Below are 53045 nucleotides of genomic sequence, written 5' to 3'. Positions count from 1 at the left end.
CTTCGTCATCTGATCTCCTGTTCGGCAGCCACACTGGCCACCTTCAGGCAGAAACTCCACTTAAACGCTCTGTCCAAAATCCCCGAGCCACCTCTCTGTTTCGTCTTATCAAAATGGATAAGGGTGCCGTCTCGCGCGACATAGGTATAGACTGTGCCGCTAAGCGACAGGCTGGCGCCGTTCCCTTCGGTCGGAAGATAATTCGAGCCCGAGACTGTAAAGCCGTCGGAAATGCCGCCGAAGTTGACCGTCACCATACCGGTATCAATGTAGATCGATGCCCACAGGCTATCACCAGGACCGCCACTGCGGTTCAGGTACCGGTATATCAGACCGGTTTTGTCATCCTGACCCGCGCTTAGTGCCGGTCCATCGTAATTAATCTTACCTCGAAAAAGGTCGACTCCATTGTCGTCGATCGACTGGCGTACCGGCACCGATTGGGCAAATGCCGAAGAAGCAAAGCCACTGCACAATGCGGTAGTCACGAGAAGAGCGCGCGCGAACTTACGGCTGGACATGGTCCATCCTCCTTTGAACTGAATAGCGATTGGAAAAGCTGTCGGTGCGGCGTCGGCCTTACGGCGCGCCGGTGACCTTGACGTTCTTGCGGTTGTCGGCCCGGTCGAGCGTATAATTGGCGACGATGCCGTTGTTGATCGTGCCCGAATGCTCGACCTTCACCAGCCGGCCCTTGGCGTCATAGGTATAATTGATCGTCTCCGACGCGCCGGCGATGCCGGTGATCGCGGTCAGGCCCGCCATGATCGCGGCACCCGTCGCCACCAGTGCAATTGTGGATTTGCGAACCATAGAATTTTCCCTGTTTAAACCGACTTGGGCGCCACCGAACAAATGAAGAACATTTGAAATCCAACAACGCAAGCGCGGCAACTCGGCCAGCTTTCCTCGTTCACGCAAAGCCTTGGCAAAGCGTGTTATTATCTTGTTCGCCATATCGACAGGATCGCATGACCGCGACTCGATCGCCCCATTCATGAGTAGAGGCCGACCCCGGCGGCGGCACAAGACGAAAATCCCGGAAAGCACATCAATCGCTCCCGATTTGGATGCATCGACGATGCTTGCAGAATGGGTGGCAGCCAACAAGTGACTGAATATACGGCGGAATTTCGTTAAATTGCCGCTCAGCCAGTACAGGAGATATGTTACAATAGGGTGTGACATATCTCCTCGCGGTTCGTCCCAACCCGCTTGCTCGATTCACATCAATCTCGGGCGTGGTTATGCCTGCTCTCTTGGCGCACGCTTTCACATCACCGGCGAAGTTGAATTGCGCGGACCGGTATCAAGCCAATCCGAATTGAGCAGATCATGATTGCCATCCCTGCCGCTTCCCGATCTTCCCGTAAACGCACCGCGAAATTCCCGTGTCGCTCCAACGAAACTCCCGTAAGATTTCCCGTAGATTCCCGTAGAGCCTTCGAAAAAGCGTTTTCCCGTAATGGTCGGCGCAGCCACGGGAATTCGAACCGCAGATCGGGCGATCGGACGCCAAGGCGCGACATCGCCGGGCATTGGGTACTTGGGCGATCGCGCCTCTTCCCCTATCTACCCTCGATGCGCCCAATACGTCTCCTCATCCTCGCCCTCGCCGCTCTTTCCCTCACCGGCCCCTCCACCGCCCAGCCCGCGAAGAAGGCCGCCCGCCCCGCCGCCGGTATCGTGCGCGTGCGCATGCTGACCGCGGAGGGGCCGATCATCCTCGCGCTCGACACGCGCCGCGCGCCGGTGACCAGCGCCAACTTCCTCGCCTATGTCGATGACGGGCGCTTCGACGGCGCGGTGATCTATCGCTCGGCGCGCAGCCGCAATGCGCAACAATATGGCTTCATCCAGGGCGGCATCCGCACCGACGCGCGCCGCATCCTGCCGCCGTTCAAGCATGAACGCACCGACCAGACCGGGATCAAGCATCTCGACGGCACGATCTCGATGGCGCGGCGGACCGAACCCGGTTCGGCCGGCGGCAATTTCTTCATCACCGTCGGCGCATTGCCCAGCTTCGACGCGAAGGGCGACTTCCCCGGTTATGCCGCGTTCGGCCGCGTCGTCGGCGGTATGGACACGGTCAAGCGCATCCTCGCCAAGCCGACCGGCGGCGGCATGCGCGGGCAGATGCTGCTCAAATCGGTCCCGGTGGTCAACGCCCGGCGGCTCGATGGCCCGGCTAGGCCGACCGGGCTGGTCAAGCCCTGGCTGATCAATCGCAAGAAGAAATAAGCGTGGATGTGTCCCCTACACGGCGTGGCCGCGCAAAGTTTCCCTACCCCCGCCAAAAGCAAGCGTCGGTTGCCACACGCGGTCCATGCGACCATCTGACAGCGATGGCCACTCTCCTCGATCCCACCGCGCGCGGGCGCGTCATTCTGGTCGGTGCGGGCCCCGGCGATCCCGGGTTGCTCACCGTGCGCGCCGTTGCGGCGCTGAAATCTGCCGACATCGTCGTGCATGACGGGCTGATTGATCCGCGCGTGCTCGACATCGCGCCGCCACAGGCACAGCGCATCTCGGTCGCCAAGCGGCGCGCGCGCCATACGCTACCGCAGGAAGCGATCAACGCGCTGATCATCGCGCATGTGAAGACCGGCGCGATCGTCGTGCGGCTGAAGGGCGGCGATCCGTTCATCTTCGGCCGCGGCGGCGAAGAGGTCGAGGCGGTCCGCGCCGCCGGCCTGCCGGTCGAGGTCATTCCCGGCGTCTCGGCCGCGCTCGGTTGTGCCGCCGAGGCCATGCTGCCGCTCACCCACCGCGACCATAGCAGCGCGGTCAGCTTCGTCGCCGGACAGTGCAAGGGACTTGCCGATCAGGACTGGTCGGGGCTCGCCGGCAAAGGCCGCACGCTCGTCATCTATATGGGCGTCGCCACCGCCGCCGATATCGCCGACAAGCTGATCCGCGACGGCGTGGCGCCGGAAATGCCGGTCGCGGTGCTCGAACGCGGCACGCTGAAAGGCGCCCGCGCGATCCGTACCCTGCTCGCCGATCTCGGCTCGATGGTGACGCGCGAAAAGGTCGCCAGCCCGGCGATCATCGTCGTCGGCGAAGTGGTCGATCTCTCGGATGCCGAGGACAAACTGGGCCGCTGGGCGCGTGTCGCCGAAGGAAGCTACGCATGAAATTGCTGACCGGAAACGATTTGCCGACCGGCGATGTGATCTGGTGGACCGGCGAAAGCTGGTCGCGCCATGTCGAGGATTCGGCCGACGTCACCGACCAGGGCGAAAGCATCGCGCGTGCCGAGGAAGGCGCGCGCCGCGTCAACGCCGCTTATGTGATCGACGCGACGCTGACGCCCGATGGCCCCCGCCCCGCGCACATCAAGGACCGCGTCCGCGCGCTCGGACCCACAGTACGCCCCGACCTGACATTGAAACCCGCCGATCCGCAGGCGGGGAGTTGGGTAATATGAGTGTCCTTAAGATCCTCCCCGGAACGGGGAGGGGGACCATTTGCCTCTTGGCAAATGGTGGAGGGGGCGTGCCACAAGCGCTCCGTCTGCGGCACGCCCCCTCCACCAGCTTCGCTGGCCCCCCTCCCCGTGCCGGGGAGGAGTAAGGAAAGTCATGTACAAGTACGACACTTACGACCAGCAGATCGTCGATGCCCGTGTTGAGGAATTCCGCGACCAGGTGAAGCGCCGCCTTGCCGGGCAGATCACCGAGGATCAGTTCAAGCCGCTACGGCTGATGAACGGCCTCTATCTGCAGCTTCACGCGTACATGCTGCGCATCGCGGTGCCGTACGGCACGCTCGACGGGCGCCAGATGCGTATGCTCGGCCACATCGCGCGCAAGTACGATCGCGGCTATGGCCATTTCACCACGCGCCAGAATATCCAGTATAACTGGATAAAGCTGGAGGATGCGCCCGATATTCTCACCGATCTCGCGACGGTCGAAATGCATGCGATCCAGACCAGCGGCAATTGCATCCGCAACATCTCCTCCGACCAATATGCCGGCGCCGCCGCGGACGAAGTCACCGATCCGCGCGTATGGGCCGAATTGTTGCGGCAATGGAGCACGTTCCACCCCGAATTCAGCTACCTCCCACGCAAGTTCAAGATCGCGGTGATCGCGGCGGACGAGGATCGCGCGGCGATGCGGCTGCACGACATCGGCATCCAGCTGGTCGAGCGTGACGGACAACTTGGTGGGCGCGTCTTCGTCGGTGGCGGCATGGGCCGCACGCCGATGGTCGCGCCGGAGATCAAGGACTTCATTACCGCCGCCGATCTGCTCAGCTATGTCGAGGCATGCCTGCGTGTGTACAATCGCTACGGCCGGCGCGACAATATCTACAAGGCGCGGATCAAGATCTTGATCCATGAACTCGGCGCCGACGAATATCGCCGCCAGGTCGAGGAAGAGTTCGCTCTGGTCAAGGCACTGGGCATCGATCCGCCCCAGGCCGAGTTCGACCGCATCAGCGCGTTCTTCGCTCCGCCCGCTTTCGTTGCCGATGCCAATGAAAATGGGGGCGTCGCGGCCGACCGCAGCGACCCCGATTTCGCCGTCTGGCTCGACCAGAACGTCAAGCCGCACAAGCAGCCGGGTTATGCGATCGTCAATATCAGCCTGAAGCCGACCGCCGGCATTCCGGGCGACGCCAGCGCCGACCAGATCGACCTGATGGCCGATCTCGCCGAGCGTTACTCGTTCGACGAACTGCGCGTCACCCATGCGCAGAACATCGTCCTGCCGCATGTCCGCAAGGCCGACCTTTACACGGTGTGGCAGGCGCTCGACGCGGCCGGCCTGGCGCCCGCCAATCTCGACCTGATCAGCGACATCATCGCATGTCCGGGTCTCGATTATTGCAGCCTCGCCAATGCGCGCTCGATCCCGATCGCACAGAAGATCGCGGCGCGTTTTTCCGATCTTGGCCGACAACGCGAACTGGGCGAATTGAAGCTCAAGATCAGCGGCTGCATCAATGCCTGCGGCCATCATCATGCCGGACACATCGGCATCCTCGGCGTCGACAAGAAAGGCACCGAGAATTACCAGCTGCTGCTCGGCGGTTCCGGCGCAGAAGATGCGAGCCTCGCACGCATTACCGGACCCGGCTTCGACGAGGACGGCATCGTCGACGCGGTCGAGAAGGTCACCAATGTCTATCTGGCATCGCGCGAGGATGGCGAACGCTTCCTCGACACCTATCGCCGCGTCGGCCTCGATCCGTTCAAGGAGGCGCTTTATGGGTAAAGCCTTTCCCGCCGCACCAATCGCCGTCATCCCAGCGCAGGCTGGGATCTCAAGCGGCCAGCGCGCACCCTTTCCCACAAAGATGCCAGCCTGCGCTGGCATGACGGGTTTGTTATGACCGATACCCTGCTCCGCTTCCGCGACGATGCCGCACATGACGAACCCGCCGTCACGCTGGAGGCATTCCTCGGCCAGACCAATGCCACCGCCGTGCGCATCGAGGCGGGCGATGACGCGCGCGCGCTGATTCCGCACCTCGGCCAGATCGCTTTGGTCGAGATCAGCTTCCCGAGCTTCCGCGACGGGCGTGGTTATTCGGCCGCGCGTATCCTGCGCGAAGCGGGCTACGAAGGCGAACTGCGCGCGCAAGGCGACGTGCTGGTCGATCAGCTCCTCTATATGCGCCGCTGCGGCTTCGACAGCTTCGCGCCCGAGGCCGAGATTGACGCGGCGACCGCCACCGCCTCGCTCAACCGCTATCCCGAATTCTACCAGACCGCCGCCGATCACGCGGTGCCGGTATGGAAGCTGCGTCATGGCTGAGGCCGCACGCAAACTCGACCTGATCGACGTGACGCCGTTCACCAAGGCGGATGCTGCGGCAATGAACGCACGCTTCGCGGGCGTGCCGACGCATGCCATGCTTGATGAGCTGCTCACCGGCGAATTGCTTGGTCGCGTAGCGGCGGTGTCGTCGTTCGGCGCGGAGAGCGCGGTGCTGCTCCACCTGATCGCGAGCATCGACCGCGATATCCCGGTGATTTTCGTCAACACGCAAAAGATCTTCGGCGAAACGCTCGCCTATCGCGACACGCTGTCCGAACAGCTTGGCTTCACCGATCTGCGCGTCTTCCGTCCCGATCCACGCCTGCTCGCGGCGAAGGACAAAACGGGCTTGCGCTGGTCATATGATCCCGATGGCTGCTGCGACTTGCGCAAGGTCGAGCCGCTCCGCCGCGCGCTCGCGCCGTTCGACGCCTGGGTGTCGGGCCGCAAGGGGTTCCAGGCCGGTACGCGCATCGCCATGCCGCGTTTCGAGGAGGATGAGGGCCGGCTCAAGCTCAATCCGCTCGCGGACTGGGACAAGGACACGCTCAACGCCTATTTCGACGAACACCAGCTGCCTCATCACCCGCTTGAGGCGGAGGGCTATCCATCGATCGGCTGTGCGCCCTGCACCAGCAAGGTCCAGCCCGGCGAAGACCCGCGTGCGGGACGGTGGCGTGGCTGGGAAAAGGTCGAGTGCGGCATCCACGTGGCTGAAAAGCCAGGCGAAGAGCCGGTTTTCTAACTATCCTCCCCAGCACTGGGAGGATTAATACCCCTCGCCCACAAAGTCCGAGAACCTGGTCACGCTCGGCTCGAACTTCATCACCACCTTGCCGGTGGCGCCGTGGCGCTGTTTGGCGATGATCAGTTCGGCCAGGCCATAGACCCGCTCCATGTCGGTCGCCCATTGCGCATGGTCTTCGAAGATCTTGGCATTGTCGCCATCGACCGGGCGCTTCGGCTCCTTCGCCGCGACGTAATAATCCTCGCGGTACACGAACATGACGATATCGGCGTCCTGCTCGATCGACCCCGATTCACGCAGATCCGACAGCTGCGGGCGCTTGTCCTCACGCTGTTCGACCTGCCGGCTGAGCTGCGACAGCGCCAGCACCGGCACGTTCATGTCCTTGGCCAGCGTCTTCAGGCCACGACTGATCTCAGAGATTTCCTGCACACGGCCATCGCTCGACGCGCGCGCCGATCCGGTCAGCAGCTGCAGGTAATCGACCACCACCAGGCCGATCTCATTATTGTGCCGCCGCTGCAGCCGCCGCATCCGCGTGTGCAGCGAACCGATCGTCAGGCCGGCGGTATCGTCGATAAACAGCGGCAGATTCTCCAGGTCGGCGGCGGCGGCGGCGAGCTGGTTGAACTCGACGCGGCTGATCTTGCCCATGCGCAGCGCTTCGGAACTGATCCGCGACTGTTCGGCCAGGATACGCGTCGCCAGCTGATCCGCCGACATTTCCAGGCTGAAAAAAGCGACCTTGGCCCCGACCGAGGCGGAATGCTCCATCCCGTCGGCGCGGTCGCGCATGTAGCGCTGCGCGGCGTTGAAGGCGAAGTTGGTGGCAAGCGCGGTCTTGCCCATGCCGGGACGGCCGGCGAGGATCATCAGATCCGAATGGTGCATGCCACCGATCTTGGCGTTGACTGAATCCAGGCCCGTCGTGATGCCCGACAGATTGCCGCCCGAATTGAGCGCGCGCTGCGCCATCTTGATCGCCGCAGTGGTCGCCTGGGCAAAGCTCTTGATCTGGCTCTCGGTCCCGCCGTCTGCCGCGACCTTGAACAGCTCCTCCTCGGCCGCCTCGATCTGTGCCCGGGGATTCACCTCTTCCGAGGTGTCGAGCGCGCGATCGACCAGACCGCGTCCAACCGTGACGAGCGTGCGCAACATGGCAAGGTCGTATATTTGCTGCGCGAACTGTCGCGCGCCGATCAGGCCGGCGCCGCTGCCGGTCAGCTGGGCAAGATAGGCCGGGCCGCCGAGCTGCTTCATGCCCTCGTCCGCTTCGAACATCGGCCGCAACGTCACTGGCGTGGCGAGCATGTCGTTGATCCGCGCGGTCTTGATCGCGGCGAAGATGCGGCCGTGCAGCGGCTCGAAGAAATGGTCGGGCTCGAGCTTGTCGATCAGATCGTCGGCCAGCCGGTTGTCGATCATCATCGCGCCAAGCATCGCCGCTTCCGCCTCGATATTCTGCGGCAGCGCGATCGATTCGGGTGCAGTGGGTAGCGGAAGGATGGTGGCCATATCGGACCTCATAGACGCCCTGCCCCTTCTCTCAAGCGACTTGCGCCAAAGCAACTGTGGATAACGGTGATAGCTGTGCTCCCGTCCCCGTTCGGGTCAACGGCACGCATTGTCCCACGCCTTCATCCCCGATAGGGCGGTGGCAATGTCCGATCCGCGCATCATCGCCGTCAACCTCGACGAACGTACCATATTATGGCGGTCTGCGGATATCGAGCAGGAACGCCGCATCGCGATCTTCGACCTGATCGAGGGCAATCATTTTGCACCGCAGCGCGATTATCAGAATGGTTATGCCGGCCCATACAAGATCGAGCTGGCGGTCGAGGAAGGCCGGCTGGCGATCTCCATCAACGCCGAGGACGGTACGCATCTCGAAACCTATGTCCTAGCGCTCGGTCGCTTTCGCCGACCGATCAAGGATTATTTCGCGATCTGCGACAGCTATTACCAGGCAATCCGCAATGCGACGCCGACCCAGATCGAAACCGTGGACATGGCGCGACGCGGCATCCACAATGAGGCGGCGGAACTGCTGAAGGAAAGGCTGGAAGGCAAGATCGAGATCGATTTCGACACCGCCCGACGGCTCTTCACGCTGATCTGCGTCCTGCACATCAAGGGCTGACGATGGTGAGCCTGCGCCTTTTGGGTCGACGCATCGGCCGCACCGGTGCGATCGTCATCGCAATCGCGCTGACCGGTGTCGTCGTCTGGACCCTTGCCCTCAGCTGGCGGCCCTCCGACACCGATTATGTCTTTCAGGGCATCGATGTGAGCGCGACGCAGGGCGAGATCCATTGGCCAACCGTGATGGCGGGCGGCGCGGACTTCGCTTATCTGCGCGCGACGATCGGCTCGAGCGGTCGTGACGACCGCTTCGCGGCGAACTGGGCCGACACCAATGCCAGCGGCATCCGGCGTGGCGCGATCCATGTCTGGTCATTCTGTCAGCTGGCAGCGGACCAGGCGAACAATTTCAATACTACCGTGCCGCATGCCGACGATGCGCTGCCCGCCGCGATCCTGCTGGATTTCGCGGAGGACTGCCCGGCGCGGCCGACGCGTGACATCGTGGTCGGCGAAGTGAGCCGGTTCATCACGATGGTCGAATCGCATACCCGCAAACCGGTGCTGCTCAAGATCGCACAGCCGGTCGAGGCCGCGTATCAATTGTCTGCTTCGGTGCCGCGACCGATCTGGAGCATGCAGAATTTCTTCCCGCCCGATTATGCCGCCCGCCCGTGGCGCATGTGGCAGGCCAGCGACATGCGGCGCATCGATGGCGTCGAGGGTCCGGTACATTGGAACGTGGTGGCGCCATGATGTTAAACGATGATATCCGCGACAAGCTGATCGCCGCGGCGCGCGACGCGGCCCGCAACGCGCATGCGCCCTATTCGCGCTTTGGTGTCGGCGCGGCGGTCCTGCTGGTCGACGGCAGCGCGGTGACCGGCGCGAATTTCGAGAATGCGAGCTATGGCCTGTCGCTGTGCGCCGAGACGGTCGCGCTGGCCACGGTCAACAGCGCGGGCCGGTTGGCCGATGTCGTGGCGATCGGCGTGATCGGCGGCGCGATGGACGCCGCCGGCATTGCGCGTGGCCTGACGCCGGTGCGGCCCTGTGGACGATGCCGCCAGGTGATCAACGAAGCGGCACAGATCGGCGATCGCGACGTGGTGATATGGTGCGGCGGGGCGGAGGGCGACGCGATCGAGCAGCATCTGCTCTCGGAACTGCTGCCCCATGCATTCGGGCCACGCGACCTGCAATAGGCTTGCTCAGTTACGGACTAAGCGCATTCGATCGTGAGATGTCGGATTCCGCCGACGATCGCGGCGCGGTCGCGGATCGTCGCGACAGGGATAATGCCGGCGGAGGCGACGGTCACGATCGCGGCATGCGCAGCCGAACCGAGCGGCCAGACGTGCAGATCGATAATCGACACATCCCCCGGCGCCTCGATCGCGGTGCGGAGCTGAGCGGCGAGCCGCGCATCGGTGCGGTCGAGCAGAATGCCCGCCGTATCATGGAGCAAACCCCAGGACCAGCGCGCGATGACCAGCGCACCGACCACGCCCATCGCCGGATCGAGCCATACCCAGCCGAGATAACGCCCGGCCAGCAGCGCCACGATCGCGAAGATCGAGGTCAGCGCATCGGCCAGCACATGCACATAGGCCGACCGCATATTATTGTCGTGGCCGTGTGCATGATGGTGATCGTGGTGATCATGCTCGCCGGACGCATGGGTCGCATGCGTCGCCCCGTGCGAATGGCCATGTCCACCGGAAAGCAGTACGGCGCTGACGATATTAACCAGCAGCCCAAGCACCGCGACCAGCGTGGCATCGCCAAAATCGACCCGTGTCGGATGCGCCAGGCGCATGATCGATTCGAATCCAATGCCGATCGCGACCAGCCCGAGCAGCAATGCCGAGGTGAAGCCGGCCAGATCGCCGACCTTTCCGGTGCCGAAGCTGTAGCGGCCGCTCGCGGCGTGGCGTTTGGCATAGGCATAGGCCGCCGCGGCAACGCCCAGCGCCCCCGCATGTGTCGCCATATGGAAACCGTCGGCGAGCAGTGCCATCGACCCCGTGATGTAGCCCGCAACGATTTCGCCGACCATCGTCACCGCGGTGAGTAGAACGACCCACATGGTGCGGCGGGCATTGCTGTCATGACTGGCGGCAAGCGGAATCGGCGCATGACAAACCGTCACCGGCTTCGAATCGCCCATCGCCCCGGCCTTATTTCGCATAACGTCGGATGGCCGCGAGAAGCTCGTCGGCGCCCTGGCTGCGTGCCGCGTCGGAGAGATCAGGGCCCGCGACATGTTCGCGCAGATAGGCGTCGATGATTTCCTCCATCAGTCCGTTGATCGCCCCACGCGTTGCCGCGACAAGATGCAGGATACTGGCACAGCTCGCCGAACTGGCAAGCGCGCGATCGATCGCCTCGACCTGGCCGGCGATGCGCTTGACGCGATTGGTCAGCGCTTCATTGTCTTTGGTGAGATGAGCCATAGAATACCCCCCTACCCTATTAAGTCGATACTTTCAAGGAGTCGCCTGCCAATCGCTTCAGCCCTTGCTCCGCATCATCATTCCCGCGAAAGCGTGTTGATCAGGGGAGCAAGAGCATGTCCATTCTGTCCGACCGCTGGATTCGCGAACAGGCCGTCACCAACGGCATGATCGAGCCGTTCGTCGACGGGCAGAAACGCGACGGATGCATCTCTTACGGCCTTTCATCCTATGGCTATGACGCCAGGGTTTCGGACGAATTCAAGATTTTCACCAACATCGACAGTGTGATCGTCGATCCGAAGGATTTCGCGGCGAACAGCTTTGTCGATCGCAAGACCGATGTCTGTATCATCCCGCCCAACAGCTTCGCGCTGGCGCGGACGGTCGAATATTTTCGGGTGCCGCGCGACGTGCTCGTCATCTGCCTGGGCAAATCGACCTATGCACGGTGCGGGATCATCGTGAACGTGACACCGCTCGAACCCGGCTGGGAGGGGCATGTCACGCTGGAGTTTTCGAATACCACCCCATTACCGGCCAAGATTTACGCCAATGAGGGGGCGTGCCAGTTCCTGTTCCTGCAGGGCAATGAGCCGTGCGAGACGAGCTATGCCGATCGTGCGGGCAAATATATGGGCCAGCGTGGCGTCACGCTGCCCAAGCTATAAAGGCAAAACGACAGGGCAGCGATGGCCTCGCTGGCGAGGCCATGGCAGGAAATCAGCGGACGGTGAGCTGTGTCCGCTCCAGGCGCGTGAGCGCAATCGTCGCCAGTTGATGCGATGAGAATGTCCGGTCGGTTAGATCGACTTCCTCGTCCGGGCGCCGCAGCACATCACGATACAGAGCGCGTGCTTCACTGACACGTCCGGCATGTTGATAGACTGCAGCCAGGTTGAGCGTCAGATCCGCATGGTCGGGGAACAGGCGACGCTGATCGACCAGCGTGCGTTCTGCGCTGACATAATCACCACGAACGATTTCGGCCGACCCGTTACGGTCATCACTGGCGGCTTGCGCGAGCGCGGGAACAACCAACGCCGTCGCGACGATCATCATCTGGAAAACGATGCGCATCCTCTGTCTCCTCGCGACCTCCCATTATCGGAAGGTTTCACTTTTGTGACATTGGTGTGTCACTTTAGTGAAACAAATGCAAGAAAAGGTTCGCCAGATGCGCCGAAACGAAAAAGGGCGACCCGAAGGCCGCCCTTTTCCACGTAACGATATGTGATCAGAGATCAGAAATCGTTGCGATACTGTTCATTGCCGATGAAGCCGAGCTTGGCCACGCCGGACCGCTTGATCACCGCCAGAACCTCATCGACCTTGGCATAACGCGCCTGAGGGTCGGGCTGGAAGTGGAGTTCGGGTTCCGGATTAATCGTCCTGGTCTGCTCCAGATATTGCTGGAGCGTGACTGTATCGACCGGCGTGCCGTTCCAGGTGACAACGCCAGCCGGATCGATATTGACCTTGTTCTTTTCAGGGTCGATCGGCTGATTCACCTGGTTTCGATCGTTGACGGGAAGATCCACCTTCACCGCGTGAGTCTGGATCGGGATCGTGATGATGAACATGATGAGGAGAACGAGCATGACGTCGATCAACGGCGTCGTGTTCATTTCCATCATCGGTTCACCGTCGTCGGAACCGCCGCTCATTGACATACTATATTACTCCTGAGTCTCGCGGGCCGTTACAGGCGCTGGACATTGCCGCCGGGAGGCGGTTCTGAAATGAAGCCAACCTTTGCGAAGCCGGCCATCTGCATGGTGTAGATGGCACCGCCGATGCACTGGTACGGCACGTTGACGTCGCCGCGAATATGCGCCTCGGGGAGCTCGAGATCGGGGTTGCCGACTCCGCCCTGGCGCGCGATCTCGGCCGTCAGTTTATCGACTGCCCGCTTGAGCAAATCCTCATGCGTTACCCGCGACAGGTTCCAATACACCGCGCACCGACCATCCTTGTCGGTGGTGATCGACAGAGACACATTTTCCGGCTTGGTTGTCGTCGGATCATATTTCACAGACGGCAGCTTGAGCTTGATCGCCTGGATCGCGACCGGAATCGCGATCAGGAAGATGATCAGCAGGACGAGCATCACATCCACCAACGGGGTGGTGTTGATGTCCGACATCGGCTTTTCGACGGCGCCATCGCCGCCAACACTCATTGCCATTGAGGGCTATCCCTATCCATTCAGTCGCACCGCCGGATACTTCCGGCGGGGCTTGCATTCAGCAGGCGCCAGCAGGGCACCCGCAAAGGTCCGGGGCCGCACGAGGCGGCCCCGATCCATCATCATCAGCGCGCAGGAGCGGCCGTCGTCGCAGCGGCCGGCTTGGCTGCTACAGGCTTGCGGGCCAGCGCTGCCGGGCGAACAGCACCATTCGATGCGAGGAAGCCGAGCACGTCGTTCGAGAAGGAGCTGAGGTCTTCCGCGATCGACTTGTTGCGGCGTTGCAGCCAGTTGTACGCGAGCACGGCAGGAACGGCCACGGCCAGACCAAGCGCGGTCATGATCAGTGCTTCACCAACCGGGCCGGCGACGGCGTCGATCGAAGCCTGACCCGCCGCACCGATCTTGATCAGCGCGCGGTAGATGCCGATAACCGTACCGAACAGACCGATGAACGGCGCGGTCGCGCCGACCGTCGCGAGGAAGGCGAGGCCGCCACCCAGCTTCGAGTTGATCGATGCTTCCGAACGCGCCAGCGACCCGTGCAGCCAGTCATGCGCCTCGACCGGATCGGTCAGCTGACCGTGCTGGTCCTGCGCTTCGAGACCGTCGTCGACGATCTGGCGATAGGCCGAGTTCTTTTCGAGCTTGGCGGCGCCTTCGCGCAGCGAGTTCGAATTCCAGAAGTTTGAACGGACGCGCTTCGCCTGGTTCATGATCTTCTGCTGTTCGAACAGCTTGGTGAACAGGATGTAGAACGAGACGATCGACATGAACGCCAAGATCCCGAACACCGTCCAGGCGATCACGCCGCCCTGCTGGAGCGCTTCCCAGAAGCCGTACGGGTTGTTGTTTCCGGCGGGCGCCGCACCCGCGGCAAAAATGGTGGTCAACATTGCGGTACTTCCCTCTCAAACAGTCTAAATACTGAAACTGGACCGACGCCCCCGGGTCACCGGAGGCGTCGGTATACTATCACTCGGTCTCGATCTTCCACACGACGTTGCGCACCGTGAATTGCGCTTCGATCGCGTTTCCGGCCACATCCTTGGCGGCATTGAACCGGCCATTGCGCGTCGCCAATCGGCATGTTGCCTCATCGAGATCCGAATTGCCGCTCGACGAAACCACGCTGCAGTTTGCAACACGGCCACTGGCATTGACCGTCACCTTGACGCTGACGCGCCCTTCGGCTTCGGCGCGCCGAGCCGCCGCAGGATATGAATCCTGTGGGAACCAGTTTGCTTGGTTGCCGCGCGGGGACACCGGGCTGGCGACGCGAGGTGGGGCTGGCGGCGCTGGTGGTGGTGGCGCTGGCGGCGCGGCGATCGGAACCATCGGCGCAGCCGGCGGCGGGATCGTCACGGTCTGCATCACAACCGGAGGACGCGGCACATTGACGATCGGCGGCGGCGATACGACCGGCGGCGGCGTCAGGGGCGTGTCAGGTGGCGGGGGCGGCGGTTCGTCCGGCGGCGGGGGCGGTGGCTCCTCGACATCGAACGTATTGAGCTTTTCAGCCGCCTTCTTCACGTACTGATACGCGAGTCCGGTGACGAAAGCATAACCGATTACGGCATGGATGAGCGCGACGATAACGATCGCGACCACCTTGCTACCGCTCATTCTTTGGTCAACGTAGGCCATTCAGAAACGACACTCCTCTATCCCGGTCAGTCCGGTTTGGACGATCGTTAACCGATCGTCGATCCGTCTGCCAAGGGCTAGTGTATCCTCAAACAGAGCCGAACCTCTATCGTGAGGTAAACTACGACGCAAACGCTTTGTCGGACGCACCAAACGTACAATCGGAACACGACAGAATTATTTCTGTATAAGACAGGACCGATCGCGTAACGCCGCAGGATGGTTCGTGTTCCCGGAATCCTGTGCGGAGCGGCCCTTGCCGCCGCCGCAATCTCCCACCCCGCCATGGCGCAGCGCAGGCCTGTCGCAGCGCCCTTGCCCGCGCCTCCACCACCTTATGCGGCCTATGCCGACCTTGTTCTGGCGGCGCCCGCGATCGTCGATGCGGTGATTCGCGGCACGACGCGAATCAAGGGGCCGGAAGCGGCAATGGTACCCCAGGGTTTTGCGCGTCTTTATGTCGAGGCCGATGTGATGGCACTGATTCGCAGCCCCGCTCCATTGCCGCCCCGTATTGGGTATGTGCTCGACGTGCCGATCGATTCGCGCGGCAAATTACCCGGCTTGCGCAAGTTCCGGGTGCTGCTGTTCGCCCGCCCCGTGCCGGGATCGGCCAGTCAGATCCAGCTTGTGCGGCCCGATGGACAGCGCGCCTGGACGCCGGCCGCCGACGCGCTGACCCGACGAATCACGACCGAGACGCTTGCCCCGGACGCGCCGCCAACGATCACCGGGATCGGCAATGCCTTTCACACCGCCGGCAATCTGCCCGGCGAAGGCGAGACACAGATATTCCTGACCACGGCCGACAGCCGGCCGGTGTCGCTGAGCATCTCGCGACGCCCCGGCGAGGCGCCGCGCTGGTCGGTATCGCTGAGCGACGTGGTCGAACAGGCCGCCCCTCCACCGGCACGTGACACATTGCTCTGGTACCGGCTGGCCTGCGCATTGCCACCGGCACTGCCGAGCGTCGGCCTGGCATCGCTCGAGGCGAGCGACGCGACGATCGTGCGTGAGGATTATCGGGTCGTCATTGAATCCCTCGGCTCCTGCGACCGGGTTCCCGCCCGCTAGAAGACAGCCTCGATACGCAGGGTCTGGCCGGTGGTCGATCCGGCTTCGATCAGGAACCGGGCCGCCGCAGCGACATCCGCGGCCGCCGCGCCATCCGCGACGTCCAGCGCACCGATTCGCCGCGCCGGCGCCAATTCGATCGCCAAAGGAGCGATCGCCGCGACCAGCATCGCGCGATCGATCCCGGTCAGGTCAGGTCCGACGAGGATAAGGGTCATTTCCGTTTTAGCGACCCGAAGCTGCTCGATCATGACCCCGATCGGGACGATAGCTCGCAGGATTCGCGCCGAGTCGGGCACGCCACCGATCAGGGCCGCGACGGCGGACAGCAAATCGCCGGTCGCCGGCCCGGCCGTCATCGCCGGTGGCGTGTCAGCGTGATGCCGATCGATTCGCCGGCTTCGGCAATCGCCAGCTTGACGATCTTCACGACGACCTTCGTCACGCGCTTGTCCTGCAGGAACAGGGTTTCCGCAATATGATCGGCCACCCCCTCGATCAGGGTGAAGTGCACGCCCTCCGGTAACGCGGTGGTCGCAGCGTGTTTGATGTCCATATAGTTTTTCGAGGCGCGCAACGGCGTATTGGCGACGAATCGGTCCGGGCAATCGATATCCACGGTGATCGAGATCCGCAGCGGCTGCGGCAGATGCGTTTCCTCGGAATAAATTCCCGTCAGCACCTGAACGTCGAGGTCATGTACTTCGAGGCTGAGACGGTCGTCCAAGCGCGGCCCTTTCACTGACTGAGCGCGCGCCATAGCAGATGGTACGGGCCGCGAAAGCCGCCTGCGGCCCAATCCATGTCATTCCGCTTGCGTTCAGACACGCCACAGTTAAAGCGCGCGGCCCCGGTAATACTGCGGGGTAAATATTATGAGGGAGCCCGGACCGTGATCGAAATCGTGCCGATTGCCGATGTGAACGAGGATATGGTCGAGCAATTGCTCGACCGCGCGTTCGGCACCGACCGGCACGGCCGAACCGCGTATCGCATCCGCGACAATGTTCCCGCCCTGCCCGCGCTGAGCTTCGCGGCGACGGAAGACGGCGTGCTGGTCGGCACGATCCAATGCTGGCCGATCGCCTTTACCGGCAGTGCGGGCAACGCCGTGCCGCTGGTCATGGTTGGCCCGGTCGCGGTCGAACCGGCGCGGCAGCGTGATGGCATCGGCCGGATGCTGATGCACCACGCACTCGACACCGCCGAGGCACGCGGTGATTCGGCTTCCCTTATGCTTATCGGCGATCCCGAATATTATGGCCGATTCTTTGGCTTTTCGGCCGAACGGACTGGCGGCTGGCGGGTACCCGGCCCGGTCGAACGCGAACGGCTGCTCGCGCGCGGAGCAAAGGTGCCGGCCGGTACAGGGTCGCTGGGTCCGCTGTTCGCCCATGCGTGAGACTTTAGTTTAGGCCCTTTTAGCTGAGGCTGGGCGCTTTACCGGCGCGCGGGGCTGGCCTACCGCACTTGATATGCCGATGCCCCCCGTTCCGGATCTCGCTTCGCTGTCGCTGACCGACATCGCGCGGCTCGCCGAAGAGAATAAACTGCCTCCGATCGAGCGTTGGAATCCAACGCATTGCGGCGACAGCGAAATGCGCATCGCACGCGACGGCACCTGGTTCCATCAGGGGTCGCCGATCGGTCGACAAGCGATGGTACGGCTGTTCTCGACGATCCTGCGCCGCGAGCCGGACGGCAATTATGTGCTCGTCACGCCGGTCGAGAAGCTCGACATCGCAGTCGAGGACGCGCCGTTCGTCGCGGTCGAATTGAAGGCCGAGGGCGAAGGGCGCGATGCCCGCCTCGCCTTCCGGCTGAACACCGGCGATCTGGTGACGGCGGGGCATGACCATCCGCTGCGCTTCGAAACGCGCGAGGACGGCCCGCGACCCTATCTGCATGTGCGCGGCGGGCTCGAAGCACTGGTCGCGCGACCGGTCTATTACGAACTGGCGTCGATCGCGCTGGCGGGCGAGGATGAGCCGCCGGGCATCTGGAGCGATGGCAGTTTTTTCGCACTGGAGCCCCCGGCATGATGCTCACCGAACGGTTGCGCCGGGCGCTGGAGACGGGGCACACGCTGGATACCGTGTTGCTGACCGGCGATCATCGCGACATCGAACTCGACGCCAGCCCGGCGCTTGCGCGGGCAGCGGTGCTCGTCGCGGTTACCGACCGGCACGACCCGGGCGTCATCCTGACCCAGCGGCCCGACACGATGCGCAGTCATGCCGGACAGATCGCCTTTCCTGGCGGGCGAATCGATTCGGGCGATATCGACGCGATCGCCGCCGCGCTGCGTGAAGCGGAAGAGGAAATCGCCCTGCCGCGCGAACGGGTCACCGTGATCGGCACCGCCGACCGCTATCGCACCGTCACCGGTTTCGATGTCACGCCGGTAATCGGCGTGGTGCCGCCCGACCTGTCGTTCATTCCCAATACGGCCGAGGTCGCCGACGTGTTCGAAGTCCCGCTCGGCTACCTGCTCGAAAGCGCCAACCATATCGAGGCGACCACCGAATGGCAGGGGCGCAACCGGCATTATTACGAGATCAATTGGGAAGGCCGCCGCATCTGGGGCGCGACCGCCGCGATGATCGTCAACTTATCACGGCGGCTGCGATGGACCGGATGATCCTGCCCGCCGCCGCTTGGCGCGAGCGCGAGGGGCTGGCCGGGCTGTGCGACGTGCTCGGTGCGGCCGAAGGCAATGTCCGATTCGTCGGCGGCGCGGTGCGGGATACGCTAATCGGCATCGAGGTCGCCGATATCGACCTGGCCACGCCGCTGGCGCCCGAAGACGTGCTCGATCGCTTGCGCGCGGCGAGCATCCGCGCGGTACCGACCGGGCTGGCGCATGGCACGATCACCGCGATCCTGCCGGGCGGGTCGCCGGTCGAGGTGACCACGCTGCGCCGCGATGTCTCGACCGACGGCCGGCATGCGAGGGTCGCATTTACCGACGATTGGCGCGAGGACGCAGCGCGGCGCGATTTCACGATCAACGCGCTCTACGCCGATGCGCTGACCGGCGAGATCGTCGATTATTTCGGTGGGCGCGAGGACCTGGCGGCGCAACGCGTGCGCTTCATCGGCGATCCGTTGCAGCGCATCGCCGAGGATCACTTGCGCATCCTGCGCTTCTTCCGCTTCCATGCCCGCTTCGGTGACGAGATCGATCATGCGGGACTGGAGGCATGCGCCACACGTGCCAACGACCTGATGGCCTTGTCGCGTGAACGGATCGCGTCCGAACTGCTCAAGTTGCTGATCGCCCAGCATGCCGTGACAGTCGTGGCGCTGATGGTGAAGCGCGGCATTCTCCTGCCCGTCCTGCCCGAGATCGACGCGCAGGGCGTACAGCAGATGGCGGTGCTTGCAGAGCGCGAAGCGGCATCCGGACTCGCTGGCGACGCGATCCGCCGGCTGGGCGCGCTGCTGCCGCGCGATCCTGCGGTGGCGGAGGACGTCGGCGCTCGGCTCAAACTATCCAAGATCGACCGCCGGCGCCTGATCGGCGCGGCGCAATCCGTGGGCGACGAGCCGGCCGCGGTGATCGCCTATCGATTTGGGCAAACGCTCGCGATCGACCGGTTGCTGCTGTCCGAGCGTCCTGTCATCGAGACCGTGTCACTGGCCGACTGGACCGGCCCGGCCCTGCCGCTGACCGGTGGTGCGCTGGTCGAGCGCGGGGTGAAGAAGGGCCCGGACGTCGCGCGATTGCTGCGCAGCGTCGAGGAGCAATGGATCGCGGAAGGTTTTCCCGATGCGGCGCGCGTAGCGGCGATCGCCGACGACAGCGTCGCTCAATGGTTATTGGCCACCAGATAGGCATAAGCCGCGTCGGCCTCGAGCGCGCGGGCATAGACATACCCCTGACCATAGGTGCAGCCGAGCGCGGCGAGCGTCTGCGCCAGCTCGTTGGTCTCGATGCCCTCCGCCGTCGTCTTCATGCCCAGCGCCTGAGCCAGGCTGAGAATAGCGCGAACGATGGCGATCTTGTCGCGGTCGGCGAGCATTCCGGTGATGAAGCTGCGGTCGATCTTGAGCACGTCGATCGGCAGTTTCTGCAGATAGGCGAGGTTGGAATAACCGGTGCCGAAATCGTCCATCGCGATGGTCGTGCCCAGGCTCTTCAGTGCGTGCATGATGCCGGCGATGCGGTCGGGATCGGTGACCAGTGCGCTTTCGGTCAGTTCCAGCGTGAAGCGTGACCCGGGCAGGCCGTTGAGCGACAAAGCGCGTTCGACCACCGGCGCGATGGTGTCGCGCTGCAACTGGATCGCCGACAGGTTGACCGCGAGCTTCACGCCGCAATCGCCGCCCGCCTTTACATCCCACCCGGCGAGCGTGCGTGCCGCTTCCTCGATCGCCCAGCGGCCGAGCGGCACGATCAGGCCTGATTCCTCGGCAACGGGGATGAAATCATTGGGCGAATGCTCGACGCCATCCTCGTCGGTCCAGCGCGCGAGCGATTCGAAGGCGACGATCTTGCCCGTCGCAAGATCGCAGATCGGTTGATAGGTCAGCCGCATCAGACCGTTTTCGATCGCACGGCGCAGCGCGGTTTCCATGCCGAACTGTTCGCGCGCGATGTCGAATGCCTGGGTCTGATAGGCTTCGGCCTCGCCGCTGACCTTGGACCGTTTGACCGCGAACTGCGCGTGGCGGATCAGCTCCTCGGCGTCATCGACCGCGGCCGAACCGAACGCGATGCCGATCGAACAGGAAACGCGGATTTCGAAATCCGAAAGGCGAAATGGCGTGGCGAGCGCGCCCTGGATGCGCCGGGCGACCTGATCGGCATCGGCCGGCCCTTCCTCGAGCGTCAGCAAGATGCCGAATTCGTCGCCGCCGGTGCGTGCGAGCACGTCATGCGCCCTGAGCGCACCCTTGAGCCGACGGGCCACGGTGATCAGCAATTCGTCGCCCGCCATCGAACCGAGGCAAGCGTTGACCCGGCTGAAGCGATCGAGGTCGAGCACCAGCACGGCGTAGCGCGCGCGCTGATCCTGATCCGCCATCAGGGCTTCCAGCCGGTCGGAAAAACCTGCGCGATTCGACAAGCCGGTCAGGCTGTCGGTCATCATCTCACGACGAAGATTATGTTCGGTGCGCAGTTCCGAGGTGTGATCGACCAACGTGACAAGGCATCGGCGGTCGTCATTGCGGACGAGGCGCGCCAGAGTCACGCGGTAGTACCGACAATCGACCGTGTCGCCGAATTCCCACGCGAAATCCTCGCGCAGGCAGTCTCCTTCGATAAATGCCTGCAGACGGGAACCGATCTGCGCGATGAACGGCGATTGCTCCGGCTGCGTGCCCAGTCCGGCGAGGCGGAATGGGTGGTTGACGGTCAGGAGCAGGAACTTGCCGTCGCGGTGCGCGACGAGCGCCCCCGGGATTGGCAACAGGTTGATCGCCGCCGCCGCCATGTCCAGCGCGGGGACGGCAGTGATCGTTGCCGCCGGGACGTCCGGCTGCTTCAGTTTGAAAAGATTTAAAGGCTTTGTCAGCGCCATTGGATTAGCGCCTAGTCCAACTTCGTTAAGGCCCGCTGAAAATTGGTTTATTTACGCACCCTTTTCGGTCGCGTCGAGGAAGCGATTATCCGGCAACATGCTAAAAGCGATTATCGCGCGGAAACCCTGTCGGCGGCATGCGTCCGGCCGCGCCCCGCGCCGCGCGCCACGGCGCGAGATCGGTCTCGGTCCTTGTGCGACCGGTGTCACCCCCCATCGGCCAGCTCAGCCCGGTGGCGAACACGAAGGTGATCGCATCGGACAGGCCGCCATCGCCATAGCGCTGTAATTGCACCCCCTGCCCGCGCGCCAGCTCGGCCAGTTCGGACAATGGAAAGACCAGCAGGCGGCGATTATCGCCGATCGCGGCGACATAATCGGCTCCGGGCGTGACTGGCCGGACGACCTTCAGTTTCGCACCGATGCGCGGTGTGACCACCGTCTTTCCTTTTCGCGTCTCGGCGATCGTATCGGCGGCGCGGACGATGAAACCACGGCCATCGGTCGCAGCGACAATCAGCTTTTCGGCGACGCTCGCTGGAAACAGGGCGACAATGCCGGTCTCGCCATCAAGGTCGATCATCAACCGGACCGGCTCGCCGAAGCCGCGCCCGCCCGGCAGCTTGTCGGCCGCGAGCGTGTAAAAACGCCCGGTCTCGGCGGCGAGCAGAATCTTGTCGGTGGTCTGCGCCGGAAAGGCGAACATCGGGCCATCACCTTCCTTGAATTTCTGCGCAGCGATCGTCGCTTCGTCGGCATGGCCCTTCATCGCGCGGATCCAGCCGCGCTGCGACATGATCACGGTGATCGGTTCACGCTCGATCATCGCCTCGAGCGGGATGTCGCGCGCTGGCCCTGCCTCTTCGACCGTGGTGCGGCGCTTGCCGAGGATCGTTTCCGGGCCATAGCGCTCGCGCAGCTTGCCCATGTCCTTTTTGAGCCGGGTGCGCTGCCGTGCGTCGCTGCCGAGCAGCAGTTCGAGGCCGGTCTTCTCCGCTTCAAGGCCTTCGCGCTCCTTGCGGATCTCCATTTCCTCGAGCTTGCGCAACCGGCGCAGCCGCATGTCGAGGATCGCCTCGGCCTGGCGGTCGGTCAGGCCGAATTCGGCGATCATCACCGGCTTGGGCTCATCCTCGGTGCGGATGATCTCGATCACGCGATCGAGGTTGAGGTAAGCGATGAGATACCCGTCGAGCAACTCGACCCGGTCGCCGATCTTGCCCAGCCGGTGCGCGGTGCGGCGCTGCAGGACAATAAACTGATGCTCGACCCAGCCCTGCAACGCCTCGCGTAGCGACATCACGCGCGGGGTGCGGCGTGAATCGAGCACGTTGAGGTTGAGGCTGACGCGATTTTCCAGATCGCTCATCCGGAACAGGCTTTCCATCAGCATGTCGGGATCGACCGTGCGGCTGCGCGGTTCGATGACGATGCGGATCTCGCTGTCGGATTCGTCGCGGATATCGGCGAGGATCGGCAGTTTCTTGTCGTTGATCAGCCCGGCGATCTGTTCGATCAACTTGCCCTTGGCGATGCCGTACGGGATCTCGGTGATGATCGCGTTCCAGCCGCCACCTTTCTCGCGCTCGATCACCCAGCGCGCGCGCACTCGAAAACCGCCACGCCCGGTGGCATAGGCTTCGGCGATCGCGGCCGGGCTGTCGACGACCAGGCCGCCGGTCGGAAAATCCGGGCCCTTTACATGCTCGAGCACCTGCGCGTCGGTCGCGCCCGGCTGGTCGATCAGCAGGATCGCGGCGTCGAACAGTTCGGCGGCATTGTGCGGCGGGATGCTCGTCGCCATGCCGACCGCGATGCCGGCCGCGCCATTGGCGAGCAGATTGGGAAACAGGCCGGGGAAGAGCTCGGGCTCCTGCTCCTCGCCATTATAGGTCGGGCGGTAATCGACGGCGTCCTCGTCGAGGCCGTCCATCATGTCGATCGCGACTTGGGTCAGCCGCGCCTCGGTATAGCGATAGGCGGCGGCGTTATCGCCATCGATATTGCCGAAATTGCCCTGTCCGTCGACCAGCGGGTAGCGCATCGCGAAACTCTGCGCGAGCCGCACCATCGCGTCATAGACCGACTGATCGCCATGCGGATGATATTTGCCGATCACATCGCCGACGACGCGCGCGCATTTCTTGTAACCCTGGCTCGGATCGAGCTTGAGCAGCCGCATCGCCCATAACAGGCGGCGGTGCACCGGTTTCAGCCCGTCGCGGACATCCGGCAGCGAACGCGCGGTGATCGTCGATAGCGCATAAACAAGGTAGCGATCGGAGAGCGCGCTATCGAAGGGCGCGTCGACGATGGCGTTGAAGGGGTCGGTCACATCGGTGGTCATCCCCTTGCCGATAGCAGCGCGTTCGGGTGGTGGCGAGATGGGGACGCGATGCTTTTGTTTTGCGCGATACTTCGAGGATCACCGGAAAGACTGGCTTAGCTGAGCGCCGCCCCGCCCCTCAATCCAGCGCGCGGTCGCGCGCGACTTCGGTGATCAGCCAGTCACGGAAACGTTTGATCTTGGGCGTGTTGCGGCGATGTTCCGGACAGACCAGCCAGTAACCGAAACCGCGCGTCGACACCTGATCGGAGACGCGAACCAGCCGCCCCTCGGCAAGGTCGTTGCGCCAGAAAAAGGGCGTGAGCAGCGCGATCCCCTGCCCGGCCATCGCCGCATGCCCTTCATGCGCCTGCGAATCGAGGCGCACGCCGGGGCGCAATCGCCCGTCCGGCACATCGACGCCGGCCTCGCGCAGCCATAATGGCCACCACACGTCGTGCGGGCTGATCAGCGGCAGCGACATCATGTCGGCGACATCGATCCTGCCCCCATGACGGGCAAGGAATTCCGGGCTGCACATCGGCGTGAAATCGACCGGTAGCAGCAGATCGCACGCCAGGCCCGGCCATTGCCCCTGCCCCGCGCGCACCGCGAGGTCGACATCGTCGGACGCGAAATCGGTCAGCGCGTCGCTGGTCAGCATGCGGACCGCCATTTCGGGGTGCGCCATCTGAAAAACGCCGAGCCGCCAGGCCAGCCAGGTATTGGCGAAGGTGTTGGAGGTCGAGATGGTGAGCAGCGCTTCGTCCTCGGCCCGGATCGCGCCGAACGCCGCATCGAGCGCATCGAACGCACGTGCGACCTGCGGTGCAGCCCGTCGCCCAGCGTCGCTCAGCAGCACGCGTTTCTTTTCGCGCCGGAAGAGCGGCACGCCGAGCCGCTCCTCGAGCAATTTGATCTGATAGCTGACCGCCGCCTGGGTCATGCCCAGCTCCGCCGCCGCGGTGGTGAAATTCTCATGGCGCGCAGCCGCTTCGAAGACGCGAACGGCGGCGAGCGGGGGAATGCGACGCATGGCGACTTGATAAGGCTGGCTTGTCGATCCTGTCCAACGATTTGTTGGCGGGCGCGCCGCCAAGCGAGCATATCCGTGTTGTCAGCATCCCCAGTCAGATAAGGAGAAAGACAATGCGTGACGATTATCAGAGCCAGGCATGGGCCGACCATCATGGCGAACTCAGCGCCGCGATCGGCCGGTTGTTTCATGCCATTGGCCATAGCCTCGATCGGCTGAATGCTCAGCAGTTCGACGCGCCCTGGCGCCATCGTTCGAAAACCGGGACGGCGGCCAGGCGTTGATCGCGCGGCGCGGATGCCGGCCGTATCCCTCGCGGCCGGCACATCGCGAACTCTGCCCGATCCAATCACCTCGTTCCGGGCTCCGATAGGCTTTCGACAACAAGATCAACGAGAGCTACTATGGCGAGCATGTTCAGGCTTGCCCTTATCGCGCTTCTCGCGTTCACCCCGACCATGTCCAACGCTGCCGAACCCAAGCTGCTGACCTGGCCCGACCTGACGGGCCGTCCCCAGCCCAAGCCCGACGCCACGATCGACTATGGCGCCGATAATCTTCAGAAGGTCGATGTCTGGCTTCCGGCCGACAAACATCGCGGCAATAAGAAATATCCCACCGTGCTGATGGTCCATGGCGGATGCTGGACCACGAGCATCGCCGACCGCAGCCTGATGAACTGGATCGCCGACGATTTGCGCCGCGACGGGATCGCGGTGTGGAACATCGATTATCGCGGAGTTGACCGCACCGGTGGCGGTTATCCCGGCACCTTCATCGACGCCGCCGCCGCGGCGGATGCGCTGAGGATCAACGCGGCACGCTTCCATCTCGACACGAAACATATCGTCGCGGTCGGACATTCGGCCGGCGGCCACCTCGCGCTATGGCTCGCCGCGCGCGCCAATTTACCCAGGAACAGTCCGCTTCGCACAGGCAAGCCGATCGCGATCGCCCATGTCGTCAGCCTTGGTGGTCTGCCCGATCTCGAAGCGACCGCGGCCAGCCCCGACAATGGCTGCGGTATCGAGGTCGTCGCGCAATTGGTCGGCGCGCCCTCCCCAGCGCGCGGCGACGTCTATGCCGACACGTCAGTCCCACGCCTGTTGCCGATTGGCGTGCCGCAGGATCTGGTCAATGGCCGCGAGGACCGCATCATTCCGATCCGCCTCGGCACCAATTATGTCGAGCAGGCGAAGAAGGCCGGTGACGCGGCGGTGCTGCACATCGTGCCCAATACCGGTCATGTCGAACTGGTTGCGCCCGAAACCGCCGCATGGGCGGAGACCAAGCGCCTGATCCGGACAGCGCTCAGAAAGTAGCCATCGATTTCACCGCACGCCGAAGCGTTATTTTTTCGCGTTGACTAGATATCCTATCGATGTGATGTTGTATTACACGGAACGGGAGAGCGGCAATGCGCAACACGTTGTTGATGACCATCCCTCTGGCACTGGCGGCGTGCAGCCCCGCGCCCGATCGGGCCGAAATGAGCCAAAAAGACGCGGCGATGGAAAGTGCGCCGGCAGCGTCTCAGGCCGACAGTGCCGCTCTGGGAATCGCGGTGACCGCCGCGCCCGGCGTCGCGTTCACCTATCGCTACGCCTTTCGCTTGCCGTCCGAGCGCATTTCGGCGGCGCAGGAAGCGCATGCGGTGGCGTGCGAGAAGCTCGGCATTGCCCGGTGCCGTATTACAGGCATGCGTTATCGACTGCTCGGCGAGAACAACATCGAGGCGATGCTGTCGTTCAAGCTCGACCCGGCGATCGCCCGCGCATTCGGCAAGAGCGGCATTGCGGAAGTCACGGCAGCCAAGGGCACGCTGGTCGACGCCGAAATCACCGGAACCGATGCCGGTGCCGCGATCGACCGGCTGACCACACAGCGCAGCCGCGCTTCGGACGAATTGCACCGCATCGATGGCGAATTGGCCAGGCCCAAACTGACCGCGAGCGAGCGCGCCGAATTGCAGCGCCAGCGCGCGGAGATCGTGCAGAATATCAGCGCGACCGATGACAGCCGCGCGGAACAGCGCGAGAGCCTGGCCACCACGCCGATGACCTTCAACTACGAGTCGGGCGCGGCGATCCGCGGATTCGACGCGAGCGCCCCGCTGAGCAGTGCGCTCGATACCGGCATCGGATCGGTCCAGATCACCATTGCCGTGCTACTCGGCGCGATCGCGATCTTCGGCCCGCCGGGATTGATTGTGCTGCTCGGCTGGCTCGCCTGGCGGCGGTTTCGGCCGCGCCGTCGGCTGCGCGCGGCGAAATTGGATGGTGTTGAATAATTGCGCCTCTGAAACGCATGGCGTATAGCTTCGCGTTCCTGGCCCCGGCCCGCGCATCCGCGCCGCCGGGGCTGTCTTTTCGTGACCGTTTTTTCAGGGGTAATGCCGCATGGCTCGCCGCCGCCAAATCTACGAAGGCAAGGCAAAGATCCTGTACGAGGGTCCGGAGCCGGGTACGCTGATCCAGTATTTCAAGGACGATGCGACCGCCTTCAACGCCCAGAAAAAGGGCACGATCAGCGGCAAGGGCGTGCTCAACAACCGGATCAGCGAGCATATCTTCACTCTGCTCGGCCTGATCGGCGTGCCGACCCATTTCATTCGCCGCCTCAACATGCGCGAGCAGCTGATCCGTCAGGTCGAGATCATCCCGGTCGAGGTGGTGATTCGCAATGTTGCGGCGGGTTCGCTGTCGACGCGGCTGGGGATCGAGGAGGGCACGCAACTGCCCCGCACGATCATCGAATATTATTACAAGGACGACGCGCTCGGCGATCCGATGATCACCGACGAACATATCGCAGCGTTCGGCTGGGCCAGCCAGGAGGAGATGCACGACATCGCCGACCTGGCGATCCGCGTGAATGATTTCCTGTGTGGTCTGTTCGCCGGGATCGGCATCCGGCTGGTCGACTTCAAACTCGAATTCGGCCGCATCTGGGACAATGATTACGCGCGAGTCATCCTCGCCGACGAGATCAGTCCGGACGGTTGCCGCCTCTGGGATATGGAAACCAACGAGAAGCTCGACAAGGATCGCTTTCGCCGCGACCTCGGCGGCGAAGTCGAGGCATATCAGGAAGTTGCGCGCCGTCTTGGCCTGATGCCCGAAGGTGTCGACGGTGCCGTGCTCGACCTGGAAAAGCACCGCAAGAGCAAGGGTAAATAAGCCTTCAGCCCGTCGCGCGACAACCGCAGATGATGCCAAACACAAAGGCGCTGAACAAGGCGGGCTGAACCCGGCCGACCGGGTCGGTCCAGCCAAAATATTGCCCGCCGAACGCGAACGGCGCGACGAACATGGTCATGGCGAGGGTGGCCACGGCATGATTCCCCAAAATGGCACCTCGCTTCAGCGCGACTCGCCGCACCGAATTCGTAAACGAGCGATGAAGCTTGCGGCACGCGGGCGGCCTCGCCATAGGACCCGTGCCCGCCAAAAGCATCAGGACCTGCCCATGAAACTCCGCATCTTCGTCACGCTGAAACCCGGCGTGCTGGATCCGCAGGGCAAGGCGATCCACAAGGCGCTCGACGGCCTGGGCTTTGCCGGGGTCAACGACGTACGCGCGGGCAAACTGATCGAGCTCGATGTCGCCGATGCGACCGACGACGCCACGATCGACGAGATGTGCCGCAAGCTGCTCGCCAATACGGTGATCGAAAATTATCGGGTTGAACGGGCATGAAATCCGCGGTCATCGTCTTTCCCGGATCGAACTGCGACCGCGATCTGGCGGTGGCGATTCGCGATGTCAGCGGCATGGCGCCGACCATGGTGTGGCATGGCGATACGGAGCTTCCCGACGATCTCAGCCTGATCGCACTGCCCGGCGGTTTTTCCTATGGCGATTACCTGCGCTCCGGCGCGATGTCGGCGCGGTCGCCGATCATGCGCGCGGTGATCGATGCGGCGGGGCGCGGCGTGCCCGTGCTCGGCGTGTGCAACGGTTTCCAGGTGCTGACCGAGGCCGGGCTGCTACCCGGTGCGCTGATGCGCAATGCCGGCATCGACTTCGTATGCCGCGACGTCACACTTACGGTCGAGAATTCCCAGTCGATCTTCACCAGCCGCTATGCCGAGGGTGAGAAGATCACCATTCCCGTCGCGCATCATGACGGCAATTTCTTCGCCGACGCGGCCACGCTCGACCGGCTTGAAGGCGAAGGCCGGGTGGCGTTCCGTTACGACGGCACGGTCAACGGCTCGGCGCGCGACATTGCGGGCGTGATCAACCCAAGCGGCAATGTGCTGGGCATGATGCCCCACCCGGAACGTCGCATCGAGACCGCGCATGGCGGCAGCGACGGTCGCCGGCTGTTCGAGGGATTGCTGGAACTGGTCGGCGCCTGATCCGGCCTCGCCTCACTCGATGCTGCGCCGAAATGTCTCGGGCAGCAGGAACAGGCCGAGGATGACGGTCAGGGCGGCAACGACGATCGGATACCACAGGCCGTAATAGATATCGCCGGTCGCCGCGACCATCGCAAAGGCGGTGGTCGGCAGGAAACCGCCGAACCAGCCATTGCCGATATGATAGGGCAGCGACATCGAGGTGTAGCGGATGTTGGTCGGGAACAGTTCGACCAGCAGTGCGGCGATCGGCCCATAGACGGCGGTTACCAGCAGGACGAGAACGAACAGGATCGCGACGACCATCGGCTTGTCGATCCGTGCCGGATCGGCCTTGGCGGGGTAGCCGGCCTTGACCAGGCCGGCTTTCACTTCATCCTGAAAGCTCGCGATCGCCGCCTTTCGAGCGGCCGCGGTCATCGTTGCCGGGTCGACGATCGAATAGACTTGCTGACCGATCGTGATCGCAGTCAGGCGACGAACGCCAGGCGCCAGCACCTGCTCCGCCTGATACGGCACGCCGGCCTTGGCCAGATAGGATTTGGCGACATCGCAACTTGAGGATTCGAAACGGTTCTTGCCGATCGGATCGAATTGGAACGAACATTGATCGTCATAGGAAACGACGCTCACCGGCGCGCTTGCCTGCGCCGCGGCCAGCGCCGGATTGGCGGCATAGGTCAGCGCGTGGAACAACGGAAAATAGGTCAGCGCGGCAATCGCGCAGCCCGTCAGGATGATCGGCTTGCGCCCGATCTTGTCGGACAGCCAGCCAAAGATGAGGAAGAACGGTGTGCCGAGGGCAAGCGCGATGGCGATCAGGATATTGGCGGTCGCGCCATCGACCTTGAGCATTTTTTCAAGGAAGAACAGTGCGTAGAATTGGCCGGTGTACCAGACCACCGCTTGCCCCGCGACCGCACCGACCAGCGCAATGATGACGATGCGCAGATTGCCCCATTTGGCGAACGCATCGGTCAGCGGCGCCTTCGATGCTTTGCCTTCGGCTTTCATCTTGAGGAAGACCGGGCTTTCCTCGAGCTGCATGCGTATCCACAGGGAAACGCCGAGCAGTACGATCGAAACGATGAACGGCACGCGCCAGCCCCAGTCGGCAAACGCCGCTTCGCCGATCGCGGTGCGCACCCCGATCACCACCAGCAGGGCCGCGAACAGGCCGAGCGTCGCCGTGGTCTGAATGAAGCTGGTGTAAAGCCCGCGGCGATGGTTCGGCGCATGCTCCGCGACATAGGTCGCCGCGCCGCCATATTCACCACCGAGCGCCAGGCCCTGCAACAGCCTGAGCACCACCAGCAGAATCGGCGCGGCGACGCCGATCGTCGCATAGCTCGGCAGCAGGCCGACGACGAACGTAGACAGGCCCATGATGCCCATGGTGGCGAGGAAAGTATTCTTGCGCCCGACCAGATCGCCGATCCGGCCAAAGAGAAGCGCACCGAACGGCCGCACCGCGAAACCAGCCGCGAATGCCGCGAGCGCGAAGATGAACCCCGTCGTCTCGTTCACGCCGGAGAAGAATTGCGCGGTGATGATCGTCGCGAGCAAGCCGTAAAGGTAGAAATCGTACCATTCGAACACGGTGCCGAGCGACGAGGCGGCGATAACGAGTTTTTCGCTCTGCGTCGCCTTGTGATGAGGCGGCAGGTCCTCGATCGTCGCCGCGTCGCTCATTTAGCGGCCGAAAGCCGGGTCATCAGGATCGCCGCGCGCTTGCCCTGGCGGCGAATACTGTCGAGATCGACCGTCTCGCCCGGCGCATGATCGCCGCTGCTGCTGGTGCCGAGACCGATCAGCCCATCGACATCGCCCGCGACGAAGGAGATATCGCCCGCACCGCGCTTGAGCGGATCGAGCGCCGCCATCGCGTCGAGCCGGAGATCCTTGTTCACGATATTAAGCGCATCGAGCAGCGCTTTATTGCCGGCGGTCGGCGCCATCGCCGGATAGCTGCCCGGGTCGAACGCGATCTTCGCATCGGTGCCCGGCGCATGCGCCGCGACGATCGCCTGCATCTTGGCGCGGACGCGGTCGGTCTGCTCGGGCGACAAGGTGCGGAAATCGCCGCGCGCGACCGCCGTCTGAGGAATGATGTTACCCTTGCCCGCCGCTGTTGCGCGCACCGCATCGGCGTCGAGCGCGGCACTCGACCCGCCGGCGATGATGCCGGTGTTGAAGGTCAAATTGGGTTCAGGCAATTCCTTGCGGAATGCTGCCAGGATACGCGTCATCTCGTTGATCGCGCCGTCGCCATATTCGCTTGAGAAGATCAATGAGGAATGGCCGGTCTTGCCGGTGGTCGTGATCGTCCAGGTGTTCGACGACCGCCGTGCGATCGAGCCCATATCCTTGCCGTCCTCAATCGCCAGCCCCTCGAAATCGAGCGCGACATCGGCGCGCTTGCCCGCCGCGATCAGGTCGGCGCGGGCGACCTCGACCGGGTCACCCGCATCCTCCTCGTCGCCCGACAGCATGATCTCGATATTGGAGTCCTTTAGCGTCCCCGCCGCGTGCATCGCGCGCAGCGCGGCAAGCATCACGACCATGCCGCCCTTGTCGTCACCGGCGCCGGGCCCCTCGCCTTTTTCGCCCTTGCGGGTGAATTTCTGGAACGGTGAATCCTTCTCGAACACCGTGTCGAGATGGCCGATCAGCAGCAGCTTCTTGGCGCCGGGCTTGCCGGTTTTGGTCGCGATCAGATGGCCGGCGCGATTGGCGGCGGCTTGCGGTTTCCATTCCACGGTGAAACCGAGCGGCTCGAGTTCGGCGCGCATCATCTTGCCGACCGCCTCGACTCCGACGAAGTTCATCGTGCCACTATTCTGGTCGACCAGCTTCTGCAGCAGCGCGACCGAGCGTTCATATTCGGCATCGACCGTCTTCGCCATACGCGCCTCGGCTGCGCTGAGCTTTGCCTGGGCGGTAGCGGGAATGATGGCGATCAGGGCGGCGCCGAGCAGCGCGCGAAAAGCGATATGGTTCATGGCCGTCAGGGATAGCGGCATTCCAGCGCGGCTGCCAAGGGAACTATCGCCACCGGCCGGGCGATACTACATCCAACCGATGACCGATGAATTTCCCGAAGCCATTCCCGCCGCGACGCTGGTGCTGCTCCGCGAACGCCCGGGCGGCGCTCCCGAATTGCTGATGGTCGAACGCGCCAAGACAATGGTCTTCGCCGCCGGCGCCCTGGTCTTTCCCGGCGGGCGTATCGACCCCGGCGATCACTCGCTCGCGACGATCCTGGGTGGCGATAGCGATGATATGGCGGGACGGATCGCCGCGATCCGCGAGACGATCGAGGAAGTCGCGATGCCGATCGGGCTCGAGCCGGTACCGACGTCGGAGGGTCTCGCGGCGCTGCGTGCCGCGCTGCACGCCGGAACCTCGTTCGGCGCCGCGCTGGCCGATGCCGGCTTGTCGGTCGATCCGTCGTCGCTTGTGCCCTATGCGCGCTGGCTGCCGCGCCACGCCAATATGCGCATCTTCGACACGCGTTTCTATCTTGCCCGGCTCCCGGCCGACGCGCCCTTGCCCGAGGTCGATGCGACGGAGAATGTCCGGGTTTTATGGACGACAGCGCAGCAAGTGCTTGATGATGCCGACGCCGGGCGGGTGAGGATCATCTTTCCGACGCGGCGCAATCTCGAACGGCTCGCGCAATATCGCAGCTTCGCCGATGCCATCGACGATACGATCCGCCATCCGATCGAGACGGTCACGCCATGGATCGAACAGCGCGGCGGCGAGGAGCATCTCTGCATCCCGCACGATATCGGTTATCCGGTCGCGTCGGAGACGATCGCGAGCGCCCTTCGTGGTTGAGTTGGGCGTGGGTCGGGCGTGGTTGAGGCCGGACGTGATTGAGATCGGGCGCGGCTGATGCACACGGTGCGGCGCATCGCCGGCGCCGCCGTCGCGGGCGCGCTCATGCTGGTGTTCTTCCTGGCGATCTTCGCGGCGCTCCGCGGCCGACCGCAGGATTTGCCCTGGACACCGCTCGACCTGTCGCAGCCGGTCGGCATGTTCACCGGACGCAAGCTTGCCGGCCTGGCTCACGATTACCCAAAATGCCGCGCACTGCTCGACAAGGCCGGGGTGCGATACAGCGAAGTCGAACCCGTTATCGCCGGCCAATGCGGCTATCGCGATGGCGTTCGCTTCGAGAGTGGCGGAGCGCGACGAATCGACTTCAAGCCGGCATCGGTCAAAACGTCATGTCCGGTCGCGGCGGCGCTCTCGGTGTGGGAATGGAATGTCGTGCAACCAGAAGCGCGGCGCTTTTTCGGCCAACGCGTCACCAGTATCGATCATCTCGGCAGTTATAATTGCCGCAACATGTATGGCCGCGCGACCGGGTCGCTGAGTGAGCACGCGACCGCGGATGCGATCGATATCGCCGGCTTCACGCTGGAGGACGGCACCAAGATCACCGTGCTCGCCGACTGGGCCGATACCGGGGACAAGGGCACGTTCCTGCGTGCCGTGCGCAACGGCGCGTGCCGCCTGTTCTCGACCGCACTCTCGCCGGATTACAACGCGGCGCACCGCGATCACTTCCACTTCGACCAGGCGGAGCGGGGTCAGATGGGTTGGCGCTCGTGCCATTAGCGCTGGGCCTCTCGTATCTGCCTCGTGAAGAGCGACGCCCGCCCCCGGCCAGGGGCAGGCGCTTCAAATCAGTTCGGAAGAGCCGCCACATCGACCTTCTCGACCCATTTGGGGAAGAACCCCGGCGCGCGGTTCGACCAGCCCGACGCGGTCGCCGCGGCTTCGCTGATCGACTGCAGCAATTTGCGCCGCAGGTCGGGATGGAGATGCGGCAAGGCCGAGGCCGAACAAAAGGCCGCAGGCAGCCATGGCCGCACATCGGCTCCGATCAGCCGCTCATAGAGAAAGCGATAGGCCGAAAAAGTGGTCAGCCGCCCCTGCCCCAGATCGAACGCGGTGACCGTCATCAGTGGCGCGAGAAATGGCTCGACCGCATCGAGACCGCTATCGTCGGGCATCATCGCACGAATATCGGGGAGGCGTTCGTAGAGCCGGGCCTGAGCGCGGATGCTCGCCGCTTCGACCACGTCGCGCGACCAGCGCGCCATCGCATCGTCACGATCGAGCCCGACGTCGAGCGAGCGGCGCACATAACGCTGCGTCGCCGAACTGAACCCGGCAAATTCCTTCATTTCCGCCAAGGTCATCGCGCCGTTGGCTGGTTTCATCCTGGAACCCATGTCGTCACCCCGCCCGCATTGTTGGACCGGAGCGGATCATGCGCCAAGATGGTTAACGCCATGCTTAACGCCGTGTCGTCCGGCGTTAAGCATGGAATCATACTTCTTGTTGCGACGCAACAAACGTTGCGATGAATGGATCGAGACAGACAAAAAGGTCGTCAGGTGCGACGTTTACGCAACATTTTTAGCAATCTGATCTGGTTGATCCGGGCCGGACCGGCTTGGGGTCAATCGCGACCCTTCTGGATCTTCGCCTCTGCAAGAGCATCGAAGCCCGAGGATTTGGCCGGAGCGTTGTTGTGTACCGGCTGGGTCGATGCCGGCGGATCCGACGCATCCATCGACTCGTCGAGCGCGGCATCGAGCCGAGCCTCCTCATCCTCCGGATTCTTCTCCAGGCGCTTCACGATCGATTCGTCCTGGCCGGCATTCTGGCGCGGATGGTGGATCTGATCGTTCTCGTCGGGTTCGGGTGGGGCGACCGACAGGCTGTCGAGCGCCTTGGGGTCGATCGTCTTGCTGTCATCGTTCATGGCCAATCCTCTTTTGGCTGTTCCGGTAACAGAACGATCGGTTTGCGCGGTCGTTCCGGCTTCGTCGTCCAGGCGCGTGACTTTCACGGTCTGCACGTACATCGTTGCCGTGCCGAAGACGGTCATGAACGCGATGTCGGTCGCGTCGCGGCCCACCGCCACTCGCGCGATCTCGCCGCAACTGGCCATGCCGGTCGCGTCGATCAGATGCCAGCCACCGGCCAGCCACACTTCGGCGACGGCGTGGAAGTCCGGCGGATCGACGCCGGGCGCATAGGCCGATACGCAGCGCGCCGGAATGCCCCCCGCCCGGGCCAGCGCGACCAGCAGATGCGCATAATCGCGGCACACGCCGCGCCGGTCGGCAAACGTCATCATCGCGGTCGTAACGCCGCTGCTCGAACCCGATGCGTAGGTCAGGTGTTCGCGCACCCATGTGCCGATCGCCGACGCCAGCGCGCCGCCCTCCAGCCCGGCGAACTCGCCCTGCACGAACCCTTCGAACCGGTCGGATTCGCAATAGCGGCTCGGCAACAGATAAGGGATCGCCTCGGCCGGCAACTCGGCCATCGCGGTCGGTGGCAGGGTCGAGAGATCCACGCCGGCGCGGTCGATCACCACGATCGCATGATATTCTGCCTGAAAGGGTCCGGTGCCCCGCGCCCAGGTGCGCTGCCCGATCCCGTCCTCGCCCGGCATCGCACGCAGCGGATCGTTGGAATAGACCCGCAGGTCCTGATGCTCGAGCCGCTGGTCGGCCATCGCCGCCGCCTCGATCTGCAACAGCACCTCCGCGCTGTCGTCGACGAAATAGTCCAGCATGACGTCGATCGAGAGGCGCATTGATGTTCCCGGAAAAATCCCGATCGTACCCGAACGGCGCGACGGGCGATTGAGTGTGCTTAGCGGGGCGAGATGCAAGTGAAATGACTTCGCTCAACATCAGAACGCCGCATAAAGAAAAAGGCCCGGCAGGTTTCCCCGCCGGGCCTTTCGCCGCATCAGTATGCGCGCCCTAGTTCCGGCTGGAACCGAAGATGCGCAGCAGGAAGAGGAACATGTTGATGAAGTCGAGGTACAGCGACAGTGCTGACATGATGACCACGCGGCCTTCGTGTTCGGTGCCCGCGACCTGCGCGTACATGCTCTTGGTGCGCTGCGTATCGTAAGCCGTCAGGCCAGCGAACACGACCACGCCGATGATGCTGATGACCAGCGCCATGACGCCAGACTGGAACCACAGGTTGAGCAGGCTCGCGACGATCAGGCCGACCAGGCCCATGATCAGGAAGGTGCCGACCGCGGTCAGATCGCGCTTGGTGGTGTAGCCGTAGAGCGACAGGCCGGCGAACGCCGCGGCGGTCGCGAAGAACGCCTGCGCGATCGAGGTGTCGGTGTAGCGCAGGAACACGGTCGAGAGCGACAGGCCCATCGCGATCGCGAAGCCCCAGAACATCGCCTGAAGCGTCGGCATCGACATACGGCCCTGGCCGAAGCTCATCGCGAACACGAATGCCAGCGGCGCGAACATGATGACGTATTTCAGGATGCCTGAGCCGTCGAACACCGCCTCGGCATAACCGGTCGACGCGAACAGCATCGCGACGACGCCGGTCAGCAGGATGCCCGACGTCATGTAATTATAGACGGACAGCATATAGGCGCGAAGACCCGCATCGTACGTTTCCGTACGCGCGCCCGTCGTCGCGAAGTTCGCGGCGTTCGGCCGGGGGTCGGACCAGTTTGCCATGTCGTAGTAACTCCTATGCCCGGCCTCATGCCGGATAAGCGTCAATATCGTCGGTCCGGACCTTTTTTTCAAGCGAAAGCGGTTGGCATCGCCCATGCGGTCCGCGCTAGACAACACGGATGCACCGCTTGTTCGTCGCGCTCCGCCTGCCCCCTACGATCCGCGAGGCGCTTGACCTCATCATGGACGGCGTTCCCGATGCGCGCTGGCAGGATGACGAACAGCTTCATCTGACGCTGCGTTATGTCGGCAAGGTCGATCGTCACATGGCCGAGGACGTTGCAGTCACGCTGAGCGGCATCCGGGCACAGCCGCTCGTCTTGCGCCTTTCCGGCGTCGGCCGGTTCGACCCGCAAAGCGGCAATGACAGCCTGTGGGCAGGGGTCGGGCCGCACGAGCCGCTCGCCGCGCTGCATCGCAAGATCGATCACGCGCTGGTTCGATGCGGCCTGCCGCCCGAGGGCCGAGCCTATCGGCCGCACATCACGCTGGCGCGCCTGTCGAAGCGCGCCGGGCGGCAAATCGAAACCCGCGAATGGCTGGTTGCGCACGCGGCGCTGACCAGCGAGCCTTTCACGCTCGAGCAATTCATTCTCTACGAAAGCCATCTCGATAGCGACGACACGAGATACGAGCCGATCGGTCGCTGGCCGCTCGGCTGAGCCGGATCAGCTCGCGCCGAACACGCCACAGGCGATGCGCGCGCCGCTGTTTCCCGACGGATCGGTCATCAGATCGTCGGCCACGGCATGGACCACCAGCGCCGATCCGTCGGCATCGAGCAGCCCGGCCATGGTCGCACCGGGAATGGTGATGCCGAGCGTCCCGCGACCATCGGTGCCGATGATCAGATTGGGCAGGTCACCCTCGTGCGGCCCTTGCGAGTTCATCGAACCATGCTTCATGCCGGTCGGGTTCCAATGCCCGCCCGCGCTGGTGAATTCGGGCCCTTCGCACAATCCGGCCATATGGACATGCGCGCCGTGCGTGCCTGCCGGCATGCCCTTGGCATCGATCGTGAAGCGCAGGCCGCCGGCGACCTCGCTCGCACTGACCCGGCCGACATCCGCGCCGTTCGCTGTCTTGAGTATCCCCACCGCATGCGCGCCGCCCGCGATCGGCATGCCGGTCTCCATGCTCTTGTCGTTGCAGCCGGCAAGAGTGACCATCGCCAGCGCCGCCGTACCGATCAGAACCGTCCGCATGTCGTATCTCCCAGGTTGCCTAGTGTTTGTTGCATCCTATCAGGCGAACCCGTCGGACGGGCAAGGGTTCCATCAATCCGGCCGTGCAGGTCCGGGGTATCTCCGACCGGGGCATCGCTCGTCGGCAATGTGGCTCGACCATGGCTGGCGCGACCGGCATCCGGTGGCACCTGACACCATCAGGCACCGTCACATACCGTCACATCGTAACGGGAGAGATGTCACAAAGGGGTGTGACATATCTCCCGACCGCCCGTCATTTCTCTCAACCGCCCGTCATTGCCGTCGGGCAGATTGATTCAATCGCTGTTTGGCCTGCGCTATCCGGGCGCACATGAAAATCATGCCGGACATGATGCCAGAGTGAGAATTGCCGATGCGTCCAGCCAGCCCTTCCCCCCGCCCCACCCCCTTGCTAAAGCCCGCCCGACTCTAGGCATTCGCACATGCCGCTAGCGCGCCCGCGCGGGCCTTTACGTCCCGCCTCCCCGCCGCGCTCCGGCTGAGCACAACGGGAAGGACTCTCCGCCACATGACCGCCATCGGCCAGGACACGCTCTCCGCTCGCAAGACCCTCACCGTCGGCGACAAGTCCTACGACTATTATTCGCTCGCCACCGCGGCGGAGAAATATGGCGACATTTCGCGCCTGCCCTTCTCGATGAAGGTGCTGCTCGAGAACATGCTGCGCTTCGAGGACGGCAAGACGGTCACCACCGACGATGTGCAGGCGATCATCGACTGGCAGCAGGAGCGCCGCTCCGACCGCGAGATCCAGTACCGCCCGGCGCGCGTGCTGATGCAGGATTTCACCGGCGTCCCCTGCGTCGTCGACCTGGCGGCGATGCGCGACGCGATCACCAAGCTCGGCGGTGATGCGGCCAAGATCAACCCGCTCGTCCCGGTCCATCTGGTCATCGATCACTCGGTAATGGTCGATGAATTCGGCACGCCCAAGGCATTCACCGACAATGTCGATCTCGAATATAGCCGCAACATGGAGCGTTACGAGTTCCTCAAATGGGGCTCCAAGGCGCTCGACAATTTCTCGGTCGTCCCCCCCGGCACTGGCATCTGCCATCAGGTGAACCTGGAATATATCGGCCGTGGCGTGTGGTCGACCGACAGCGTCGGCGAGCATGGTGACGGCACGACGATCGCTTATCCCGACACGTTGGTCGGCACCGACAGCCACACCACGATGGTCAACGGCATGGGCGTGCTCGGCTGGGGCGTCGGCGGGATCGAAGCCGAGGCGGCGATGCTCGGCCAGCCGGTGTCGATGCTCATCCCCGAAGTCGTCGGCTTCAAGCTGCTCGGCGCGATGGCCGAGGGCATCACCGCGACCGACCTGGTGCTGACCGTCACGCAGATGCTCCGCGCCAGGGGAGTGGTGGGGCGTTTCGTGGAGTTCTACGGCCCCGGCCTCGACACGATGACGCTCGCCGATCGTGCGACCATCGCCAATATGGCGCCGGAGTATGGCGCGACCTGCGGTTTCTTCCCGATCGACACCAAGACGATCGATTATCTGAAGCTCACCGGTCGCCCCGACGAAACCGTCGCTCTGGTCGAGGCGTATTGCAAGGCGCAGGGTCTGTGGCACGATGCGGACAGCGTCGATCCGGTGTTCACCGACACGCTCGAACTCGACATGGCTACGGTCACCGCGTCGCTCGCCGGTCCCAAGCGCCCGCAGGACCGCGTCTCGCTGTCCAAGGTCGACGAGGTGTTCAACGGCGACCTGTTCAAGCTTTATAACAAGAACCGCCCGACCCGCGTCGCGGTCGAGGGCCGCGACCATGACCTGGGCGACGGCGATGTCGTGATCGCCGCGATCACCAGTTGCACCAACACCTCGAACCCGAGCGTGCTGGTCGCCGCCGGCCTGGTCGCTCGCAAGGCGCGCGCCGCCGGCTTGAGCTCCAAGCCCTGGGTCAAGACGTCGCTCGCGCCGGGATCGCAGGTCGTCACCGATTATCTCAACAAGGCCGGCCTGACCGAGGACCTCAATGCGATGGGCTTCAACCTGGTCGGTTATGGCTGCACCACCTGTATCGGCAATTCCGGCCCGCTCGCGACCGAATTGTCGGCGGCGATCAACGAGAATGACCTCGTTGCCGCGTCGGTATTGTCGGGCAACCGCAACTTCGAAGGCCGCGTGTCGCCCGATGTCCGCGCCAATTTCCTCGCCTCGCCGCCGCTGGTCGTCGCTTACGCGATCAAGGGTACCGTCACCGAGGACATGATCGAAACCCCGCTCGGCCAGGGGTCGGACGGACAGGACGTGTTCCTGAAGGACGTGTGGCCGACCAATGCCGAAATCAACGAAATCATGGCCGCGAACATCGACGATTCGATGTTCCGCGCGCGCTACGGCAATGTCTATCAGGGTGACGCGAAATGGAGCGGCATCCAGATCGAGGGTTCCGACACCTATCAGTGGCGCGCCGGATCGACCTATGTCGCCAATCCGCCTTACTTCGACGGCATGACGATGACCCCGGCCCCGGTGCAGGACATCATCGAGGCCCGACCGCTCGCCATTCTCGGCGATTCGATCACCACCGACCACATCTCTCCCGCCGGGTCGATCAAGGCGGATTCGCCCGCCGGCACGTTCCTGCAGGAACATCAGGTCAGCAAGGCCGACTTCAATTCCTATGGCGCGCGGCGCGGCAACCATGACGTGATGATGCGCGGCACCTTCGCCAATATCCGCATCAAGAACGAGATGGTTCCCGGCGTCGAGGGCGGCATGTCGTCCTACAAGGGCGAGGTCATGGCGATCTATGACGCGGCGATGCGATTCAAGGCGGACGGCGTGCCGCTGGTCGTCATCGCGGGCAAGGAATATGGCACCGGGTCGTCGCGCGACTGGGCGGCGAAAGGCACCAATTTGCTCGGTGTGCGCGCGGTGATCACCGAAAGCTTCGAACGCATCCATCGCTCGAATCTGGTCGGAATGGGCGTACTGCCGCTGCAGTTCGCCGACGGCGTGACCCGTCAGACGCTCGGCCTCGACGGATCGGAAAGCTTCACCATCATGAAGGTCGCCGAGATCCGTCCGCGCCAGGACGTCGAGGTCACCATGACCCGCGCCGACGGCACGATCGAAACCTTCATGACGCGCTGCCGCATCGATACCGTCAACGAGCTGGAATATTTCCTGCACGGCGGCATCCTGCAATATGTACTGAGAAACCTCGCGGCATGACCAGGTCGCTGATCGCCGCCCTCGCGTCGGTCAGCACGGAGACGTGTCGCCGTTCGATCGGCTCGACCAAGGTCGCGGCGTGACCGTCGCGATCGAATTGATCGGCTGGACCGGCGCGGTCCTGATCCTGGTCGCCTATCTGCTCGTCTCGACCGGTCGTCTCACCGGCCAGTCGCTGGCGTTTCAGTGGATGAACCTGGTCGGTGCGGCCTGCTTCATCATCAACAGCGGATCGCACGGCGCCCTGCCCTCGACGGTGTTGAACATATTATGGCTGCTGATCGGCATAGTCACGCTGTGGCGCATCACCGCCTCGGCGCGTAGGACGGTCGCGTAAAACCGAGTTCTGGAGAGCGACGATGAGCATGACCCTGGATTTCAACCTGGGCGAGAATGCCGACATGATCCGCGATACGACGGAGCGGTTCGCGACCGACCGGATCGCACCGCGCGCCGCCGCGATCGACGAGAATAACAAGTTCGATCGTTCGCTTTGGCCGGAAATGGGCGAACTCGGCCTGCATGGTATCACCGTCGAGGAAGAATGGGGCGGTCTCGGCCTTGGTTATCTCGAACATGTCGTCGCGATGGAGGAAGTGTCGCGGGCCTCCGCCTCGATCGGTCTCAGCTATGGCGCGCACTCCAATCTGTGCGTCAATCAGATCCGCCGCTGGGGCAATGACGAGCAGAAGACCAAATATCTGCCCAAGCTGATTTCCGGCGAACATGTCGGCAGCCTCGCGATGTCCGAAGCCGGATCCGGTTCCGACGTCGTCTCGATGAAGCTCAAGGCGACGCTGCAAGGCAATGACCGGTACCTGCTCAACGGCACCAAATTCTGGATCACAAATTCGACCGAGGCCGACACGCTGGTGGTCTACGCCAAGACCGACGGCGAGGCCGGTCCGCGCGGCATCACCGCCTTCCTGATCGAAAAGGGCATGCCTGGTTTCTCGGTCTCGAAGAAGCTCGACAAGATGGGCATGCGCGGCTCCGACACTGCCGAGCTGGTGTTCGAGGATTGCGAGGTTCCGGCCGAAAACGTCATGGGCCCGCTTAACGGCGGCGTCGGCGTGCTGATGTCCGGCCTCGATTATGAGCGCACCGTGCTTGCCGGCGGGCCGATCGGCATCATGCAGGCGTGCCTCGACGTGGTCCTGCCCTATGTCCGCGAGCGCAAGCAGTTCGGCACCCCGATCGGCAGCTTCCAGCTGATGCAGGCCAAGGTCGCCGACATGTATGTCGCGCTCAATTCCGCCCGCGCCTATGTCTATGCGGTGGCGCGCGCGTGCGATGCGGGCAAGACCACGCGCTTCGACGCGGCGGGCGCGATCCTGCTGGCGTCCGAGAATGCGGTGAAGACCTCGCTCGAGGCGATTCAGGCACTGGGTGGTGCCGGCTATACCAGGGAATGGCCGGTCGAACGTTTCCTGCGCGATGCCAAGCTCTATGATATAGGCGCCGGCACCAACGAGATTCGCCGCTTTCTGATCGGGCGCGAACTGATCGGCGCCTGATACAAATGCCGGCCTGCGTCGCCTTGTTTCGCAGCATGGTGATCGGCGACCGGCGATTGTCGCGCGAAACCCTGCTGCGCTTGGCTGACGCGGTCGGTGGCAGCGACGCGCGCACCGTGATCGCCACTGGCAATCTGCTATTCCGGTCACGCAAGGGCGCTGACAGGCTGGAACGCGAGCTCGAGGCGGCCTGTGTCGCGGAATATGGTCGCGCGACCGAGGTCGTGGTCAAGACAGCCGCACAATGGCGCAGTTTGATCGCCGGCAATCCGTTCAAGGCGGAAGCCGAAGCAACGCCCTCGCAGGTGATCGTCTGGGCGATGCGCGATCCGCTGCCCGATCACGGCCTCGATCAGCTGCGCCGCCGCGCGCAAGGCATCGAGCGCGTTGAACGATCTACAAGCGGCGATTTCTATTGCTGGTTCGGCAATGGCGTGATTGCGGGGTCGAAGCTGATCAGCGGCTTCGGGCTGAAATCACTCGGCGCGGTCGGCACCAATCGCAACTGGAGCACGGTGATGAAGATCGAGGCTGCGCTCGGTCGCATGTGAAAGGCCCGGGGATCAGCGCTTCAACTGATCCCCGGGGCCCTATGCGTTAGGGTCAGCTCGCCTTGGCGACGCATTCGCCGGTGCGACGGCCAGACGATTTCGCCTGCATCGTCATGGTCTGCCCGCCGGGCATGCCCGAGACGGACGAGGAAATCTCGTTGGAGAAGGCGGTCGATGAATAAGTGCCCGCCATGGTCGTCTTCGATTGACCCGGCATGTTCGGCAATTTGCACGACATGACCGCATTCAGCTTGCCCCCGGCCATGTTGAACTTGTCGAACTTGCAGTCTCCGGCGCCCTTGCCGGCAAACATGTCGCCGGCTGGCTTGGCAGCCTGTTCGGGCGTGATGCAGGTCGACGAAGTCTGTGCCGCCTGCTTCATCTGCGGCGCGCCCGCGGGCATGCCGGGAATTTCCATCTTGCCGATTTCAAACGTCATTTCCCACTGTCCGGGTTCCAGTTTGATCGCATCTTTCGCCTGGCTCGCGACGCTTTCGAGTGACGCATTCTCTGCGGAAACCTGCTTTTCACCCTTGCCGCAGCCGGCAAGAGCAAGCGCCGCAATTAAGGTCGTGACGGAAGCAGCTTGAAATACGCGCATAAACTCTCCTGTTTCAGGCGCTACGTACAAGGCGGCGCGCGGCAAGAGAGACGAATCCGGCAAGCGATGTCAACCGCGTCAACCAAGTGGCATCACCCCGTAATGGTTCCAACACGATGCAAGAGCGAATCGGTATCCCGTTATTTATGCTGATCATTTCTTTAACTACGACACTGCCGCGTGGTCTCAGCGCCGTTCGGCATGACCTTGTACGATCAAAGCGGGAAAGGTGTCCAAGCGCGGAATCCGCGCCCGGTACTGGGACCGGAAAAGCAGCGAGTTGAACCAAGCGATCGACCGGGAATGGTTTATCGCCCCGGCGCGCTGCACTCATCCCCTCAGGCGCGGGCCAAATGCAGTGCGGGACTGGGCGTGCCAGGTTTCCCGGCCGGTCAAGAAGGCTATCCAGCCCCATATCGCGCCCGCATGACGTAAAAGCTGAAAGGTGAATGGCTCGGCGATTGCCGCCACGATCGCCGGACCGATCGACAGGCCTTTTTCCTGTCCGGTCCAGCGCTTGTAGATACCGAGCGACCAGAGGTGGAAGGTCAGGTCGATGGCGATCTTGACCAGCATCACGACCAGGATCGGCAGCGCGATCATGAAACGTCCGGTCACCACCAGCACGATCAGAATCACGAAGGCGGCAAGGCCATAAACCGGCTGGAACGTGTCGAGCGCCTTGATCGGCAGCATCTTGGTGCCAAGCCGGCCGAAATGCGCATTACCGACCATGTCACGATTCCAGTGCTGCGTTTGCAGGAAGCCGCCGAACCAGCGTCGGCGCTGACGCAGAAAGGAGAGCATATCGGCCGGCGCATCGGTATAGGCGAGTGCGCCGCCGACCACGCGCACGCGCCAGTCGCAGCCAATGTCGGCAGCATGGCGATAGAGCCGATGGATCAGCTCATAATCCTCCACCATGCAGTCGGCGTCGAAGCCGCCGACCGCGATCACCGCGTCGCGCCGGAACGCGGCGAATGCGCCGGAGATCAGCAACAGGCTCGACACCTGTTCCCAGGCGTGGCGTGACAGGAAATTTCGGACATATTCGTACGACTGGAACCATTCGAAGAGTCGGCCCGACAGATGCGGACCGCAGACCGGCGCGAGTACACCGGTCGCCGCGACCAGTTGAGGTTCGACGGCAAAGGCGGCGCGCATCGCCGCGATCGCGTCGGGCTTGAGCATCGTGTCGGCATCGACAGTCAGCACCACGTCGCAATCGATCGCGAGCAGCGCGTCATTCAGTGCGTGCGCCTTGCCGCGATGCGCCAGCCGCAACCACCGCAGCGTCGGATGGGATGCGACCAGCATGCTCAGCGCGCCCAATGATGGCTTAGCCAGCCCGAACCGCGATCCCAGTAACAAGGCCGTGGAGTCGTCCGACCCGTCATCCGCGATCAGGATGACATCGGGCGCCTCGCGTTGCGATTGCAGCCGGGCGATCGTCGTCTCGATCACGTTGGCCTCATTATAGGTCGCGACGATCACGCCGAGCGTTGGGCGCGCCCGGTCCTTCTTCTCGGGCTCGAGCGGCGCGGCGGCGAGGTTACGGATATTGAGTGCGGTGAAAAACAGCAGCGCGGTATCGTACAGGATATAGGCGATGCCGATCGACCAGACCGCAATCCCCTGGCGCAGAAAGGCCTGCACCAGCAATATGGCGAAGATTGACGGGGCAAGCAGGCCGATCAGGCGCCCTTTCATCGGGACCGGCCGCGGCGAATAGCGCGGAGATTCCGCGACCAGCGTCGCGTTCAAGGATGTCATGATCTACCGATGCGATATAGGTTCGTTTGCGAGATCGCGTTGCGGCGCGGCCGTTTCAAGGCCGAGCGTCATCAATGAAGTGGAATAGCGTCGAATGGTTGCTCGATATACGCGGACGGCCATCGCGCTGCATTGGATCGTCGCCGCTGGTGTCATCGCCAATATCGCGTTGGCCTGGCTCTGGCCTTATGTTGCGGACGAATCCGTGCGGCCGGCGATCGATACGCACAAATCGATCGGCATTGCCGTGCTCGGCCTGGCGATCATGCGGCTGTTATGGCGCCTGGCGCATCGCCCGCCGCCAATGTCCGAACAGCTAGCCCCGATCGAGCGCAAGACGGCATGCGCCGTCCATTGGGCGCTCTATCTGCTGATTTTCGCGATGCCGTTGACCGGCTGGATCATGGACTCTGCCTATAAGGATGCGGCAGCCCATCCAATGTACTGGTTCGGCCTGTTCGAATGGCCCCGGATCGCCGCCATAATGCATCTCGATCCGGCACTGCGCGACCAGATCCATGACGGGTTCGGCGCGGCGCATGGGTATCTAGCCTGGGCGATTTATGCGCTGGTCGCACTTCATGTCGCCGGCGCTCTCAAGCATCAATGGTTCGACCATGAACGCGAGCTAGAGCGGATGTGGCCAGAAAAAAGGCTGAGACGCTGACAGCTCAGCAGATAAGCACCGCTCCGCCAGGCCTATATCGGCGATGGCCGGACCGCCATTGACCGCATCGGCCATGCTGCGCGAATCGCCCTGTCATCCGAATAACCGCAGTTCGCCAAAACAGCCGAGGCCGATTGGTGCGGTTGCTTCATAAAACAGAAAGACTGGCTGGGGCGGCAGGATTCGAACCTGCGCATGGCGGCATCAAAAGCCGCTGCCTTACCGCTTGGCGACGCCCCAACGAGAATGCGCGGCCTTAAAGCCGGTTATGCCCCATGAAAAGGGGCAAAGCGCCGATCAATCGAGCCGCGAGACCCAGCCGTGCGGATCTGGCGCCTGGCCGCGCTGAATCTCGACCAGCCGGGCGCGCATTTGCGAGGTCAATTGCCCCGCCGAACCGCTGCCGATCGTGAAGCTGCCCTCGGGCGTCGCGACCTTGCCGATCGGCGTGACCACCGCAGCGGTACCGCAGGCGAAACTCTCGGTCAGCCTGCCGCTCGTCGCATCGGCGCGCCATTGGTCGAGCGAATAAGGCTCCTCACGCACCGTGATGCCCTGATCGCGCGCCAGAGTGAGGATCGAATCGCGGGTGATGCCGGGCAGGATCGTGCCGGTCAGCGGCGGGGTCACCATCGATCCGTCATCGAACACGAAGAAGATATTCATGCCGCCCAGTTCCTCGATCCAGCGGCGCTCGACCGCATCGAGGAAGACGACCTGATCGCAGCCCTGACGAATGGCCTCGGACTGCGCGAGCAGGCTGGAGGCGTAGTTCCCGCCACACTTGGCCGCACCCGTGCCGCCCGGTGCCGCCCGCGTGTAATCCTGCGACACCCAGAGCGAGACGCTCGGCGCGCCTCCCTTGAAATAGGCACCGACCGAAGAGGCGATGACGATGTAGAGATATTCCGAGCTTGGTTTCACGCCGAGGAACACCTCGCTCGCGAACATGAAGGGGCGCAGATAAAGCGAGCCGCCCTCGCTGTCCGGGATCCATTCCTTGTCGATCTCGACCAACCGGCGGACCGATTCGAGGAAGATGTCCTCGGGCAGTTCGGGCATCGCCATACGCCGCGCCGAAGACTGGAAGCGCTTGGCATTCGCTTCGGGCCGGAACAGCGCGATGCCGTCATCGGCGACTCGATAGGCCTTCATGCCCTCGAAGATTTCCTGCGCGTAATGCAGCACCGACGAGGCCGGATCCATCTGCAACGGCGCGCGCGCCTGGATCTTCGCGCTGTGCCACCCCTGCCCCTCAGTATAGCGCACCACCGCCATATGGTCGGTGAAGACCCGGCCAAAACCCGGGTCGACCAGCCGCGCCGCTCGCTCGCTCGCCGCGACGGGCGAAGGGTTGGGTTCGAATTCGAACGACAAGCCGATAGTCGCGGTCATGGTCTTCCTCTGGCGGTCGGGATCGCCGAACCCGGACAAGGGGCATGGCAAACAGGTTGCGAACGCCTAAGGCGGATGGCAAAACGGGTCAACATGGCTGCCCCAACCCCCTCCGCTTCGCCACTTTTCCTCCGCGAGCCCGAAATCCGGCGCGGTGTGGAACTGCTTTATTTCGGTAACAGCCACCTCACGCGGGCGATCGATCGCGGCCTGGCGGCTCAGGGCCTTGGCCGCGCGCATCACCGTGCGCTCTATTTCGTCGCGCGTCAGCCCGACATGACGGTCAGCCATCTGCTCGCTCTGCTCGCCATCACCAAACAATCTTTGGGCCGTGTTCTGAATGAGTTAACCGATCGCGGGCTGATCGAGGTACGTCCCGGCGAGCGCGACCGACGGCAGCGATTGCTGCGATTGACGGCGGACGGCGCGGCGCTGGAGAACGAATTGTTCGAGGCACTTCGCGAACGTCTTTCGGCCGCTTATGCGAGTGCCGGACAAGCGGCTGTCGGCGGTTTTTGGGCCGTGCTCGAGGGGCTCATTCCCGCCGAGGAGCGGCCACGCGTCGAGAGCCTGCGCGATTGAGGCACAGGCTTTGTGTCGACTTGCACACAAAGACCTTCTGCCGTCGCCCTGAGCCTCTCGAAGCGCCCTTGATTCGACTTGCGCGGCTTGAACGGCCCAATGTCATCCGATCATTCACAGCCAACCGACCGCCGGATCAGAGCATCTTGAGATTTCGAGCAACGCCAGCTTGTCGGCATCGAACACTGTGGTGCCGAATTCGTGCCCGCAGCGAGACCAACGGCCCGGTGCCGTAATAGGGTCCAACTCGCTATTCGCGGGCGGCGGCAGCCATTTCCGCGTTGCGTTTCGTGGCGGCTTGCAGCGTCTCCGTGAGTAGTTTCTGCAGCGCATCGTCGCGATCGAGCACATTCAGCCCCTCACGAGTCGAGCCGCCCGGGCTCGCCACACGATCGGCCAGTACTGCAGGCGAAACGTCGGCGGCAGCAGCGAGCAGCGCCGATCCCTCGACGGTCGAGACCGCGAGCCGCTGCGCCTGATCGGCGGAGAAACCCAGCGCGACGCCGCCAGCGGCCAGCGCATCGATAAACCGATAGAGAAAACCCGGCCCACTGCCGGCCAGCGCGGTGACGGCGTCGAACAACGACACATCGTCGATCCACTCAACCAGCCCGAGCGGCGCCATCAACCTGGCGATGTCGTCGCGTACGGCGGGGCCGGCGCTATCCGAGTGAAGTCCGACCACGCCCTTGCCGATGCCGACCGGAAGATTGGGCATAGCCCGCACGATCGCCCCAGCCTGAAACCGGTTGGCCAAACTCGCTTCCTCGACCCCCGCAAGGATCGAGACCAGCACGGGCACACCGGCCAGCCGATCGGCGAACCGCGCCGCGATGTCGCCGATCTGCTGCGGCTTCATGCCAAGCATCACCATATCGGGCAGCGGCCCACCCGGCAGGTCGCGCGCCTGACGCACGCCCGGCGGTAGGTCGCGGTCGCCGCGATTCACGATATCGACCTGGTCGGCGGCAATCACGCCGCTGGCAATCCATTGGCGCAGCATCGCACCGCCCATATTGCCGCACCCGACCATCCACAGCCGTGAAATGCTCACGCTTCGCCCTGCGTCTCGGTCATCGCCGCGGCCATTGCTTCCTTGGGAGTCTTGCCGCCCCAAAGGACGAACTGGAACACCGGGTAAAAACGCTCGCACTCGTCGATCGCGGAATCGACCAGCAATTCGGCCGCGCCAAGCGACAGGGTGCCGCCATCGCTCTCGATCATCGCGGCGTGACGATAGAGCAGGATGCCGCTCGACGACCAGAGCTCGAAATGACCGACCCAGAGCTGTTCGTTGATCAGCCCGATCGCCTCGTAGATTGCGGCGCGACGCTCGTCCGTGACGCGGATGTCGGGGAAAGCGAGGAATTGCAGCACGCTGTCATCGTCGCGCCACAGCGCGCGAAGCTCATATTGCGTCCAACTGCCCTTGACCTTGGCGATCACCTCATCCTCGAGGCGTTCATGTTCCCAGCCATGCGCAGCGAAATAGCTTTCGAGCATGTCGATCGGCGCGGCGTCGTCGCGTTCATAATCGGCTTCGTCGAGCATCACTCGAAACCCCCACTTATTAAAATGGAGGTGCCGGGGGCAATGAACTCATGCAAGCCTAAGGTCGGCAAGATTTCAGAAAAACTTGTGGAAAAGATGGTCAGACTCCGGCTTTCGGCTTTCCGGCGGCCTTGCCGGCAGCGACCTTGGCTTCGAGCGCGTCGAGCCGCGCGCGCAGCGCATCGGCATCGTCACGCGCGGCGGCGGCCATCGCCTTGACCGCATCGAACTCGTCGCGCGACACGAAATCGAGCCCGCCGATCCATTCCTTGGCGCGCGAACGGGCGCCCGCCTCGGCTTCGCGGCCGACGCCCGCGAGCGTGCCGGCGGCACCGTTCACGAACTTCACGAAATCGTCGAAGAGCTTGTTGTCGGACTGCATGGTCAATTATTCCCGGGAAAGTTCTAAAGGCTAATCTGGGTGCTGCTTGATGACGGCACAAGTGTTTCGGCATTGGGGTTGAGCTGATCGATCCTGTAGGTCAGGATTCCCGCGACCACCAGCCAGGCCAGATAAGGCACCAACAACCAGGCCGCGGCGGTGCGGATCCGACCGAATACCATCGTCGTCGCCAGCGCGAGCACGAACATCACGCCGATCACGATGAGCGACCAGAACACCTGATGCGCGCCGAAGAATAACGGGCTCCAGATCAAATTGACCACCATCTGCGCCGCGAACAGGATGATCGCCGACCCACGCAATTTCGATCCGCGCGCATGGATGATCATCGCCAAAGCGAGACCCATCAGGATATAGATTGTCGTCCAGGCGACCGGGAATGCCCAGTTCGGCGGCGTCGCTTCGGGTTTGACCAGCGCCGCATACCATCTGTTTTCGGACCCGGTCGGCACGATCCGCGCCGACGCGAAACCGAGCAGCAGGATGAAAGGCACGGTGACCACCGCCCAGCGCAGATACGCCATTCGTAGCTGCTCTTTCGATGCGATTTCCCTCAACGCGATCGCCCTTCCATGCTGCCCCCGCGGCAATTGTCGCCCATATATAAAGAATCGACGCGGAAACGGAGCGTTAAATTCTGCAGCTGCGAACAAAATAGGACGGTGTCTCCCTATCCTGTTCGCGGTCCCTATTGGCGAGTGGCGGCGATCAGGAATTCGATATTGCCCTCGGGACCGGTGATCGGACTTTCGACCACTCCGGATACAGTCCAGCCTTTCGCATCCAGCCAGGCCGCGACTTCGTCGCACACGCGAAGGTGGATCGCGGGATCGCGCACGACACCGCCCTTGCCCACTTCCTCGCGCCCCGCCTCGAATTGCGGTTTGATCAGCGCCATCAACCGCGCGCCCGGCCGCGCGAAGCCGAGCGGCACGTCGAGCACCTTGGCAAGGCCGATAAAGCTCGCGTCGCATACGATCAGATCGATGGTCTCGGGAATATGCGCCGGGGTCAGAATTCGTGCGCTGGTCTGTTCATGGACGATGACGCGGTCGTCCTGGCGCAGTTTCCATGCGAGCTGGTTGGTGCCGCTATCGACAGCATAGACTCGCACCGCACCGCGCTGAAGCAGCACATCGGTGAAGCCGCCGGTCGACGATCCGACATCGATCGCCACCAACCCGGTCACGTCCCAGCCGAAATGGTCGAGCCCATGCGCCAGCTTGATCCCGCCGCGCGACACCCACGGATGATCGCGGCCACGCACGTCGAGCACGACATCGTCGGCGATCGTCTGGCCCGGCTTGTCGATCTTGCGTTCCCCGGCGAACACCAGCCCGGCCATGATCAGCGCCTGCGCGCGGGTGCGGCTTTCGACCAGGCCGCGATCGACCAGCAATTGGTCAACGCGCGTCTTGGCCACGACGATCCTCCCCCGCGAACAGCCACGCATCGCCCCAGGCGCGCAATGCTTCATAAGTCGGCTTCAGCGCCTGCCCCGCGTCGGTCAGGCGATAGACCGCGCGTTTGCCCTCCGGCGGCACGCGTTCGAGCACGCCACCAGCGACCAGGATACCGAGCCGCGAGCTCAACGCCGCGCGCGAAATGTCTAGCCGCTCGAGAAACTGGTCGAACCGCTCCGCACCGAGGAACGCCTCACGCAGGATCAACAGCGCCCAGCGATCGCCGATGATACGCGACGCGCGGCCAACCGGGCATGGCGAACGGGACGGCTGATAAGATTTCATGGCACCGACGATTACGAAACTTGCCGCGCAGGGGATAGCATGGATATAGTCTGTTTTACAGACTTATGGGAGCCAGCCATGACCCGCACCGCCTTTGCCAGCAATGAAGAATCGATCGCCTATATGAAGCGGGTCGCGGTCGACGGCTCGGGCTTCACCCATTTTCTCGGCGTGGAGCCAGTGCTGTGCTGGCAGGGTGAATCCGAACTGACCCTCGATGTGCGCCCCGACATGACTCAGCATCACGGCTTCGCGCATGGCGCGATCGTCGGCCTGATGGCCGACAATGCCTGTGCCTGGGCGGCAAGCTCGGTCGCCGGCGATGTCGTGACCGGATCGTACAGCATCAATTTCCTCTCCCCCGCCAAAGGCAGCCGGCTGCGCGCGAAAGGGAGCGTGATCAAGGCGGGCAAAAGACAGGTGATCGTACGCGCCGATGTGTGGTCCGAATCGGGCGACTCGGACCCGGTTCTCGCCGCCGTGGCACAGGCGACGATCATCCCGATCGGCTGAACCGGCGGGTCGAGGCAACCTTTCTGTACGATGAACGGCGCGGTCGTTTCCGGCTGTCGCAACCGGCGCGCATTCTGGCGCAGGCCCTATTGCCTATCGAATTAGTAGGAATACCTTTTGCGTTGGGAAGCGTGACTGCTCGGCGTCCCCTAGAGCAAAGCGCGGTCACGTCTTCTCACCAGTTTTTCGCGAATTTATCGGGAGACAGAAGATGGGCACTTTTTCGCCGTTCAACCCTGCGCAACCGACCATATTGACCGTTCCCGGGCTCGGCGGCTCCGGCCCCTCGCATTGGCAGACGCTGTGGGAAAGCTCGCGGCCCGACACGGTCCGTGTCGAGCTCGGCATGTGGAATACACCGCATCGCAATGCCTGGGTGACCAAGCTCGACCAGGCGATCCGTCAGGCGCAGGCGCCGGTGATCCTTGCCGGGCATAGCCTGGGTTGCCTGGCCATCGCCTGGTAGAGGTGGCTCGGGGATTTTGGACAGAGCGTTTAAGTGGAGTTTCTGCCTGAAGGTGGCCAGTGTGGCTGCCGAACAGGAGATCAGATGACGAA

The 53045-nt window shown here is 63.4% G+C and carries 61 protein-coding genes, 1 tRNA gene and 2 pseudogenes; 32 read left to right on the top strand and 32 right to left on the bottom strand.

All coding sequences use genetic code 11. The features are described 5' to 3' along the window. Positions 1 to 5 precede the first annotated feature (5 nt). Together ACVWZA_RS20370 and ACVWZA_RS20365 are read right to left on the bottom strand one after the other, a co-directional pair. Positions 6 to 521: a hypothetical protein gene (locus ACVWZA_RS20370; protein WP_457313269.1), complete on the bottom strand. Its 516-nt coding sequence runs from the start codon at positions 519 to 521 to the stop codon at positions 6 to 8. 58 nt (positions 522 to 579) lie between these two features. Then, entirely contained in the window at positions 580 to 813 is a 234-nt protein-coding gene (locus ACVWZA_RS20365) for a hypothetical protein (protein ID WP_457313268.1), read from the bottom strand. A gap of 768 nt (positions 814 to 1581) precedes the next feature. Between ACVWZA_RS20365 and ACVWZA_RS20360 the strand changes: the two genes are divergently transcribed. From ACVWZA_RS20360 to ACVWZA_RS20335, 6 genes are all read left to right on the top strand, one after another. Continuing rightward, positions 1582 to 2244 carry a peptidylprolyl isomerase gene (locus ACVWZA_RS20360; protein ID WP_457313267.1) on the top strand — a complete coding sequence of 221 codons (663 nt, stop codon included), beginning with the start codon at positions 1582 to 1584 and terminating at the stop codon, positions 2242 to 2244. 104 nt (positions 2245 to 2348) lie between these two features. Further along, the gene (gene cobA / locus ACVWZA_RS20355) at positions 2349 to 3140 is read left to right on the top strand and encodes a uroporphyrinogen-III C-methyltransferase (protein WP_457313266.1); all 792 of its coding nucleotides are present in this window, start codon (positions 2349 to 2351) and stop codon (positions 3138 to 3140) included. Beyond that, entirely contained in the window at positions 3137 to 3433 is a 297-nt protein-coding gene (locus ACVWZA_RS20350) for a DUF2849 domain-containing protein (protein ID WP_457313265.1), read from the top strand. The genes cobA and ACVWZA_RS20350 overlap by 4 nt, the downstream gene beginning before the upstream one ends. Positions 3434 to 3587: 154 nt before the next feature. Beyond that, positions 3588 to 5231: a nitrite/sulfite reductase gene (locus ACVWZA_RS20345; protein WP_457313264.1), complete on the top strand. Its 1644-nt coding sequence runs from the start codon at positions 3588 to 3590 to the stop codon at positions 5229 to 5231. 114 nt (positions 5232 to 5345) lie between these two features. Then, complete coding sequence (locus tag ACVWZA_RS20340; protein ID WP_457313263.1) at positions 5346 to 5774, top strand: DUF934 domain-containing protein; 429 nt, start codon at positions 5346 to 5348, stop codon at positions 5772 to 5774. Beyond that, the gene (locus ACVWZA_RS20335; RefSeq protein ID WP_457313262.1) at positions 5767 to 6522 is read left to right on the top strand and encodes a phosphoadenylyl-sulfate reductase; all 756 of its coding nucleotides are present in this window, start codon (positions 5767 to 5769) and stop codon (positions 6520 to 6522) included. The genes ACVWZA_RS20340 and ACVWZA_RS20335 overlap by 8 nt, the downstream gene beginning before the upstream one ends. 24 nt (positions 6523 to 6546) lie before the next feature. Here the strand turns inward: ACVWZA_RS20335 and ACVWZA_RS20330 are convergent, their stop codons facing one another. Continuing rightward, positions 6547 to 8040 (bottom strand): replicative DNA helicase, encoded by a 1494-nt coding sequence (locus ACVWZA_RS20330; RefSeq protein ID WP_457313261.1) that lies wholly within the window; start codon positions 8038 to 8040, stop codon positions 6547 to 6549. A 145-nt stretch (positions 8041 to 8185) separates the two neighbouring features. Between ACVWZA_RS20330 and ACVWZA_RS20325 the strand changes: the two genes are divergently transcribed. From ACVWZA_RS20325 to ACVWZA_RS20315, 3 genes are read left to right on the top strand one after another with little or no spacing between them, the layout of a single operon-like run. After that, positions 8186 to 8668, top strand: coding sequence for a UPF0262 family protein (locus tag ACVWZA_RS20325; protein ID WP_457313260.1), 483 nt, complete (start codon positions 8186 to 8188; stop codon positions 8666 to 8668). A 2-nt stretch (positions 8669 to 8670) separates the two neighbouring features. Next, positions 8671 to 9366 (top strand): GH25 family lysozyme, encoded by a 696-nt coding sequence (locus tag ACVWZA_RS20320; RefSeq protein ID WP_457313259.1) that lies wholly within the window; start codon positions 8671 to 8673, stop codon positions 9364 to 9366. After that, a complete protein-coding gene (locus tag ACVWZA_RS20315; protein ID WP_457313272.1) occupies positions 9366 to 9815 on the top strand; it encodes a cytidine deaminase in 450 nt (149 codons plus the stop codon). Before ACVWZA_RS20320 ends, ACVWZA_RS20315 begins: the two co-directional genes overlap by 1 nt. A 17-nt stretch (positions 9816 to 9832) precedes the next feature. Here the strand turns inward: ACVWZA_RS20315 and dmeF are convergent, their stop codons facing one another. Continuing rightward, on the bottom strand, positions 9833 to 10780 hold the full coding sequence (dmeF, locus tag ACVWZA_RS20310) for a CDF family Co(II)/Ni(II) efflux transporter DmeF (RefSeq protein WP_457313258.1): 948 nt from the start codon (positions 10778 to 10780) through the stop codon (positions 9833 to 9835). Between the two features lie 10 nt (positions 10781 to 10790). Then, positions 10791 to 11066, bottom strand: a complete 276-nt coding sequence (locus tag ACVWZA_RS20305) for a metal/formaldehyde-sensitive transcriptional repressor (RefSeq protein ID WP_457313257.1) — start codon at positions 11064 to 11066, stop codon at positions 10791 to 10793. A 116-nt stretch (positions 11067 to 11182) separates the two neighbouring features. Here ACVWZA_RS20305 and dcd point away from each other — a divergent pair, with 116 nt between their 5' ends. Beyond that, positions 11183 to 11737 (top strand): dCTP deaminase, encoded by a 555-nt coding sequence (dcd, locus tag ACVWZA_RS20300; RefSeq protein WP_457313256.1) that lies wholly within the window; start codon positions 11183 to 11185, stop codon positions 11735 to 11737. Between the two features lie 52 nt (positions 11738 to 11789). Here dcd and ACVWZA_RS20295 read toward each other — a convergent pair whose 3' ends face one another. The 5 genes from ACVWZA_RS20295 to ACVWZA_RS20275 form a co-directional block, all read right to left on the bottom strand. Continuing rightward, on the bottom strand, positions 11790 to 12146 hold the full coding sequence (locus tag ACVWZA_RS20295) for a tetratricopeptide repeat protein (protein WP_457313255.1): 357 nt from the start codon (positions 12144 to 12146) through the stop codon (positions 11790 to 11792). Positions 12147 to 12310: 164 nt separating this feature from the next. Then, positions 12311 to 12739 carry an ExbD/TolR family protein gene (locus ACVWZA_RS20290; protein ID WP_457313254.1) on the bottom strand — a complete coding sequence of 143 codons (429 nt, stop codon included), beginning with the start codon at positions 12737 to 12739 and terminating at the stop codon, positions 12311 to 12313. A 29-nt stretch (positions 12740 to 12768) separates the two neighbouring features. After that, positions 12769 to 13254, bottom strand: coding sequence for an ExbD/TolR family protein (locus ACVWZA_RS20285; protein WP_457313253.1), 486 nt, complete (start codon positions 13252 to 13254; stop codon positions 12769 to 12771). 125 nt (positions 13255 to 13379) lie between these two features. Further along, the gene (locus ACVWZA_RS20280; protein WP_457313252.1) at positions 13380 to 14150 is read right to left on the bottom strand and encodes a MotA/TolQ/ExbB proton channel family protein; all 771 of its coding nucleotides are present in this window, start codon (positions 14148 to 14150) and stop codon (positions 13380 to 13382) included. 79 nt (positions 14151 to 14229) lie between these two features. Further along, entirely contained in the window at positions 14230 to 14901 is a 672-nt protein-coding gene (locus ACVWZA_RS20275) for an energy transducer TonB (RefSeq protein ID WP_457313251.1), read from the bottom strand. Positions 14902 to 15120: 219 nt separating this feature from the next. On the opposite strand from ACVWZA_RS20275, the gene ACVWZA_RS20270 reads away from it, so the two are divergent. Continuing rightward, positions 15121 to 15975 carry a hypothetical protein gene (locus tag ACVWZA_RS20270; RefSeq protein WP_457313250.1) on the top strand — a complete coding sequence of 285 codons (855 nt, stop codon included), beginning with the start codon at positions 15121 to 15123 and terminating at the stop codon, positions 15973 to 15975. Here the strand turns inward: ACVWZA_RS20270 and ACVWZA_RS20265 are convergent. After that, on the bottom strand, positions 15972 to 16334 hold the full coding sequence (locus ACVWZA_RS20265) for a Rossmann fold domain-containing protein (protein WP_457313249.1): 363 nt from the start codon (positions 16332 to 16334) through the stop codon (positions 15972 to 15974). The two genes, ACVWZA_RS20270 and ACVWZA_RS20265, sit on opposite strands and share 4 nt — an antisense overlap. Beyond that, positions 16331 to 16702: a dihydroneopterin aldolase gene (locus ACVWZA_RS20260; protein ID WP_457313248.1), complete on the bottom strand. Its 372-nt coding sequence runs from the start codon at positions 16700 to 16702 to the stop codon at positions 16331 to 16333. The genes ACVWZA_RS20265 and ACVWZA_RS20260 overlap by 4 nt, the downstream gene beginning before the upstream one ends. 165 nt (positions 16703 to 16867) lie before the next feature. Here ACVWZA_RS20260 and ACVWZA_RS20255 point away from each other — a divergent pair, with 165 nt between their 5' ends. From ACVWZA_RS20255 to ACVWZA_RS20240, 4 genes are all read left to right on the top strand, one after another. After that, positions 16868 to 17377: a GNAT family N-acetyltransferase gene (locus ACVWZA_RS20255; RefSeq protein ID WP_457313247.1), complete on the top strand. Its 510-nt coding sequence runs from the start codon at positions 16868 to 16870 to the stop codon at positions 17375 to 17377. 73 nt (positions 17378 to 17450) lie between these two features. Beyond that, positions 17451 to 18017: a DUF1285 domain-containing protein gene (locus tag ACVWZA_RS20250; protein WP_457313246.1), complete on the top strand. Its 567-nt coding sequence runs from the start codon at positions 17451 to 17453 to the stop codon at positions 18015 to 18017. After that, positions 18014 to 18616, top strand: coding sequence for a CoA pyrophosphatase (locus ACVWZA_RS20245; RefSeq protein WP_457313245.1), 603 nt, complete (start codon positions 18014 to 18016; stop codon positions 18614 to 18616). The genes ACVWZA_RS20250 and ACVWZA_RS20245 overlap by 4 nt, the downstream gene beginning before the upstream one ends. Next, complete coding sequence (locus ACVWZA_RS20240) at positions 18604 to 19812, top strand: CCA tRNA nucleotidyltransferase (RefSeq protein WP_457313244.1); 1209 nt, start codon at positions 18604 to 18606, stop codon at positions 19810 to 19812. Before ACVWZA_RS20245 ends, ACVWZA_RS20240 begins: the two co-directional genes overlap by 13 nt. On the opposite strand, the gene ACVWZA_RS20235 is transcribed toward ACVWZA_RS20240, so the two are convergent. The 3 genes from ACVWZA_RS20235 to gcvA form a co-directional block, all read right to left on the bottom strand. Further along, on the bottom strand, positions 19788 to 21503 hold the full coding sequence (locus ACVWZA_RS20235) for a putative bifunctional diguanylate cyclase/phosphodiesterase (RefSeq protein ID WP_457313243.1): 1716 nt from the start codon (positions 21501 to 21503) through the stop codon (positions 19788 to 19790). The two genes, ACVWZA_RS20240 and ACVWZA_RS20235, sit on opposite strands and share 25 nt — an antisense overlap. A gap of 100 nt (positions 21504 to 21603) precedes the next feature. Next, positions 21604 to 23850, bottom strand: coding sequence for a DNA topoisomerase IV subunit A (gene parC, locus ACVWZA_RS20230; RefSeq protein WP_457313242.1), 2247 nt, complete (start codon positions 23848 to 23850; stop codon positions 21604 to 21606). A gap of 118 nt (positions 23851 to 23968) precedes the next feature. Beyond that, on the bottom strand, positions 23969 to 24865 hold the full coding sequence (gene gcvA, locus ACVWZA_RS20225; protein ID WP_457313241.1) for a transcriptional regulator GcvA: 897 nt from the start codon (positions 24863 to 24865) through the stop codon (positions 23969 to 23971). 113 nt (positions 24866 to 24978) lie between these two features. On the opposite strand from gcvA, the gene ACVWZA_RS20220 reads away from it, so the two are divergent. From ACVWZA_RS20220 to purC, 4 genes are all read left to right on the top strand, one after another. After that, on the top strand, positions 24979 to 25149 hold the full coding sequence (locus tag ACVWZA_RS20220) for a hypothetical protein (RefSeq protein ID WP_457313240.1): 171 nt from the start codon (positions 24979 to 24981) through the stop codon (positions 25147 to 25149). 120 nt (positions 25150 to 25269) lie between these two features. Next, positions 25270 to 26187 (top strand): alpha/beta hydrolase, encoded by a 918-nt coding sequence (locus tag ACVWZA_RS20215; RefSeq protein WP_457313239.1) that lies wholly within the window; start codon positions 25270 to 25272, stop codon positions 26185 to 26187. A gap of 95 nt (positions 26188 to 26282) precedes the next feature. Then, positions 26283 to 27155, top strand: a complete 873-nt coding sequence (locus ACVWZA_RS20210) for a hypothetical protein (protein WP_457313238.1) — start codon at positions 26283 to 26285, stop codon at positions 27153 to 27155. A gap of 109 nt (positions 27156 to 27264) precedes the next feature. Next, positions 27265 to 28044, top strand: coding sequence for a phosphoribosylaminoimidazolesuccinocarboxamide synthase (gene purC, locus ACVWZA_RS20205; RefSeq protein WP_457313237.1), 780 nt, complete (start codon positions 27265 to 27267; stop codon positions 28042 to 28044). Positions 28045 to 28048: 4 nt separating this feature from the next. Here purC and ACVWZA_RS20200 read toward each other — a convergent pair whose 3' ends face one another. Next, positions 28049 to 28198, bottom strand: coding sequence for a hypothetical protein (locus tag ACVWZA_RS20200; protein ID WP_457313236.1), 150 nt, complete (start codon positions 28196 to 28198; stop codon positions 28049 to 28051). A gap of 135 nt (positions 28199 to 28333) precedes the next feature. Here ACVWZA_RS20200 and purS point away from each other — a divergent pair, with 135 nt between their 5' ends. Both purS and purQ read left to right on the top strand, forming a co-directional pair. Beyond that, the gene (gene purS, locus ACVWZA_RS20195) at positions 28334 to 28564 is read left to right on the top strand and encodes a phosphoribosylformylglycinamidine synthase subunit PurS (protein ID WP_457313235.1); all 231 of its coding nucleotides are present in this window, start codon (positions 28334 to 28336) and stop codon (positions 28562 to 28564) included. Continuing rightward, positions 28561 to 29229 (top strand): phosphoribosylformylglycinamidine synthase subunit PurQ, encoded by a 669-nt coding sequence (gene purQ / locus ACVWZA_RS20190; protein ID WP_457313234.1) that lies wholly within the window; start codon positions 28561 to 28563, stop codon positions 29227 to 29229. Before purS ends, purQ begins: the two co-directional genes overlap by 4 nt. Before the next feature lie 12 nt (positions 29230 to 29241). Here purQ and ACVWZA_RS20185 read toward each other — a convergent pair whose 3' ends face one another. Together ACVWZA_RS20185 and ACVWZA_RS20180 are read right to left on the bottom strand one after the other, a co-directional pair. Continuing rightward, complete coding sequence (locus ACVWZA_RS20185; RefSeq protein ID WP_457313233.1) at positions 29242 to 30921, bottom strand: MFS transporter; 1680 nt, start codon at positions 30919 to 30921, stop codon at positions 29242 to 29244. Beyond that, entirely contained in the window at positions 30918 to 32252 is a 1335-nt protein-coding gene (locus tag ACVWZA_RS20180; protein ID WP_457313232.1) for a M20/M25/M40 family metallo-hydrolase, read from the bottom strand. Before ACVWZA_RS20180 ends, ACVWZA_RS20185 begins: the two co-directional genes overlap by 4 nt. Before the next feature lie 58 nt (positions 32253 to 32310). On the opposite strand from ACVWZA_RS20180, the gene ACVWZA_RS20175 reads away from it, so the two are divergent. Beyond that, positions 32311 to 33072, top strand: coding sequence for an NUDIX hydrolase (locus ACVWZA_RS20175; RefSeq protein WP_457313231.1), 762 nt, complete (start codon positions 32311 to 32313; stop codon positions 33070 to 33072). Positions 33073 to 33129: 57 nt separating this feature from the next. Further along, on the top strand, positions 33130 to 33858 hold the full coding sequence (locus ACVWZA_RS20170) for an extensin-like domain-containing protein (RefSeq protein WP_457313230.1): 729 nt from the start codon (positions 33130 to 33132) through the stop codon (positions 33856 to 33858). A 68-nt stretch (positions 33859 to 33926) separates the two neighbouring features. On the opposite strand, the gene ACVWZA_RS20165 is transcribed toward ACVWZA_RS20170, so the two are convergent. From ACVWZA_RS20165 to ACVWZA_RS20155, 3 genes and pseudogenes are all read right to left on the bottom strand, one after another. Next, on the bottom strand, positions 33927 to 34478 hold the full coding sequence (locus tag ACVWZA_RS20165; RefSeq protein WP_457313229.1) for a hypothetical protein: 552 nt from the start codon (positions 34476 to 34478) through the stop codon (positions 33927 to 33929). Positions 34479 to 35083: 605 nt separating this feature from the next. After that, positions 35084 to 35857, bottom strand: a pseudogene (locus tag ACVWZA_RS20160) (transglutaminase-like domain-containing protein); the annotation flags it as partial. 172 nt (positions 35858 to 36029) lie between these two features. After that, complete coding sequence (locus ACVWZA_RS20155; protein WP_457313228.1) at positions 36030 to 36764, bottom strand: Bax inhibitor-1/YccA family protein; 735 nt, start codon at positions 36762 to 36764, stop codon at positions 36030 to 36032. A 119-nt stretch (positions 36765 to 36883) separates the two neighbouring features. On the opposite strand from ACVWZA_RS20155, the gene thpR reads away from it, so the two are divergent. After that, a complete protein-coding gene (gene thpR / locus ACVWZA_RS20150; RefSeq protein ID WP_457313227.1) occupies positions 36884 to 37426 on the top strand; it encodes an RNA 2',3'-cyclic phosphodiesterase in 543 nt (180 codons plus the stop codon). Between the two features lie 6 nt (positions 37427 to 37432). Here thpR and ACVWZA_RS20145 read toward each other — a convergent pair whose 3' ends face one another. After that, positions 37433 to 37969 carry a superoxide dismutase family protein gene (locus ACVWZA_RS20145; protein ID WP_457313226.1) on the bottom strand — a complete coding sequence of 179 codons (537 nt, stop codon included), beginning with the start codon at positions 37967 to 37969 and terminating at the stop codon, positions 37433 to 37435. 532 nt (positions 37970 to 38501) lie between these two features. On the opposite strand from ACVWZA_RS20145, the gene acnA reads away from it, so the two are divergent. From acnA to ACVWZA_RS20125, 4 genes are read left to right on the top strand one after another with little or no spacing between them, the layout of a single operon-like run. Beyond that, on the top strand, positions 38502 to 41186 hold the full coding sequence (gene acnA / locus ACVWZA_RS20140) for an aconitate hydratase AcnA (RefSeq protein ID WP_457313225.1): 2685 nt from the start codon (positions 38502 to 38504) through the stop codon (positions 41184 to 41186). 43 nt (positions 41187 to 41229) lie between these two features. Then, entirely contained in the window at positions 41230 to 41523 is a 294-nt protein-coding gene (locus tag ACVWZA_RS20135; protein WP_457313224.1) for a CBU_0592 family membrane protein, read from the top strand. Positions 41524 to 41545: 22 nt separating this feature from the next. Then, positions 41546 to 42703: an isovaleryl-CoA dehydrogenase gene (locus tag ACVWZA_RS20130; RefSeq protein ID WP_457313223.1), complete on the top strand. Its 1158-nt coding sequence runs from the start codon at positions 41546 to 41548 to the stop codon at positions 42701 to 42703. A gap of 5 nt (positions 42704 to 42708) precedes the next feature. Beyond that, positions 42709 to 43254: a DUF1697 domain-containing protein gene (locus ACVWZA_RS20125; RefSeq protein WP_457313222.1), complete on the top strand. Its 546-nt coding sequence runs from the start codon at positions 42709 to 42711 to the stop codon at positions 43252 to 43254. 52 nt (positions 43255 to 43306) lie between these two features. Here the strand turns inward: ACVWZA_RS20125 and ACVWZA_RS20120 are convergent, their stop codons facing one another. Both ACVWZA_RS20120 and ACVWZA_RS20115 read right to left on the bottom strand, forming a co-directional pair. Next, positions 43307 to 43900 (bottom strand): DUF3617 domain-containing protein, encoded by a 594-nt coding sequence (locus ACVWZA_RS20120; protein ID WP_457313221.1) that lies wholly within the window; start codon positions 43898 to 43900, stop codon positions 43307 to 43309. A 285-nt stretch (positions 43901 to 44185) separates the two neighbouring features. Then, positions 44186 to 45628: a glycosyltransferase family 2 protein gene (locus ACVWZA_RS20115; RefSeq protein ID WP_457313220.1), complete on the bottom strand. Its 1443-nt coding sequence runs from the start codon at positions 45626 to 45628 to the stop codon at positions 44186 to 44188. 94 nt (positions 45629 to 45722) lie between these two features. Here ACVWZA_RS20115 and ACVWZA_RS20110 point away from each other — a divergent pair, with 94 nt between their 5' ends. Further along, positions 45723 to 46295: a cytochrome b gene (locus ACVWZA_RS20110; RefSeq protein WP_457313219.1), complete on the top strand. Its 573-nt coding sequence runs from the start codon at positions 45723 to 45725 to the stop codon at positions 46293 to 46295. A 165-nt stretch (positions 46296 to 46460) separates the two neighbouring features. On the opposite strand, the gene ACVWZA_RS20105 is transcribed toward ACVWZA_RS20110, so the two are convergent. Both ACVWZA_RS20105 and ACVWZA_RS20100 read right to left on the bottom strand, forming a co-directional pair. After that, a tRNA-Gln gene (locus ACVWZA_RS20105) sits at positions 46461 to 46535 on the bottom strand. Positions 46536 to 46592: 57 nt separating this feature from the next. Beyond that, positions 46593 to 47690, bottom strand: coding sequence for a branched-chain amino acid aminotransferase (locus ACVWZA_RS20100; protein ID WP_457313218.1), 1098 nt, complete (start codon positions 47688 to 47690; stop codon positions 46593 to 46595). A 93-nt stretch (positions 47691 to 47783) separates the two neighbouring features. On the opposite strand from ACVWZA_RS20100, the gene ACVWZA_RS20095 reads away from it, so the two are divergent. Further along, complete coding sequence (locus ACVWZA_RS20095) at positions 47784 to 48272, top strand: MarR family transcriptional regulator (protein WP_457313217.1); 489 nt, start codon at positions 47784 to 47786, stop codon at positions 48270 to 48272. 250 nt (positions 48273 to 48522) lie between these two features. Here the strand turns inward: ACVWZA_RS20095 and ACVWZA_RS20090 are convergent, their stop codons facing one another. The 6 genes from ACVWZA_RS20090 to ACVWZA_RS20065 form a co-directional block, all read right to left on the bottom strand. Beyond that, the gene (locus ACVWZA_RS20090) at positions 48523 to 49305 is read right to left on the bottom strand and encodes a pyrroline-5-carboxylate reductase family protein (RefSeq protein WP_457313271.1); all 783 of its coding nucleotides are present in this window, start codon (positions 49303 to 49305) and stop codon (positions 48523 to 48525) included. Between the two features lie 17 nt (positions 49306 to 49322). Next, a complete protein-coding gene (locus ACVWZA_RS20085; protein ID WP_457313270.1) occupies positions 49323 to 49823 on the bottom strand; it encodes a YbjN domain-containing protein in 501 nt (166 codons plus the stop codon). 100 nt (positions 49824 to 49923) lie between these two features. Next, entirely contained in the window at positions 49924 to 50205 is a 282-nt protein-coding gene (locus ACVWZA_RS20080; RefSeq protein WP_457313216.1) for an accessory factor UbiK family protein, read from the bottom strand. A 23-nt stretch (positions 50206 to 50228) separates the two neighbouring features. Next, a complete protein-coding gene (locus ACVWZA_RS20075) occupies positions 50229 to 50750 on the bottom strand; it encodes a TspO/MBR family protein (RefSeq protein WP_457313215.1) in 522 nt (173 codons plus the stop codon). 164 nt (positions 50751 to 50914) lie between these two features. Then, entirely contained in the window at positions 50915 to 51649 is a 735-nt protein-coding gene (locus ACVWZA_RS20070; protein ID WP_457313214.1) for a TlyA family RNA methyltransferase, read from the bottom strand. Next, a complete protein-coding gene (locus tag ACVWZA_RS20065) occupies positions 51630 to 51974 on the bottom strand; it encodes a winged helix-turn-helix transcriptional regulator (protein ID WP_457313213.1) in 345 nt (114 codons plus the stop codon). Before ACVWZA_RS20065 ends, ACVWZA_RS20070 begins: the two co-directional genes overlap by 20 nt. 78 nt (positions 51975 to 52052) lie before the next feature. Here ACVWZA_RS20065 and ACVWZA_RS20060 point away from each other — a divergent pair, with 78 nt between their 5' ends. After that, entirely contained in the window at positions 52053 to 52487 is a 435-nt protein-coding gene (locus ACVWZA_RS20060) for a PaaI family thioesterase (RefSeq protein WP_457313212.1), read from the top strand. A 211-nt stretch (positions 52488 to 52698) separates the two neighbouring features. Continuing rightward, positions 52699 to 52950: pseudogene (locus ACVWZA_RS20055) on the top strand (RBBP9/YdeN family alpha/beta hydrolase); the annotation flags it as partial. Positions 52951 to 53045: the final 95 nt, after the last annotated feature.

It is taken from the genome of Sphingomonas sp. UYAg733, assembly GCF_054057355.1.
Note: the sequence above shows the minus strand (reverse complement) of the source record. Positions and strands in the feature narration are given on the sequence as shown.

What these genes read in the sequence shown, in the direction of transcription:
- ACVWZA_RS20370 (WP_457313269.1), bottom strand. Translation starts at nt 521, where the DNA reads ATGTCCAGCCGTAAGTTCGCGCGCGCTCTTCTCGTGACTACCGCATTG.
- ACVWZA_RS20365 (WP_457313268.1), bottom strand. Translation starts at nt 813, where the DNA reads ATGGTTCGCAAATCCACAATTGCACTGGTGGCGACGGGTGCCGCGATC.
- ACVWZA_RS20360 (WP_457313267.1), top strand. Translation starts at nt 1,582, where the DNA reads ATGCGCCCAATACGTCTCCTCATCCTCGCCCTCGCCGCTCTTTCCCTC.
- cobA (WP_457313266.1), top strand. Translation starts at nt 2,349, where the DNA reads ATGGCCACTCTCCTCGATCCCACCGCGCGCGGGCGCGTCATTCTGGTC.
- ACVWZA_RS20350 (WP_457313265.1), top strand. Translation starts at nt 3,137, where the DNA reads ATGAAATTGCTGACCGGAAACGATTTGCCGACCGGCGATGTGATCTGG.
- ACVWZA_RS20345 (WP_457313264.1), top strand. Translation starts at nt 3,588, where the DNA reads ATGTACAAGTACGACACTTACGACCAGCAGATCGTCGATGCCCGTGTT.
- ACVWZA_RS20340 (WP_457313263.1), top strand. Translation starts at nt 5,346, where the DNA reads ATGACCGATACCCTGCTCCGCTTCCGCGACGATGCCGCACATGACGAA.
- ACVWZA_RS20335 (WP_457313262.1), top strand. Translation starts at nt 5,767, where the DNA reads ATGGCTGAGGCCGCACGCAAACTCGACCTGATCGACGTGACGCCGTTC.
- ACVWZA_RS20330 (WP_457313261.1), bottom strand. Translation starts at nt 8,040, where the DNA reads ATGGCCACCATCCTTCCGCTACCCACTGCACCCGAATCGATCGCGCTG.
- ACVWZA_RS20325 (WP_457313260.1), top strand. Translation starts at nt 8,186, where the DNA reads ATGTCCGATCCGCGCATCATCGCCGTCAACCTCGACGAACGTACCATA.
- ACVWZA_RS20320 (WP_457313259.1), top strand. Translation starts at nt 8,671, where the DNA reads ATGGTGAGCCTGCGCCTTTTGGGTCGACGCATCGGCCGCACCGGTGCG.
- ACVWZA_RS20315 (WP_457313272.1), top strand. Translation starts at nt 9,366, where the DNA reads ATGTTAAACGATGATATCCGCGACAAGCTGATCGCCGCGGCGCGCGAC.
- dmeF (WP_457313258.1), bottom strand. Translation starts at nt 10,780, where the DNA reads ATGGGCGATTCGAAGCCGGTGACGGTTTGTCATGCGCCGATTCCGCTT.
- ACVWZA_RS20305 (WP_457313257.1), bottom strand. Translation starts at nt 11,066, where the DNA reads ATGGCTCATCTCACCAAAGACAATGAAGCGCTGACCAATCGCGTCAAG.
- dcd (WP_457313256.1), top strand. Translation starts at nt 11,183, where the DNA reads ATGTCCATTCTGTCCGACCGCTGGATTCGCGAACAGGCCGTCACCAAC.
- ACVWZA_RS20295 (WP_457313255.1), bottom strand. Translation starts at nt 12,146, where the DNA reads ATGCGCATCGTTTTCCAGATGATGATCGTCGCGACGGCGTTGGTTGTT.
- ACVWZA_RS20290 (WP_457313254.1), bottom strand. Translation starts at nt 12,739, where the DNA reads ATGTCAATGAGCGGCGGTTCCGACGACGGTGAACCGATGATGGAAATG.
- ACVWZA_RS20285 (WP_457313253.1), bottom strand. Translation starts at nt 13,254, where the DNA reads ATGGCAATGAGTGTTGGCGGCGATGGCGCCGTCGAAAAGCCGATGTCG.
- ACVWZA_RS20280 (WP_457313252.1), bottom strand. Translation starts at nt 14,150, where the DNA reads ATGTTGACCACCATTTTTGCCGCGGGTGCGGCGCCCGCCGGAAACAAC.
- ACVWZA_RS20275 (WP_457313251.1), bottom strand. Translation starts at nt 14,901, where the DNA reads ATGGCCTACGTTGACCAAAGAATGAGCGGTAGCAAGGTGGTCGCGATC.
- ACVWZA_RS20270 (WP_457313250.1), top strand. Translation starts at nt 15,121, where the DNA reads ATGGTTCGTGTTCCCGGAATCCTGTGCGGAGCGGCCCTTGCCGCCGCC.
- ACVWZA_RS20265 (WP_457313249.1), bottom strand. Translation starts at nt 16,334, where the DNA reads ATGACGGCCGGGCCGGCGACCGGCGATTTGCTGTCCGCCGTCGCGGCC.
- ACVWZA_RS20250 (WP_457313246.1), top strand. Translation starts at nt 17,451, where the DNA reads ATGCCGATGCCCCCCGTTCCGGATCTCGCTTCGCTGTCGCTGACCGAC.
- ACVWZA_RS20245 (WP_457313245.1), top strand. Translation starts at nt 18,014, where the DNA reads ATGATGCTCACCGAACGGTTGCGCCGGGCGCTGGAGACGGGGCACACG.
- ACVWZA_RS20240 (WP_457313244.1), top strand. Translation starts at nt 18,604, where the DNA reads ATGGACCGGATGATCCTGCCCGCCGCCGCTTGGCGCGAGCGCGAGGGG.
- ACVWZA_RS20235 (WP_457313243.1), bottom strand. Translation starts at nt 21,503, where the DNA reads ATGGCGCTGACAAAGCCTTTAAATCTTTTCAAACTGAAGCAGCCGGAC.
- parC (WP_457313242.1), bottom strand. Translation starts at nt 23,850, where the DNA reads ATGACCACCGATGTGACCGACCCCTTCAACGCCATCGTCGACGCGCCC.
- gcvA (WP_457313241.1), bottom strand. Translation starts at nt 24,865, where the DNA reads ATGCGTCGCATTCCCCCGCTCGCCGCCGTTCGCGTCTTCGAAGCGGCT.
- ACVWZA_RS20220 (WP_457313240.1), top strand. Translation starts at nt 24,979, where the DNA reads ATGCGTGACGATTATCAGAGCCAGGCATGGGCCGACCATCATGGCGAA.
- ACVWZA_RS20215 (WP_457313239.1), top strand. Translation starts at nt 25,270, where the DNA reads ATGGCGAGCATGTTCAGGCTTGCCCTTATCGCGCTTCTCGCGTTCACC.
- ACVWZA_RS20210 (WP_457313238.1), top strand. Translation starts at nt 26,283, where the DNA reads ATGCGCAACACGTTGTTGATGACCATCCCTCTGGCACTGGCGGCGTGC.
- purC (WP_457313237.1), top strand. Translation starts at nt 27,265, where the DNA reads ATGGCTCGCCGCCGCCAAATCTACGAAGGCAAGGCAAAGATCCTGTAC.
- purS (WP_457313235.1), top strand. Translation starts at nt 28,334, where the DNA reads ATGAAACTCCGCATCTTCGTCACGCTGAAACCCGGCGTGCTGGATCCG.
- purQ (WP_457313234.1), top strand. Translation starts at nt 28,561, where the DNA reads ATGAAATCCGCGGTCATCGTCTTTCCCGGATCGAACTGCGACCGCGAT.
- ACVWZA_RS20185 (WP_457313233.1), bottom strand. Translation starts at nt 30,921, where the DNA reads ATGAGCGACGCGGCGACGATCGAGGACCTGCCGCCTCATCACAAGGCG.
- ACVWZA_RS20180 (WP_457313232.1), bottom strand. Translation starts at nt 32,252, where the DNA reads ATGCCGCTATCCCTGACGGCCATGAACCATATCGCTTTTCGCGCGCTG.
- ACVWZA_RS20175 (WP_457313231.1), top strand. Translation starts at nt 32,311, where the DNA reads ATGACCGATGAATTTCCCGAAGCCATTCCCGCCGCGACGCTGGTGCTG.
- ACVWZA_RS20170 (WP_457313230.1), top strand. Translation starts at nt 33,130, where the DNA reads ATGCACACGGTGCGGCGCATCGCCGGCGCCGCCGTCGCGGGCGCGCTC.
- ACVWZA_RS20165 (WP_457313229.1), bottom strand. Translation starts at nt 34,478, where the DNA reads ATGGGTTCCAGGATGAAACCAGCCAACGGCGCGATGACCTTGGCGGAA.
- ACVWZA_RS20155 (WP_457313228.1), bottom strand. Translation starts at nt 36,764, where the DNA reads ATGGCAAACTGGTCCGACCCCCGGCCGAACGCCGCGAACTTCGCGACG.
- thpR (WP_457313227.1), top strand. Translation starts at nt 36,884, where the DNA reads ATGCACCGCTTGTTCGTCGCGCTCCGCCTGCCCCCTACGATCCGCGAG.
- ACVWZA_RS20145 (WP_457313226.1), bottom strand. Translation starts at nt 37,969, where the DNA reads ATGCGGACGGTTCTGATCGGTACGGCGGCGCTGGCGATGGTCACTCTT.
- acnA (WP_457313225.1), top strand. Translation starts at nt 38,502, where the DNA reads ATGACCGCCATCGGCCAGGACACGCTCTCCGCTCGCAAGACCCTCACC.
- ACVWZA_RS20130 (WP_457313223.1), top strand. Translation starts at nt 41,546, where the DNA reads ATGAGCATGACCCTGGATTTCAACCTGGGCGAGAATGCCGACATGATC.
- ACVWZA_RS20125 (WP_457313222.1), top strand. Translation starts at nt 42,709, where the DNA reads ATGCCGGCCTGCGTCGCCTTGTTTCGCAGCATGGTGATCGGCGACCGG.
- ACVWZA_RS20115 (WP_457313220.1), bottom strand. Translation starts at nt 45,628, where the DNA reads ATGACATCCTTGAACGCGACGCTGGTCGCGGAATCTCCGCGCTATTCG.
- ACVWZA_RS20110 (WP_457313219.1), top strand. Translation starts at nt 45,723, where the DNA reads ATGGTTGCTCGATATACGCGGACGGCCATCGCGCTGCATTGGATCGTC.
- ACVWZA_RS20100 (WP_457313218.1), bottom strand. Translation starts at nt 47,690, where the DNA reads ATGACCGCGACTATCGGCTTGTCGTTCGAATTCGAACCCAACCCTTCG.
- ACVWZA_RS20095 (WP_457313217.1), top strand. Translation starts at nt 47,784, where the DNA reads ATGGCTGCCCCAACCCCCTCCGCTTCGCCACTTTTCCTCCGCGAGCCC.
- ACVWZA_RS20090 (WP_457313271.1), bottom strand. Translation starts at nt 49,305, where the DNA reads ATGGTCGGGTGCGGCAATATGGGCGGTGCGATGCTGCGCCAATGGATT.
- ACVWZA_RS20085 (WP_457313270.1), bottom strand. Translation starts at nt 49,823, where the DNA reads ATGCTCGACGAAGCCGATTATGAACGCGACGACGCCGCGCCGATCGAC.
- ACVWZA_RS20080 (WP_457313216.1), bottom strand. Translation starts at nt 50,205, where the DNA reads ATGCAGTCCGACAACAAGCTCTTCGACGATTTCGTGAAGTTCGTGAAC.
- ACVWZA_RS20075 (WP_457313215.1), bottom strand. Translation starts at nt 50,750, where the DNA reads ATGGCGTATCTGCGCTGGGCGGTGGTCACCGTGCCTTTCATCCTGCTG.
- ACVWZA_RS20065 (WP_457313213.1), bottom strand. Translation starts at nt 51,974, where the DNA reads ATGAAATCTTATCAGCCGTCCCGTTCGCCATGCCCGGTTGGCCGCGCG.
- ACVWZA_RS20060 (WP_457313212.1), top strand. Translation starts at nt 52,053, where the DNA reads ATGACCCGCACCGCCTTTGCCAGCAATGAAGAATCGATCGCCTATATG.